Annotated in this window: 51 protein-coding genes (2 of these 51 only partly in view); 10 read left to right on the top strand and 41 right to left on the bottom strand. The window is 45.6% G+C overall.

All coding sequences use genetic code 11. From position 1 onward, the window contains the following. Positions 1–551, top strand: the 3' portion of a protein-coding gene (locus NL643_RS03700) for a LysR family transcriptional regulator (protein WP_005397211.1). It extends 325 nt beyond the left edge of the window; 551 of the gene's 876 nt are visible here — the last part of the coding sequence; its start codon lies off the left edge, out of view; it ends in the stop codon at positions 549–551. A 66-nt stretch (positions 552–617) separates the two neighbouring features. Here the strand turns inward: NL643_RS03700 and purF are convergent, their stop codons facing one another. The 10 genes from purF to fabB form a co-directional block, all read right to left on the bottom strand. Continuing rightward, positions 618–2,132, bottom strand: a complete 1,515-nt coding sequence (gene purF / locus NL643_RS03695; RefSeq protein WP_005397209.1) for an amidophosphoribosyltransferase — start codon at positions 2,130–2,132, stop codon at positions 618–620. Positions 2,133–2,168: 36 nt separating this feature from the next. Beyond that, positions 2,169–2,660 (bottom strand): CvpA family protein, encoded by a 492-nt coding sequence (locus NL643_RS03690; protein ID WP_005380590.1) that lies wholly within the window; start codon positions 2,658–2,660, stop codon positions 2,169–2,171. A gap of 61 nt (positions 2,661–2,721) precedes the next feature. Further along, the gene (locus tag NL643_RS03685; protein ID WP_253643914.1) at positions 2,722–3,315 is read right to left on the bottom strand and encodes an SPOR domain-containing protein; all 594 of its coding nucleotides are present in this window, start codon (positions 3,313–3,315) and stop codon (positions 2,722–2,724) included. 14 nt (positions 3,316–3,329) lie between these two features. After that, positions 3,330–4,592 carry a bifunctional tetrahydrofolate synthase/dihydrofolate synthase gene (gene folC, locus NL643_RS03680; RefSeq protein ID WP_104969670.1) on the bottom strand — a complete coding sequence of 421 codons (1,263 nt, stop codon included), beginning with the start codon at positions 4,590–4,592 and terminating at the stop codon, positions 3,330–3,332. A gap of 46 nt (positions 4,593–4,638) precedes the next feature. Next, complete coding sequence (gene accD / locus NL643_RS03675) at positions 4,639–5,565, bottom strand: acetyl-CoA carboxylase, carboxyltransferase subunit beta (RefSeq protein ID WP_005380583.1); 927 nt, start codon at positions 5,563–5,565, stop codon at positions 4,639–4,641. 197 nt (positions 5,566–5,762) lie between these two features. Beyond that, positions 5,763–6,557 carry a tRNA pseudouridine(38-40) synthase TruA gene (gene truA, locus NL643_RS03670; RefSeq protein ID WP_005397196.1) on the bottom strand — a complete coding sequence of 265 codons (795 nt, stop codon included), beginning with the start codon at positions 6,555–6,557 and terminating at the stop codon, positions 5,763–5,765. 138 nt (positions 6,558–6,695) lie between these two features. Then, positions 6,696–11,072: a FimV/HubP family polar landmark protein gene (locus tag NL643_RS03665; protein ID WP_253643913.1), complete on the bottom strand. Its 4,377-nt coding sequence runs from the start codon at positions 11,070–11,072 to the stop codon at positions 6,696–6,698. A 198-nt stretch (positions 11,073–11,270) separates the two neighbouring features. Then, on the bottom strand, positions 11,271–12,284 hold the full coding sequence (locus NL643_RS03660) for an aspartate-semialdehyde dehydrogenase (RefSeq protein WP_006741728.1): 1,014 nt from the start codon (positions 12,282–12,284) through the stop codon (positions 11,271–11,273). Next, positions 12,281–13,414, bottom strand: a complete 1,134-nt coding sequence (locus NL643_RS03655; RefSeq protein ID WP_046875557.1) for a 4-phosphoerythronate dehydrogenase — start codon at positions 13,412–13,414, stop codon at positions 12,281–12,283. The genes NL643_RS03660 and NL643_RS03655 overlap by 4 nt, the downstream gene beginning before the upstream one ends. A gap of 341 nt (positions 13,415–13,755) precedes the next feature. Beyond that, entirely contained in the window at positions 13,756–14,967 is a 1,212-nt protein-coding gene (fabB, locus tag NL643_RS03650; protein ID WP_006741726.1) for a beta-ketoacyl-ACP synthase I, read from the bottom strand. 128 nt (positions 14,968–15,095) lie between these two features. Between fabB and mnmC the strand changes: the two genes are divergently transcribed. After that, positions 15,096–17,114 (top strand): bifunctional tRNA (5-methylaminomethyl-2-thiouridine)(34)-methyltransferase MnmD/FAD-dependent 5-carboxymethylaminomethyl-2-thiouridine(34) oxidoreductase MnmC, encoded by a 2,019-nt coding sequence (gene mnmC / locus NL643_RS03645; protein ID WP_152811806.1) that lies wholly within the window; start codon positions 15,096–15,098, stop codon positions 17,112–17,114. A gap of 76 nt (positions 17,115–17,190) precedes the next feature. Here mnmC and NL643_RS03640 read toward each other — a convergent pair whose 3' ends face one another. The 3 genes from NL643_RS03640 to NL643_RS03630 all read right to left on the bottom strand — a co-directional run bounded on the left by NL643_RS03640 (position 17,191) and on the right by NL643_RS03630 (position 18,680). Next, positions 17,191–17,715, bottom strand: coding sequence for an NADPH-dependent FMN reductase (locus NL643_RS03640; protein WP_253643912.1), 525 nt, complete (start codon positions 17,713–17,715; stop codon positions 17,191–17,193). 145 nt (positions 17,716–17,860) lie between these two features. Next, positions 17,861–18,124: a YfcL family protein gene (locus NL643_RS03635; protein WP_005397926.1), complete on the bottom strand. Its 264-nt coding sequence runs from the start codon at positions 18,122–18,124 to the stop codon at positions 17,861–17,863. A gap of 25 nt (positions 18,125–18,149) precedes the next feature. Further along, positions 18,150–18,680 (bottom strand): elongation factor P hydroxylase, encoded by a 531-nt coding sequence (locus NL643_RS03630; RefSeq protein WP_012841543.1) that lies wholly within the window; start codon positions 18,678–18,680, stop codon positions 18,150–18,152. 333 nt (positions 18,681–19,013) lie between these two features. On the opposite strand from NL643_RS03630, the gene NL643_RS03625 reads away from it, so the two are divergent. Then, entirely contained in the window at positions 19,014–19,637 is a 624-nt protein-coding gene (locus tag NL643_RS03625) for a trimeric intracellular cation channel family protein (protein ID WP_074191661.1), read from the top strand. A 223-nt stretch (positions 19,638–19,860) separates the two neighbouring features. Here NL643_RS03625 and aroC read toward each other — a convergent pair whose 3' ends face one another. Both aroC and prmB read right to left on the bottom strand, forming a co-directional pair. Next, a complete protein-coding gene (gene aroC / locus NL643_RS03620; protein WP_005397911.1) occupies positions 19,861–20,946 on the bottom strand; it encodes a chorismate synthase in 1,086 nt (361 codons plus the stop codon). 179 nt (positions 20,947–21,125) lie between these two features. After that, positions 21,126–22,058 carry a 50S ribosomal protein L3 N(5)-glutamine methyltransferase gene (gene prmB / locus NL643_RS03615; RefSeq protein ID WP_005380541.1) on the bottom strand — a complete coding sequence of 311 codons (933 nt, stop codon included), beginning with the start codon at positions 22,056–22,058 and terminating at the stop codon, positions 21,126–21,128. 63 nt (positions 22,059–22,121) lie between these two features. On the opposite strand from prmB, the gene smrB reads away from it, so the two are divergent. Then, positions 22,122–22,652 (top strand): endonuclease SmrB, encoded by a 531-nt coding sequence (gene smrB / locus NL643_RS03610; RefSeq protein ID WP_046875553.1) that lies wholly within the window; start codon positions 22,122–22,124, stop codon positions 22,650–22,652. 97 nt (positions 22,653–22,749) lie between these two features. Here the strand turns inward: smrB and sixA are convergent, their stop codons facing one another. Next, a complete protein-coding gene (gene sixA / locus NL643_RS03605) occupies positions 22,750–23,214 on the bottom strand; it encodes a phosphohistidine phosphatase SixA (protein WP_005397904.1) in 465 nt (154 codons plus the stop codon). A 375-nt stretch (positions 23,215–23,589) separates the two neighbouring features. On the opposite strand from sixA, the gene NL643_RS03600 reads away from it, so the two are divergent. Then, positions 23,590–26,367, top strand: a complete 2,778-nt coding sequence (locus tag NL643_RS03600) for an insulinase family protein (protein WP_253643911.1) — start codon at positions 23,590–23,592, stop codon at positions 26,365–26,367. A gap of 168 nt (positions 26,368–26,535) precedes the next feature. Continuing rightward, positions 26,536–26,790, top strand: a complete 255-nt coding sequence (locus tag NL643_RS03595) for a hypothetical protein (protein ID WP_005397900.1) — start codon at positions 26,536–26,538, stop codon at positions 26,788–26,790. 62 nt (positions 26,791–26,852) lie between these two features. Here the strand turns inward: NL643_RS03595 and fadJ are convergent, their stop codons facing one another. Beyond that, complete coding sequence (gene fadJ, locus NL643_RS03590; protein ID WP_167426342.1) at positions 26,853–28,964, bottom strand: fatty acid oxidation complex subunit alpha FadJ; 2,112 nt, start codon at positions 28,962–28,964, stop codon at positions 26,853–26,855. Next, complete coding sequence (fadI, locus tag NL643_RS03585) at positions 28,964–30,271, bottom strand: acetyl-CoA C-acyltransferase FadI (protein ID WP_005394284.1); 1,308 nt, start codon at positions 30,269–30,271, stop codon at positions 28,964–28,966. Before fadI ends, fadJ begins: the two co-directional genes overlap by 1 nt. Positions 30,272–30,989: 718 nt before the next feature. Here fadI and NL643_RS03580 point away from each other — a divergent pair. From NL643_RS03580 to NL643_RS03565, 4 genes are all read left to right on the top strand, one after another. Beyond that, positions 30,990–31,565: a sigma-70 family RNA polymerase sigma factor gene (locus tag NL643_RS03580; RefSeq protein WP_029836529.1), complete on the top strand. Its 576-nt coding sequence runs from the start codon at positions 30,990–30,992 to the stop codon at positions 31,563–31,565. Further along, the gene (locus tag NL643_RS03575) at positions 31,558–32,289 is read left to right on the top strand and encodes a DUF3379 domain-containing protein (RefSeq protein ID WP_139060708.1); all 732 of its coding nucleotides are present in this window, start codon (positions 31,558–31,560) and stop codon (positions 32,287–32,289) included. The genes NL643_RS03580 and NL643_RS03575 overlap by 8 nt, the downstream gene beginning before the upstream one ends. A gap of 297 nt (positions 32,290–32,586) precedes the next feature. Next, a complete protein-coding gene (locus NL643_RS03570; protein ID WP_006741718.1) occupies positions 32,587–33,846 on the top strand; it encodes an outer membrane protein transport protein in 1,260 nt (419 codons plus the stop codon). A gap of 309 nt (positions 33,847–34,155) precedes the next feature. After that, positions 34,156–35,481 carry an outer membrane protein transport protein gene (locus tag NL643_RS03565; protein WP_193447005.1) on the top strand — a complete coding sequence of 442 codons (1,326 nt, stop codon included), beginning with the start codon at positions 34,156–34,158 and terminating at the stop codon, positions 35,479–35,481. 74 nt (positions 35,482–35,555) lie between these two features. Here NL643_RS03565 and NL643_RS03560 read toward each other — a convergent pair whose 3' ends face one another. From NL643_RS03560 to flhB, 23 genes are all read right to left on the bottom strand, one after another. Beyond that, complete coding sequence (locus NL643_RS03560; RefSeq protein ID WP_253643910.1) at positions 35,556–36,329, bottom strand: VacJ family lipoprotein; 774 nt, start codon at positions 36,327–36,329, stop codon at positions 35,556–35,558. A 215-nt stretch (positions 36,330–36,544) separates the two neighbouring features. Continuing rightward, positions 36,545–37,759, bottom strand: a complete 1,215-nt coding sequence (gene ccmI, locus NL643_RS03555) for a c-type cytochrome biogenesis protein CcmI (protein WP_253643909.1) — start codon at positions 37,757–37,759, stop codon at positions 36,545–36,547. Continuing rightward, entirely contained in the window at positions 37,759–38,244 is a 486-nt protein-coding gene (locus tag NL643_RS03550) for a cytochrome c-type biogenesis protein (RefSeq protein WP_005380519.1), read from the bottom strand. Before NL643_RS03550 ends, ccmI begins: the two co-directional genes overlap by 1 nt. After that, a complete protein-coding gene (locus tag NL643_RS03545) occupies positions 38,241–38,795 on the bottom strand; it encodes a DsbE family thiol:disulfide interchange protein (RefSeq protein ID WP_012841537.1) in 555 nt (184 codons plus the stop codon). The genes NL643_RS03550 and NL643_RS03545 overlap by 4 nt, the downstream gene beginning before the upstream one ends. Position 38,796: 1 nt before the next feature. Beyond that, positions 38,797–40,773, bottom strand: coding sequence for a heme lyase CcmF/NrfE family subunit (locus NL643_RS03540; protein WP_005394299.1), 1,977 nt, complete (start codon positions 40,771–40,773; stop codon positions 38,797–38,799). Next, positions 40,770–41,255, bottom strand: a complete 486-nt coding sequence (ccmE, locus tag NL643_RS03535; protein WP_005380516.1) for a cytochrome c maturation protein CcmE — start codon at positions 41,253–41,255, stop codon at positions 40,770–40,772. The genes NL643_RS03540 and ccmE overlap by 4 nt, the downstream gene beginning before the upstream one ends. After that, the gene (ccmD, locus tag NL643_RS03530; RefSeq protein ID WP_005380515.1) at positions 41,252–41,458 is read right to left on the bottom strand and encodes a heme exporter protein CcmD; all 207 of its coding nucleotides are present in this window, start codon (positions 41,456–41,458) and stop codon (positions 41,252–41,254) included. The genes ccmE and ccmD overlap by 4 nt, the downstream gene beginning before the upstream one ends. 11 nt (positions 41,459–41,469) lie before the next feature. Then, positions 41,470–42,213 carry a heme ABC transporter permease gene (locus tag NL643_RS03525; protein ID WP_005394301.1) on the bottom strand — a complete coding sequence of 248 codons (744 nt, stop codon included), beginning with the start codon at positions 42,211–42,213 and terminating at the stop codon, positions 41,470–41,472. Between the two features lie 109 nt (positions 42,214–42,322). Continuing rightward, positions 42,323–42,991, bottom strand: coding sequence for a heme exporter protein CcmB (ccmB, locus tag NL643_RS03520; protein WP_006741714.1), 669 nt, complete (start codon positions 42,989–42,991; stop codon positions 42,323–42,325). Between the two features lies 1 nt (position 42,992). Next, positions 42,993–43,610 (bottom strand): cytochrome c biogenesis heme-transporting ATPase CcmA, encoded by a 618-nt coding sequence (gene ccmA, locus NL643_RS03515; protein WP_012841536.1) that lies wholly within the window; start codon positions 43,608–43,610, stop codon positions 42,993–42,995. A 286-nt stretch (positions 43,611–43,896) separates the two neighbouring features. Next, positions 43,897–44,391 carry a DUF2802 domain-containing protein gene (locus NL643_RS03510; protein ID WP_041853027.1) on the bottom strand — a complete coding sequence of 165 codons (495 nt, stop codon included), beginning with the start codon at positions 44,389–44,391 and terminating at the stop codon, positions 43,897–43,899. A 14-nt stretch (positions 44,392–44,405) separates the two neighbouring features. Then, complete coding sequence (locus NL643_RS03505; RefSeq protein WP_005380507.1) at positions 44,406–44,900, bottom strand: chemotaxis protein CheW; 495 nt, start codon at positions 44,898–44,900, stop codon at positions 44,406–44,408. Positions 44,901–44,935: 35 nt separating this feature from the next. Then, positions 44,936–45,994 (bottom strand): chemotaxis protein CheW, encoded by a 1,059-nt coding sequence (locus tag NL643_RS03500; protein WP_253643908.1) that lies wholly within the window; start codon positions 45,992–45,994, stop codon positions 44,936–44,938. After that, positions 45,984–46,763, bottom strand: a complete 780-nt coding sequence (locus NL643_RS03495; protein WP_006741712.1) for a ParA family protein — start codon at positions 46,761–46,763, stop codon at positions 45,984–45,986. The genes NL643_RS03500 and NL643_RS03495 overlap by 11 nt, the downstream gene beginning before the upstream one ends. Positions 46,764–46,771: 8 nt before the next feature. After that, on the bottom strand, positions 46,772–47,884 hold the full coding sequence (locus NL643_RS03490; protein ID WP_253643907.1) for a chemotaxis response regulator protein-glutamate methylesterase: 1,113 nt from the start codon (positions 47,882–47,884) through the stop codon (positions 46,772–46,774). Between the two features lie 29 nt (positions 47,885–47,913). Then, on the bottom strand, positions 47,914–50,148 hold the full coding sequence (locus NL643_RS03485) for a chemotaxis protein CheA (RefSeq protein WP_253643906.1): 2,235 nt from the start codon (positions 50,146–50,148) through the stop codon (positions 47,914–47,916). Between the two features lie 9 nt (positions 50,149–50,157). After that, on the bottom strand, positions 50,158–50,898 hold the full coding sequence (locus tag NL643_RS03480; protein ID WP_006741709.1) for a protein phosphatase CheZ: 741 nt from the start codon (positions 50,896–50,898) through the stop codon (positions 50,158–50,160). Between the two features lie 120 nt (positions 50,899–51,018). Further along, on the bottom strand, positions 51,019–51,387 hold the full coding sequence (cheY, locus tag NL643_RS03475; protein ID WP_017635949.1) for a chemotaxis response regulator CheY: 369 nt from the start codon (positions 51,385–51,387) through the stop codon (positions 51,019–51,021). Between the two features lie 45 nt (positions 51,388–51,432). After that, entirely contained in the window at positions 51,433–52,167 is a 735-nt protein-coding gene (locus NL643_RS03470; protein ID WP_048625854.1) for an RNA polymerase sigma factor FliA, read from the bottom strand. After that, positions 52,160–53,047 (bottom strand): MinD/ParA family protein, encoded by an 888-nt coding sequence (locus tag NL643_RS03465; RefSeq protein ID WP_005380498.1) that lies wholly within the window; start codon positions 53,045–53,047, stop codon positions 52,160–52,162. The genes NL643_RS03470 and NL643_RS03465 overlap by 8 nt, the downstream gene beginning before the upstream one ends. A gap of 14 nt (positions 53,048–53,061) precedes the next feature. Further along, on the bottom strand, positions 53,062–54,579 hold the full coding sequence (gene flhF / locus NL643_RS03460) for a flagellar biosynthesis protein FlhF (RefSeq protein ID WP_012841533.1): 1,518 nt from the start codon (positions 54,577–54,579) through the stop codon (positions 53,062–53,064). A 28-nt stretch (positions 54,580–54,607) separates the two neighbouring features. Then, positions 54,608–56,707: a flagellar biosynthesis protein FlhA gene (gene flhA / locus NL643_RS03455; RefSeq protein WP_253643922.1), complete on the bottom strand. Its 2,100-nt coding sequence runs from the start codon at positions 56,705–56,707 to the stop codon at positions 54,608–54,610. A 210-nt stretch (positions 56,708–56,917) separates the two neighbouring features. After that, a protein-coding gene (gene flhB, locus NL643_RS03450; RefSeq protein WP_006741705.1) for a flagellar biosynthesis protein FlhB crosses the window boundary here: on the bottom strand, positions 56,918–57,671 show its 3' portion. The gene runs 377 nt beyond the window's last position; only the last 754 of its 1,131 coding nucleotides appear in the window; its start codon lies beyond the right edge, outside the window — the gene reads right to left on this strand; its stop codon occupies positions 56,918–56,920.

Below are 57,671 nucleotides of genomic sequence, written 5' to 3'. Positions count from 1 at the left end.
TGTTCAACAGCTTTATGAAGCAGTATCCGGACATCAATATCGAACTAACGACAGAAAATAATGCAGACAAGCTTGACCCTACTGAATGGGATGTCATTTTTCGAGTGGGGCCCCAACGTGATTCTAGCCTGATCGCACGCAAGATTGGCGAAGTGAAGGATATTCTTGTCGCAAGTCCTGACTACCTTGCCTCGAATCCGGCACCAAACCACGCAGAAGAGCTCTCTAACCATTCATTGCTAAAAGGCTACCCTCTTATCAAGTGGACCTTAATTAATAGCAAAGGCGAGTCTGTAGTAAACGTTGATCGTGGTCGCTTTCAGGCGAATGCACTAAATGTAGTACGCAGTGCTTGTTCCGAAGGTTTAGGCATCACGCTAATGCCAGATGTCATGATCAAAGAATACATCGAAAGCGGCGATTTGGTACGCATACTGCCAGATTGGAGTGCAAACCCGCGCGACATTTATATGCTTTACAACCACAAAGATCACCTGCCAGAGAAAGTTCGTCTCTTTATCGACTTTGTGATCGCTTACAACATTCACTAATTCGATAGCGAATACAAAAAACCAGAGCCGGAGCTCTGGTTTTTTTACGCCTCAAGGAAACGCCTATTATGCGCCTTCGTTATGCAGCTCTAGGTTTGCTAAATCCTGTTGGATTTCAAGTTGTGTTTTCGCATCATCGTTACGAAGACCATCTAAGAAGTCTAGGTATTGTTGGTCAATATCACCCGTTACGTATTCGCCGTTAAACACGGATGTATCGAACTGAGTAATATCTTGGTTTCCAAGACCGACTGCCTCAACCAAGTCTTCTAGACGTTGATAAATCAATGCATCAGCACCAATCTGCTTACAAATTGTATCGTTGTCACGGCCATGAGCAATAAGCTCGGTAGCACTTGGCATATCAATGCCGTACACGTTCGGGAATCGAACTTCTGGTGCTGCTGATACCATGTACACTTTCTTCGCACCCGAATCACGTGCCATTTCGATGATTTGTTCTGACGTAGTACCACGAACGATAGAGTCATCCACCAGCAACACATTCTTATCTTTGAACTCCGAACGAATTGCATTCAACTTGCGACGTACAGATTTCTTACGTTGTTGCTGACCAGGCATGATAAACGTACGCCCCACGTAACGGTTTTTCACGAAGCCTTGGCGGTAAGGGATATCGATCGCTTGAGCGATTTGAAGTGCGATGTCGCACGATGTTTCAGGGATAGGAATAACGACATCAATATCAAGATTTGCGTAGTCTTCACGAATACGTTCGCCTAGCTTTTTACCCATTTCAACGCGAGCACTGTATACCGAAATTTTATCGATGAACGAGTCTGGACGAGCAAAGTACACGAACTCGAAAATACAAGGGTTCAGCTTAGGATTATCTGCACACTGCTTCGTGTACAGTTCACCATCAAACGTTGCGTAGATTGCCTCACCAGGTGCAACATCACGGACAAAATCAAAACCGACGGCATCCAATGCTACCGATTCAGACGCAACCATGTACTCCGCTCTGCCATTAACTTCACGCTTACCTAAACACAGCGGGCGAATACCGTGTGGGTCACGAAACGCAATCATACCATGACCAATGATCATGGCAGTCACAGCGTAAGCACCACGAATTGTGCGATGCACATTGGTGACTGCGCGGAATACGTCTTCTGTCGTGACATTTCCTTTTACTGAGTCAATTTCGTGTGCCAGTACATTTAGTAATACTTCGGAGTCTGAAGTGGTATTGATATGACGGCGATCTTTTTCAAACAGCTTTTGACGAACTTCGTTAGCGTTGGTCAAGTTGCCATTGTGGGCAAGTGTAATACCGAAAGGAGAGTTTACGTAGAAAGGTTGAGCTTCTGAAGCGCTTGAACTACCTGCTGTTGGGTAACGAACATGACCAATTCCGACCTCGCCTTGCAGGCGCTGCATATGTCTTGCTTCAAATACATCCTTGACTAAACCGTTCGCCTTGCGCAGACGAAAACGATTGCTTTCTATGGTACAAATACCAGCGGCATCTTGGCCACGATGCTGTAACACCGTTAACGCGTCATAAATAGACTGGTTTACAGGCGTTGTGCCCACGATTCCAACAATACCACACATGTCCTAATCCTCGATTTGCGACAGTAGCTGGCACTACTAGATAGTGCCAGACAGAAAACTTGATGTTGCTTGTAAATGCTCGAAGAATGGGGCGATGATACGGCTGAACTCAGGGATCAACTGTGAATCTTTCCACCAATCCGAGCTTGGGAATGCAGTAAACGCATCCATAAAAAACAGCACCGCAGAAACAATTAAGACTCCGCGTAGACCACCAAATACAATCCCAAGAATTCGGTCCGTACCTGATAGCCCTGTTTTTTGTACCAGTTGACCAATGACATAATTCACCACTGCACCAACTACCAAGGTCGCGACAAATAAAGCCGCAATCGCCGCTCCGTTACGAAACATGTCATCTTCGATGTTGGTGAAGTACACCGCCAATTTGGCGTAGTAGTTGCTGGAGATAAAAAACGCTCCAAACCAAATCACCAAAGACAAAGCTTCTTTAGCAAAACCGCGAACTAAACTGATCAGAGCTGAAAATCCGATCACACCTAAAATGATAAAATCTATCCAATTCATGTTTTCTTCATCTTAAGTTGGCGCGCATTTTAACAGAAAAAATGCTGACGCAAACGTTTTCTTATGGATTTAATGGCTTAAATTTAAGCAATTGACCTTTTGAGCCTGTAATTTTTTGTAATTCCTTGACTTGTCGTTCAAGTTTACTTTTTGACACATCAGGGCCAACAATCACTCTCGTAAACTCGTTTTCTTTCTTTGTATGGGCTTGATAGCCACGCTTTTGCAAATCAGCGACAAGCGCGACCGCATTTTCGTGATTCTTAAGCGCCATCAACTGAATGATCCAAGCAGAATCTTCATATTGATTTTTTTCTTGCACAGGACGAGTGACCACCTCAACTTGCTCTGGCTGTTTGATGACCTCTGGTTTAGGCATCGGCGTTGGGTCAGGCTCAGAAGCAGCCACTTGGGCGCCCTCTTGCTCCTGCACCACCGCTTCAACTGGAGAGTCCGGTAACGCTATGTCGTCTTCCACTGGCTCTAATATTTCGAAGTTTTCCACATCACTATCAAGTTCAGGTTTGATAGGAATACTGGCAAATTCTTCTTTGTAGTGCAGTTTCTTACCATCTAGCACATCGGGAAGAACAATCACTCCGACTGCGACTAGAATGATGGTGCCGACTAAACGACTTTGGAATTTACTTGCCATCAAAATACCTTTACTTATTTATTATTTGATTGCCAATGTTCCAATACCTCTCCGACGGTATGGAATGAGCCAACCACCAGAATAACGTCTCCTGTCTTTGCGTGGCTTCTCGCACTCTCGAAGGCGTCAACAGGGTTTTCAAAATGAACTTGCCCATCAGGCAAGTATTGGCACAATTCATCAGCTGTCGCCGCTCTCGGTCCAGTAAGCGACGCTGGATACCATTGTGTTGCAACTGGAGTTAGCGCTTCAATGGTTGCTTTAATGTCTTTGTCATGCAGCATTGCAACCACAATATGGATATTCTTACCCAGATATTGTTGCTTCACTCTCTCTACCAAATACTCAGCAGAGTGCGGGTTATGAGCGACATCAAGGACTATTTCAGGTTCGTGATGCAGTACCTGCATACGCCCTGCCAGGCGAGCATTATTCAAGCCATTGACAATGTTTATGTCAGTGATTTGCAATTCCGATGCTCCCAACGCCATCAATGCTGTTGCCGCGTTTTGTAGCGGTAACGATGGGACAGGTAAATCCTCTAACGCAAATGCGCCACTGCTCCACTTCCAACCATTATTAGTTAGTTGGTAATCATACTGAATACCAACTTGGAAGAACTCAGAGCCAATATCGTCAGCATGAGCTGCCACGGTCGCCGGTGGCGTTGGTTGACCACAAATTGCTGGCTTCCCTGGACGGTAAATGCCTGCCTTTTCAAAACCAATGACATTGATGTCATCGCCAAGCCAATCCACATGATCGATCGCTAAGCTCGTAATAACAGAAACATCATGGTCAACAACGTTGGTGGCGTCTAGACGGCCGCCAAGTCCTACTTCAAGCAACACAACGTCGACTTTCTCTGCTTGGAAAATACGTAGCGCAGCAAGCGTACCGAATTCAAAGAGGCTAAGGCTGATATCACCACGCTGCTTTTCTACATAGTCGAATGCTTCACAGTGCTTTACATCTACAACGTCGACGCCATTAATGCGTACACGCTCGTTGTAACGAATCAGGTGCGGAGAGCTGTAAACACCGACTGAATAGCCAGCATCGAGTAAAATAGCTTCCATTAACGCACACGTTGAACCTTTGCCATTGGTTCCGGCAACGGTGATTACGGTTGGAGCTGGTTTGGTAAGATTGGCTTTGTTTGCTACCGCTTGGACACGGTCTAAGCCTAGATCAATTGCTGAGGAATGAATATTTGCTAAATAATCAAGCCACATCTCTAATGAAGATGTGGCTTGAGGAATTGGGTTTTGGGTCATCTAACTTTAACCATTAAATTCTTTGGTTTTTATGTTAGTTGATACTTTACCCTTTTTCGTCCGCTTCTGGTACAGAATATGGTTCTTCATTTGGAGATTCGTTAACCGAAACCACCAAAGGAGACTTGTGGTTAGTCATCTTAGCGATTAGACCACCCACACGCTGACGCATTTCACGACGGTCAACGATCATATCAATCGCACCGTGATCAAGCAGGAACTCACTACGCTGGAAACCTTCAGGAAGATCTTCACGTACAGTTTGCTCGATAACACGACGACCAGCAAAGCCAATCAGCGCCTTAGGTTCACCAATGTTGATATCACCCAACATAGCCAAACTTGCTGATACACCACCCATTGTAGGGTCAGTTAGAACCGAAATAAACGGCAGACCTTTTTCTGATAGACGCTCAAGCGCAGCACTGGTTTTTGCCATTTGCATAAGAGACATCAATGCCTCTTGCATACGAGCGCCACCACTTGCTGAGAAACAAACAAGTGCACAGTTGTTTTCAATTGCTGCATCCACCGCTTTTACGAAGCGAGCACCAACAACTGAACCCATTGAACCGCCCATAAATGAGAATTCAAACGCACACGCCACAAGGGGTAGACCAAGCAGTTCACCTTGCATCACAACTAGCGCATCTTTCTCTCCGCTGTTTTTTTGTGCTGCAGAGATACGCTCTTTGTATCGCTTAGAATCTTTAAATTTCAGTTTATCCTGTGGCTCAAGTTCGGAACCTAATTCAACTCGATTGCCTTCATCTAAAAACGTTTCCAAACGACGACGCGCTTTCATGCGCATGTGATGGTTACACTTTGGACAAACTTCTAGGTTACGCTCTAGTTCAGCATGGTATAAAACCTGTTCACAAGAGGTACATTTAGTCCACACACCTTCTGGGATAGAAGCTTTGCGTGAACTTACTAGGTTGCTTTTCTCTAAAATCTTTTCAAGCCAACTCATGGAAGACCTTTTCTCTCAACTCTTCCGCTTCATTGCGAAAGATATAAATTCGACATAATACCGACGGATTAAACCATATCTTGCAGCTACTGTAGATAAAAAACTGGTTGTACCTATTTTTGATATCATAAATAGCGTATGTTTTCCGCTCACATTCAATGTAAACACTACCGATATTTTGAAATAAGTTTGTAAAATTAGTTCAAATTATCTGGCAAAAACAGTGGACCGATCGGCACTTCAGGTAACCCAAATTCTTCTGGATAGTCTACATCTACCAGGTACAGACCTTCCGCTTTCGCTGTCGCACCCGCTAGTTTGCGATCTTTAGCCTCTAGCAACCATTTGATCCATTCAGGACTCTCTTCACCACGTCCAACCTTTATCAAGCTACCCGTGATGTTACGAACCATATGATGCACGAACGCATTGGCTTTAATATCAATAACCACATAGTTCCCATGGCGCGTAACGTTCAGATGCATCAAGTTTCGAAATGGGCTACGAGACTGACAATGCGCCGCACGAAACGACGTAAAATCATTTTCTCCAAGCAGATACTGCCCTGCCTCATGCATTTTTTTCTCGTCGAGCTCACCATGATAGTGGCTCACACCAGAGTTTAAGATGCCAGGCCGTAAAGCATGATTGAAAATAATGTAACGATAACGGCGCGCTGTCGCTGAGAATCGTGCATGGAAATCATCTGGGACTTCCTTAGCCCAACGAACCGCTATATCACTCGGCATGTTCGCGTTTGCGCCCATGGTCCAAGCTACCATTTTTCGAGTAACGTTGGTATCAAAGTGCACAACTTGTCCTGTGCCATGCACGCCAGCGTCTGTCCGACCAGCACACTGCACTTCAACTGGGTGATTAGCAATAACGGACAATGCTTTCTCTAGCTCTTCTTGGACACTTTTCACTTCTCTTTGGCGCTGCCAACCAAAGTAGTTTGTACCGTTGTACTCGATACCTAATGCGATTCTCATCTTAACCTTCGAACTCTAAAATGGGGCGGGAAGTATATACTCAAGTCACCTCAAGTTGCCAGTTTCAACAAGGATGACGTAGAGGTAGCATCATACTAGCGAGACACAAAAAGGGTAGCCAACGCTACCCTTTTCGATTTATCGGCCATTAATGGCATCAATCAGGCTCTTTGCTTCGCGGCGAATATCATCTTCACCGTAAACAATCGCCTCTTCTAGTAGCTTTATCGCCCCTTGAGAATCGTTCATCTCGAGATAGATTTTAGCAAGGTCCAGTTTTCCAGCAGCTTCAGCGTTGCTATCTACGTCAACATCGCCGATCTCACCGATAACATCTGGAAACTCGTTCAATCCGACATCAAGCTTCAGATCTTCCTCTTCGAACTCACCACCTTCTTTATCGACCTGAGCCATCAATTCATCAATCGTCATAAATTGATTTTTCTTCGGGTCAAAGTCATCCAAGTCGCTTTGCTCTGCCCAGTTTTCTTGCGCGATCTCTGGCTGACTTAGTGCGTCACTCGAATTCCAAACATCACGCTGGTCCTCAGGCACATCTTCCGTAGAACTTACGCTATCGGCAGCTGGTTTAAAGCCATCCCAATCATCTCCAACATCAAGCATGGTTTCAAAATCCATACCTGCGCTTGCGATGGTGTCACTGTCTAACTGACCTTCAAACACCTCTGAACTTGCGTCTTCAGCAAGAAGGTTAGCCATTGAAGATTCATCATCTAAGTCACTTAGCGGCTCACCCTCTGTCGCTGTTGGCTGCACTTCTGGTTCAGTATCAAAACCGTTTTGCTGCGCAAAGACTTCAAACAAAGCATCATGATCGTTATCGGCTTGAATAGCTGGTCTCGATGTCTCTGCTTCAACCTTAGGGCTCTCTGGCGCACCCTCGTTCATTGACGCGAGAACATCTTCCTCATTGAACTCTGGAAGATCTTGGTCGTCAAAACTTAACTCTTCATCCTCACCGGAGATTGGTTCTACATCTACAGTCTCAGAGCTCGGTAATTCTGGCTCTTCTTCCATAGATGCCAAGGCGTCTTCTTCACTGAACTCTGGTAGATCGAGTTCATCAAAATCGAACTCTTCTTCTGCTTCAGTCGCCGACTCAGCTACAGAGCGCTCAGGCTCGATAGATTCTGGTTCATCTAACGTAGGTTCGCCCGCCATAGACGCCAATGCGTCCTCTTCGCTGAACTCTGGCAGATCGAGTTCATCGAAATCGAACTCTTCTTCTGCTTCAGTCGCCGACTCAACTTCAGAGCGCTCAGGCTCGATAGATTCTGGTTCATCTAACGTAGGTTCGCCGGCCATGGAAGCCAATGCATCCTCTTCACTGAACTCTGGCAGTTCGAGTTCATCGAAATCGAACTCTTCTTCTGCTTCAGTAGCCGACTCAGCTTCAGAGCTCTCAGGCTCGATAGACTCTGGGTCATCAAACGCAGGTTCGCCCGCCATGGACGCCAATGCATCCTCTTCACTAAACTCTGGCAGTTCGAGTTCATCGAAATCGAACTCTTCTGCTTCAGTAGCAGACTCAGCTTCAGAGCGCTCAGGCTCGATAGACTCTGATTCATCTAACGTAGGTTCGCCTGCCATGGACGCCAGTGCGTCTTCTTCGCTGAACTCTGGTAGTTCGAGTTCATCAAAATTGAATTCATCTTCTGCTTCAGTCGCCAACTCAACTTCAGAGCGCTCAGGCTCGACAGGCTCTGGTTCATCAAACGCAGGTTCGTCGGCCATGGATGCCAGTGCATCTTCTTCACTGAACTCTGGTAGTTCGAGTTCATCAAAATTGAACTCTTCTTCTGCATTGGTGGCCGAATCAGTTTCTGATGCTAGTTCTGAACTTTCTGGCTCACTTTTGTTACCCGAGTTTTGTTCTTGTTCTGGTTGAGTTTCACTTTCTAGTTCAGGCTCATCCAGTAGCCAATCCTCTTCTTGTGGAACACCAAATTCATTTTCTACTGTATTTGGTGTCGGAGTGAACGCCGGAGCGTCTTCTTCTGTCTCAACTTGAGGCGGCACTTTAGCATCAGGCTCTACTGATGCACCTTGCGTTGACTTAGAATTGGCATCCTCTTCTTGTTGTGGCGAAGATTCCTCTATCTCAGCTTGCGGCTCTTCAACTTGTTGTTGCGCTAAATCATCTTCAGTATCAAATAGCGCATCCAGTTCAGCAGAAAAGTCCGCTTTTTCTTGCTCTGTAGGCTGAAGCTCTTCACTGTCTGACTCAAACAAGTCGTCTAGCTCGCTCATTAAAGGATCGTTCTCTGGTGAGAGGTCCTCTAAATCACCCAGAAACTCATCGCTGCTAAATGGCTCTGAAGCAGTTTCTGGCTCGGTTAATGGTTGCTCTGGCGCTGTTTGTTGTGGGTCTGGTTGACTGTCACTTAATAAAGCGTCGATGTCCAAACCAGACTCAATTTCCGGCTCTTCATGAGCGGGCTCTGACTCGGCTATTGAAGATGGTTTTTCGTCGCCGTCTGGTTCGCCAAAACCAAGTGAAGCGAGTAACTCTTCCTCTTCCGATTTATTCTGTGCAGGGCTTTCGTCCTCTCGAATCAGATCATCAAACGGATCTAACTCAGTCTCAGTTTCTGTCTCTTCATCAAGTTCGGATGTGACGTCATCAATGAGTTCATCCAGTAAATCTGTGCTATCTGCATCTAACTCTTCAATCGAGTCATCACCTTCAAAACCAGAGAGTGCTTCTAGCTCATTCAGTGGGTCAAACTCGTCGTCTGTTTCATCTTCGTCAAAATCGATCAGTTCATCGAGTAAGTCCGTACTGTTTTCATCTAGAACGGCGTCTTCGCTGGCGTCACCTTCAACTTCTGTCGACTCAGTAACAGGCTGCTCGTATTGAGCTAATAGCTTATCGATATCGTCATCAGATGCCTCTCCTGCGCTAAAATCATCATCCGATACGGGCTGTTTTAGTTCAGGTTCATCGGTATCTAGGTCGAAGTCGTCATTGCCAAGTTCCGCAAACAAGTCATCAAGCATATCCTGATCGACAGTGTCACTTGGTAACTCTTCTGACGGTTCATCTGCTGCAAGTAGTTCCGCAAATGCGTCTTCTGAAAGCGAGTCTGCTTTCTCGTTCGTATCATCTGAAAGATCGAAGCCAGCCTCATCGTCATCGAGCACTTCTAGTTCTGGAGCAACCTCATCTAAGGCTCGCTCCATCTCTTCTAAACCAAGCGCTTTTTCTTCGCCGTTAACTTGGATACCATTGTTCGATGACTCAAACTCATCCAGACCAACATCCAGGTCGCCGTCATCACCGATACCCGCAAATGGGTCATCGTCCCCTTCTAAGTTGAAATCCAGTTCTTCATCGTCAAGGTTGGCAAAGACGTCTTCTTCTAAATCTGGCTTCTCTTCTTGTGTAGCCTGAGTATTAATATCTTCATCTGCGAACAACTCATCATCAAGTGTGAGTTCTTCATCCAGCTCGTCCGTCGCCGCTAAACCAATTGGCGCAGCTAATGGATCGGTTTCCTGCTGCGATTGCGCAGCAGGCTCTTCCTCTTTGTTTTTAGAACGGCGACCAAGCAACATCACAACCAATAGTGCCAGCAATGCACCTGGAATAAGCGCCGCTAAGCCGACAAGCCAACCATTAGACAAAATCTTGTCAATCGTACTTGGCTGTATGCGTTGTTGCTCAGCAAGGCGCTGGCGCTCTTCAGCAAGCAGTTTCTCGACTTCCGAGCGAATGCGTTCTTCGTCATTCAGCTCATTTTTCAAGGTTTCAACTTCGCTTTGCACTTCTGACAACATTAAGCGAAGACGATGGTTCTTCTCTTCCAATGACTCTAATTCACTTTGTGAGCCTTGAAGTTTGTCTTTTAACGCACTGACCTGCTTTTCACCCTGCGGAGAGGTGTTCACAGGTGGCGCAGGAATAACTGGTATTGTTTTTTGAACCGGTTTTGGTTCCGCAGCTACAGTGATTTCTGGTTTAGGAGCAACAGGCTTGGGTTCTACTTTTATTTGTGGCTTTGGTTGCTCGGTGACGCGTTGCGCTGGCGTGGCTCTATTTGTCGGCTTCGGCTGTTTTAACTTAGCCTCGTGCGCCTTCATAATCGCAACAGCTTGCTCTGTAGTCGCGCTTTGCACTTGCTCTAGAGACGGTACTCGTAGTCGACTCCCTGGAATCAACTCATGAATGTTTTGGTTCTCAAACGCTTGAGGGTTAATTCGATAAATGGCAAGAAGCGTTTGTTGAACGGTAACACCGCGTGAAGGTCGTAATTCTGAAGCGATCGACCATAGTGTTTGATTTTCACCAGTCGGACCAAAGAAACGTGACGGCTGAGTATTTGCAGGAGGAGCAGGTAATGCTCGCTCAATATCTTCAGCATAGCTCGGAGATGATTGCACTTCACCAGACGGTCCAACAAGACGAATTCCTTCGGCTTGAACCACTGATGATGTCTGAGTCGCGCTCATCAACACAAGGGCTGCTAACAAACGCTTATAATTTTGACGCATAGAAGGCTCAGTTTTGTGCTAAATACAATTTGAAATGGTGATCGGTTAAATATATCGGATATCACATGCAAAACTATAGCGTTGAGAATAAAAAATGTGTGGCTCTCGCCATATTCGTACTAATCTCACACTATTTTGTTCCGTTCGTACAAAAAAGCCTCGCACAGTGCGAGGCTTTGAAATGAACTGGTAAGTGACTTAGTAGTAATCGCGGATCAGAACTTCAGCGATTTGTACCGCGTTAGTTGCTGCGCCTTTACGCACGTTATCCGCCACAACCCACAAGTTTACACCACTGTGGTGGCTGATATCGTTGCGGATTCGACCAACCATAACATGATCTTTACCGCCCGCATCACGCACTTGTGTCGGGAAGTCATCACCGTGGAAGACTTCAATGCCTTCTGTTTGCTCAAGCAAGTTAACAACTTCTTGTGCATCGATTGGAGAGCGAGTCTCAATGTGAAGCGCTTCAGCATGACCATAGAATACCGGCACACGCACACACGTTGGGTTTACTGTGATTGATGGATCGTTAAAGATCTTCTGTGTTTCCCACACCATTTTCATTTCTTCTTTGGTGTAGCCATTTTCCATCATCTGATCGATTTGCGGAATACAGTTAAACGCAATCTGTTGAGAGAATTGCTTCTTATCCGCTGGCAGACCGTTTAGAAGCTTAGCCGTTTGACCTGCTAGTTCGTCAATGCCCGCTTTACCCGCACCAGATACGGATTGGTATGTAGATACGTTAATACGCTCAATACCCACTGCATCGTGAATTGGTTTTAGTGCCACCAGCATTTGAATGGTCGAACAGTTTGGGTTCGCGATGATGTTACGGTTACGAAACTCTGCAATCGCTTCTGGGTTTACTTCTGGCACAACAAGAGGAATGTCGTACTCATAACGGAAGTGTGAAGTGTTGTCGATAACGATAACACCTTCATCTGCCGCGATTGGCGCCCATTTTTCAGATAGTTCACCACCAGCAGAGAACAACGCAATATGAGCTTGAGACCAATCAAACTCTTCAACGTTCTGTACACGAACCGTTTTGCCATTAAAGCGATAAGTCTTGCCTTCGCTACGCTCACTTGCCAATAAGTGAATGTCACCCACTGGGAATTTACGTTCTTGAAGCACTTCTAAAATTGTTTCACCGACCGCACCGGTCGCACCTAAAATGGCAACATTATATTGCTGGCTCATTGACTTACCTCAATCTGAAAACCTAGTTCTGCTAATGGAGCAAGGTTACATGTTTTGTTACCCACTAGCGTGACAGCGCTGTATTCACGGCGATCCCAGTAGTTTTTACGCATCAGGTCAAAAGCGCCTGGCTTACTGATCTCACGACGGAAAAGAGCGTCATCTCTACGCACATCATAGATTAACTGCGTGATGTTATGCAGTGTTGCTTCATCCCAAGCTCTGTCCAATACCATAGTTGGAACAGGCGCGGTTGGCAGTAAATCGCTGGCATGCGCACGTAATTCGTTATTTAAGAACTCACAGTAGCTGTTGAAAATCATCGTCGTACCGCGAGCTTTCCCTTCCAAGCCGTAGCCTGCAACGTGAGGGGTTGCGAATGCTAGCAGAGGCAGAAGCTCCATATCAACCTCTGGTTCAAATTCAAATACGTCAAGCGCTGCGGTAAAACCGTCGTTTTTCAAAAGACGTTGCTTCAATGCCTCGTTATCAACGATTGGACCTCGCGCGGCGTTAATCAAAATCTGATCACCACGAAGCGAGTTTAAAACCGTTTCATCAATTAAATGATAAGTTGGATATGGGCCATCTTTGGTGATTGGCGTATGTAGTGTAATGATGTCTGAGCTTTCAATCAGTTCTGTCAACGGAGTAAAGCTACGAGGATCACCAGCCTCTTGTTTGAATGGGTCATTGATGAGAACTTTAATCCCCATGCCTTTCAAACATTTCTCTAGGTAGCTACCTACTTGGCCTGCACCAATAATACCTACCGTCTTGTCAAATACCGAGAAGCCTTGTTGCTGAGCGAGCACCATCATTACGCTGAACGCATACTCCGCCACACCCACTTTGTTACAACCCGGCGCAGCGGTGAAGAATATACCTTTCTCTTTTAAAAGCGCTTGGTCGACATGATCCATACCTGCTGTTGCGGTACCAACAAACTTTAGCTTGTTTGCTTTGCTGATTAGATCGGCATTCACTTTGGTTACCGAGCGAATCATTAGGGCATCAACATCCACTAAATCATCAGCCGTCAGTGTACGACCTGGTTTTAGAATCACTTCACCGAGTTGGCTGAATAGCTCTTCAGCGTACGGCATATTTTCATCAACAATAATTTTCATAGCGCCAGCGTTTTAACATCCATTTGTATGAGTTCGTTTATTCGCAAGATGCGAAACTAAAACGATTGTGCCCTTTTCCCGAAAAATCTCAAGAAATAACCCTAATAAACCTCAAGGAGATTGGCTCCAAAGAAATCGTTTAACGGGAAGCAACGTAAAAAGCAGAAATTGAGAAAAGAAAAAGCCCGGCTAAATAGCCGGGCAAAGTTCCAGAACAAAAGGATCCTATCCCGCTCTCCATGGGATAGAGTCTGCGTCTGTTCGATCAGTGTGACTGATCAAGCTCTGGAAACTGGATTGTTGACGCTGTTCTCACTCACGTGGCGCGCCAACAAATTCAGTTAACCTTGGTACTTTTTAATAACCAAAGTTGCGTTTGTGCCGCCAAAGCCAAAGCTGTTTGACATTACGGTTGTTAACTCTGCATCACGTGCTTCTGTCACGATGTCCAGACCTTGAGCTGCTTCGTCCAAGTTTTCAATATTGATGCTTGGAGCAATGAAGTTTTTGTCTAGCATAAGTGTTGAGTAAATCGCTTCGTGCACACCAGCGGCGCCTAGTGCGTGACCAGTCATTGCTTTTGTTGCAGAGATTGCTGGGCTGTTCTCACCAAACAATTGTTGGATCGCACCAAGCTCTTTCACGTCACCAACTGGTGTCGACGTGCCGTGCGTGTTGATGTAATCCACACCGTCAACGTCTTGCATCGCCATCTTCATACAACGGATCGCGCCTTCTCCTGATGGTGCTACCATGTCGTAGCCATCTGAAGTCGCACCGTAACCTACGATCTCACCGTAGATTTTCGCGCCACGTGCTAGAGCGTGCTCAAGTTCTTCGATAACCAGCATGCCGCCACCGCCAGAGATAACGAAACCATCACGGTCCGCATCATACGTACGAGATGCTTTGTCTGGAGTGTCGTTGTATTTCGTTGACAGCGCACCCATGGCGTCAAACATCATGGTTTGAGACCAATCAAGCTCTTCACCGCCACCCGCAAAAACAATGTCTTGTTTACCAAGTTGAATAAGCTCCATCGCGTGACCGATACAGTGTGCAGAGGTAGCACATGCAGAGCTCATTGAGTAGTTCACACCACGAATCTTAAATGGCGTAGCAAGACAAGCGGAAACCGTAGAAGACATAGTACGAGGAACCATGTAAGGGCCAACTCGTTTTACGCCTTTTGCGCGCATCGTGTCTGTCGCTACCGTTTGGTTGTATGCAGAAGCACCGCCAGAACCCGCAACGATACCGGTACGATCGTTTGAAACCTGATCCTCTGTAAGACCAGCGTCTGCGATTGCCTGCTCCATTGATAGGTATGCATAAGCAGCCGCATCACCCATAAAGCGCATCTGCTTACGGTCGATGTGTTCCGCCGGGTTGATTTTTAGGTCACCCCATACTTGCGAACGAAGACCGTGTTCTTTGAACTGCTCAGATGCAGTGATGCCAGATTTGCCCGCTTTAAGAGACGCTAGAACTTCTTCGACGTTGTTACCGATACTTGAAACAATACCCATACCGGTGATTACGACTCGTTTCATTATGACATTCCTATAATTCAAAAATCCGCTAGATGATAACTAAGATAGTCAACAAAAGTGGTCAGCTTTCCCATAAATTCGTACAATCGCCCCATTCTTACCGCGCCAAATCACAAATTTGCACCATTATGACTTCAATAAAAAACGCAGAACTTGGTTGGAACGAAGCTGGTACTCCGGTTTCAGACCAATTTGATGATGTTTACTTCTCTAACGTAAACGGTCTTGAAGAGACACGCTACGTTTTCTTAAAACAAAATCATCTCCCAGAAAGATGGCAGGAATTTGACCAAAGACGTTTTGTCATTGGTGAAACAGGATTTGGCACGGGATTAAACTTCTTAGCAGTATGCCAGTGGTTTAGTGAGTTTCGTCGTCAGCATCCAGACGCAGCATTGAAAGAGCTGCATTTTATTAGCTTTGAAAAATACCCGCTAAGCCAAGCGGATTTAAAGAAGGCGCATGAAGCTTGGCCTGAGCTAGCTGAGTACGCGGAAAAGTTACAAAAGCACTACCCTGTCGCCGTACCTGAGTGTCACCGCATTGTGCTTGAAGATGGCGCAATTACACTCGACCTTTGGTTTGGCGACATCAAAGACTGCATGCCGCAAGTCCCATACAACGAGCAAGGTTTGATTGACGCTTGGTTTTTAGATGGATTCGCGCCAAGTAAAAACCCAGAAATGTGGAACCAAAATCTGTTCAACAACATGGCTAAGTTAGCCAAGCAAGACTGTACAGTTGCCACTTTTACCGCAGCGGGCTTTGTGCGTCGAGGATTGAACGAAGCAGGCTTTGCAATGAAAAAAGTCAAAGGCTTTGGCACCAAGCGAGAAATGATCGCAGGTTCGATGGAACAACGTGAAAAGCAGTCGAACCATCTCCCTTGGTTCAATCGCACAGCATCTAGCAATCTTGATTCGATTGCTATCATTGGTGGTGGTATAGCCAGCGCGGCGTTAGCGAAAACGTTGGTTCGTCGTGGCCAAAACGTCACGCTTTACTGTAAAGACACTCAACCAGCCGAAGGAGCGTCGGGTAATCGTCAAGGGGCCGTGTATCCCTTGTTGAACGGTCCTCATACTGGTGTTTCGCGTGTGTTTGCGCCTGCATTTTTGTTTGCAAGACAATTTATTGAACAAGCTGCGAAGTCGGTTACATTCGATCACGATTGGTGTGGTGTAACTCAGCTAATGTGGGATGAAAAATCTGCTGATAAGCTGGAAAAGATGCTTGCGGGTAATTTTCCTTCTGAATTGATTCAAAAACTGTCCGCCGAGGAAACTGCGAATACTATCGGATTACCTATCGATATGTCGTCTGTGCACTATCCTATGGGAGGGTGGTTGTGCCCTGCCGAGCTAACGCGTGGGTTAATCAAACAATTAGAACAGACATCGTTACTCTCAACGAAGTTTGAACATCACGTTGAAGCATTAAATTGGGATGAAGACCATCAGCTTTGGACACTAACGGTCAATGGTCAAACATTTGAGCACTCAACCGTTGTGGTTGCGAATGGCCATGAGTTCCAAACATTGAGCCAAACCGCTTCCCTGCCGATGGGACAGGTGAAAGGGCAAGTCAGTCATGCTCCGGCAACCGAAACGCTGAGTCAATTGAAAACGGTATTGTGTTACGACGGCTACATGACGCCTGTTAACCCAAACAATCAGCACCTGTGCATAGGCGCAAGCTACGATCGCTGTCACCTAGACTACGAATTTGATGAAAACGCTCAGAAGGATAACGCAGAAAAATTAGTTAAGTGCGTACCGAACCAAGAATGGCCAAAAGAGGTAGATATCAGTGGCAATCGATCTCGCCAAGGTATTCGCTGCGTGAGCCGAGATCACTTACCATTTGTCGGAAATGTGGGTGACTTTGAGACGATAAAAACGCAATACGCCAACTTACAAAATCAAAAAGCAGAAGAGGTAGAAACCGTTCATCAGTTCACTAACCTATTCTGCTTCTTAGGTTTAGGATCTCGTGGGCTGAGCTCTGCACCATTGTTAGCTGAAGTGTTGGCCTCGCAAATCTGTGGGGACCCGCTGCCATTACCTGTTGATGTATTGACCGAACTTCATCCAAGTCGAATGTGGGTTCGTAAACTAAGAAAAGGCAAAGCCATTACTGAGCTGTAAGAGTATCCTCTCGTTTACATTCCCGACGCAAATATGTGTCGGGAATCACTAACTCATTAAGTCACTCGTGTTGAAATTACTTCAGCCGTGCAATTGCCCGTTTCACTTGTTCTGCCACTTCCGGATTTACCGCCTCACCAGACTCCACGTCAAAGTTCTCGTAGAAGCTCGGCACAGATAGCGATGCTTTCACATCTGCTCCGAAAAATTGCGCGGAACCTGTTGCCGCTGCAAGAACGCTCTGTGCGCCACCCGGACCAGGAGAAGTTGCTAAGTAAACGACTGGCTTGTTTTGGAATACGTTGCGCTCAATGCGCGTCGCCCAATCAAATAGGTTTTTATACGCTGCTGGGTATGAACCGTTATGCTCTGCGAAGGAAACAACAATAGCGTCAGCCTCAGCCAAATCACGTAAAAATGCGACTGCACCTTCAGCTTGACCAATTTCTTTCTCTTTGTCTTCGCTAAACATCGGTACTTGATAATTGTTTAAGTCTAAAACGTTCACTTGAGCGTCTTCGACTTGGTTTGCTGCGTATGTAGCAAGTAATTTGTTGATTGAGGTAGAGCTGGTAGAAGCACCAAATGCGACAATTTTCATGGTTGTAATCCTTTGTTCACGTTTTATGCTAACCAGAATAAAAGTTGAACAGTTTCGCTACAACCACAAAAATTTTATGGAGAGGTTCGAATTTTTCGAAGTAGTAAATGATTTGGACTAATAAATGGAGAACGACGTTCGGAGATTAAGCCTGAGCCTGCAGTTCTTGCCACAAGTCACTGACGATCGCGCGATCAGCTGGGCTTAACTCGGTACGAGCGTCTTCCAAACTGCTCTCAATGCGTGACTTCAGCTCAGTAATATCGCTAATGCCTTCTTCTTCACAAGATGCCGCAGACAAAGAGATGTGACCACGTAGATAACCACCAGCAAACAATTCATCGTCAGATGCTGTTTCAATTCGAGCATCAATCAGTTCCAGTAGTTTTTCTTCAAATTCAATAATCATGGTGTATCTCTGAGGTTATTTGAGGTTATTTAACGCAAAAGTCTGACGCTTCCAGCGGCTTGGTTTGGTAAAACGCACGCAGAGCATCCGAAAGCATTTTCACTCGCAAAGGCAAGCCAGCTTCCAAAATACCTAACACTTCTTTATGCACTTTCTGCATAAAGCCGAGCCTATCTGGTTCAAAATCGCCGTGTAGATTGTCACAACTCACCGTAAAAGGGAAGCCAGCACTTTGTGCCAGAATCCATTCATAAGCTTGCGGACGCACTTCAACTTTCTCAAACTCCGCTTGAACTTCTGCCGTGCGCCCATCGGGTTCATACCAATAGCCAAAATCTTCCAGCAAACGACGCTCTGGCCCTGCCACACACCAATGCGAGATTTCGTGTAATGCGGAGGCATAAAAACCCCGAGCAAAAATAATCCGATGATGAGGATGCTCATCATCAGCAGGAAGATAAATAGGCTCATCACCACCTAACTCCAATTTCGTATTAAATTGGTCTAAAAAGGTGTCATTGAAAATGGTGATAAGGTCTTGGTATTCGTGGGTCATCGTCGAGTTTGTACTTCAGTTTGACATGCGCTGCGTATTGTCGCTGTTTTTATCTATAAGGTAAAGGTGCTCCCACAGTTTTGGTTATTAGTTGAATTTATCTGAACATCGCTTTCTCCATATAATTTCTCATTCGTCAGCGTACTCATTTGCTACTACACTCTCGCCTTATTTTGATGCTGCTCAAACTGCTGTTTTTTAAGCGGTTTGATTACAGGCATGTTGCTGGTTTTAATCACTTTTTAAGAATGATAAAACCTTTTGTAAGTGTTGTTGCTGCGCCTACGATGATTCACGTAGAACGTAGTGACTTTTTACGTTGAGTGTCTCCCTATGTTGCTAAGTGTGTTGTATATCATTGGTATCACGGCTGAAGCCATGACAGGTGCGTTGAGTGCTGGTAGAAGAAAAATGGACTGGTTTGGTGTTATGTTGGTGGCCAGTGCAACGGCCATTGGTGGTGGCACCGTACGTGACATTTTACTGGGACACTACCCTCTTGGTTGGGTAAAAAACCCAGAGTTCCTGGCAATCACGTGTGTTGCGGGTGTACTTACCACAGGCTTAGCGAAATGGGTGATTAAGCTAAAAGGTCTATTCATCCGCCTTGATGCGTTAGGTTTGATCGTGTTCAGCATCATCGGAACTAAGATTGCGATGGGCATGGGCTTACACCCTGGGATCTGTATGGTTTCAGCGCTAGTAACGGGTGTATTCGGTGGGCTACTCCGCGACTTAATCTGTCGCCAAACACCGTTGGTACTGCATGAAGAACTTTACGCTTCTGTCGCTCTTATCGCATCAGGAATGTACTTAGCGCTATTAGAATTTAATGTTCCCGATGTAACAGCCACTATCATTACGCTGATCACCGGTTATATGCTGCGTATGGCTGCGGTACGTTTTAAGTGGCGTCTCCCTTCTTTCAATTTGGAAACGGAAGGCTCACTCCATTAAGCAAAAACTACTTAAACAAAAAAGGTTGCCTGATAAAATTGTGCCACCCGCGATTAAGTGAGTGGCATAATTTTATATTCAGTCATCCTGAACAGCGACGAAGGAGCATGATTCAGGATCTATTATCCGAGCACTCTGTTGTCAGAGATGTTTCTTTCTCTTTTCATCGCGCTGAAATTAGATTCCTAGTCTCGCTATAGCTCGCTGGAATGACACAAAGCTCTTAAATCTTCGGTGTTTCAGTTGTTACGCCATGGTTTTGACCACGATGACGCAGCAAATGATCCATCACCACAATCGCTAGCATCGCTTCAGCAATTGGTACGGCACGAATACCCACACAAGGATCATGACGGCCTTTGGTGATCAACTGAGTTGGCTCACCTTCTTTTGTGATGGTCTCACCCGGAACTGTGATGCTTGATGTTGGCTTAAGCGCAATGTTAGCCACAATGTCTTGACCAGTTGAGATACCGCCAAGAATACCGCCCGCGTGATTACTGCCAAAACCTTCAGGAGCAAGCGTATCACGGTGTTGACTGCCTTTTTGGTTTACCACATCAAAGCCATCACCAATCTCAACGCCTTTCACCGCATTAATGCTCATTAGCGCGTGTGCAATGTCGGCATCAAGACGATCAAATACAGGTTCACCAAGACCAACAGGCACGTTAGTTGCCACAACCTGAATTTTCGCGCCAATTGAGTCGCCTTCTTTTTTCAGGTCACGGATAAGTTGGTCAAACGCTTCTACCTTGTCCACATCTGGGCAAAAGAACGCGTTGTTTTCGATTTCGTTCCAATCTACCTTGTCGATAGAAACATCACCCATTTGTGATAAATACGCGCGAATCTCAACACCAAACTCATCTTTCAAGTATTTCTTCGCGATTGCACCCGCCGCCACACGCATTGCGGTTTCACGAGCAGACGAACGGCCGCCACCTCGATAGTCACGGATGCCATACTTTTGGTGGTAAGTATAATCAGCATGACCCGGACGGAATTTATCTTTGATGTCCGAGTAATCTTTTGAGCGCTGATCGGTGTTTTCAATTAGCAAACCGATCGATGTGCCTGTGGTTTTGCCTTCAAAAACACCAGAAAGAATTTTAACTTCATCCGGTTCACGACGTTGTGTGGTGTAACGTGATGTGCCTGGACGACGGCGGTCGAGATCGATTTGCAGATCTGCTTCTGTAATTTCTAACCCCGGAGGACATCCGTCTACGATACATCCCAGTGCGATACCGTGACTTTCCCCGAATGTCGTCACTCGGAAATGTTGTCCGATACTGTTTCCTGCCATTACTTCCTCAAGTTTTTATCGCTACGCCCTCTCAAACCAGAGCGCAACTGCTTTCCAATTCTTCGTGGATTCATAGTGGCTTTATTACGTTTTGATGTAAAGAGTTAATATCGGCGAGGTATGCATAAAAAAACACCGAGCATAAAGCTCGGTGTTTTGACATTTAGTGCAAGACCCTATTAGTCTTTGTACAGTTTAAACTCTTCTGCACACTCAACCAGCTGGTCACGCGTTAGCATGAATACGCCGTGACCGCCGTTCTCGAACTCAATCCAAGTGAAAGGAATCTCTGGGTACTGTTCCATCATGTGAATCATTGAGTTGCCAACTTCACAGATAAGAATACCGTTATCTGTTAGGTAGTCTGGTGCATTTGCAAGAATACGACGCACAAGTTTTAGGCCATCCGTACCCGCTGCTAAACCAAGCTCAGGTTCGTGTGTGAACTCGTCTGGCAGGCTGTTCATGTCTTCTTCATCCACATATGGTGGGTTAGACACGATCAAGTTGTACTTCTCTTTTGGTAAGTCGCGGAACAAGTCAGAGCGAATTGGGAACACTTGCTGCTCCATGCCATGATCTTGTACGTTTTGCTCAGCCACTTGTAGAGCATCTGTAGAGATGTCGATCGCATCCACTTCAGCTTCAGGGAAAGCGTGCGCACAAGCAATCGCGATACAACCAGAACCCGTACATAGGTCCATGATGCGCGTAGGCTCTTCCACCAACCAAGGTTGGAATTCTGCTTGAATCAACTCACCAATTGGAGAGCGTGGCACGAGTACGCGCTCATCAACGAAGAATTCAAGACCGCAGAACCACGCTTTGTTGGTTAGATATGCAGTTGGTGTACGTTCATTGATACGTTTTACTACGCGCTCAACAATACGCAGACGCTCGCTGGTCGTTAGGCGAGAGTTTAATACGTGCGGAGGCACATCAATCGGCAAGTATAAGGTTGGCAGGATAAGCTGAACCGCTTCATCCCACGCATTATCAGTACCATGACCGTAAAACAGGTTCGCTGCGTTAAAGCGGCTTACCGTCCAACGAATCATATCTTGAAGGGTATGCAGCTCCGATACCGCTTCTTCTACAAAAATCTTATCCAAAATTGCCTCCGAAAAGCGCTACAATACTGCCAATAAAAGTTTATTAATGAAATTGTTTACCTAATGAGCAAAAAAGACACCGAACACGATGACGATTTCGCCTTGTTTCAGGAAGCAGTACAGGGCGTAAAAAAGTTGCGACAGGATACCATAATCCAGCAACCAAAAAAAAATACTAAGCAAAAAGAAATCAAGCGCTCCAACCGTGAAGCGAGTGATTCTGAGTTTTACTTCTCCGACGAGTTTGTCCCTCTCTTAAATGAAGATGGCCCAACTCGTTATGCACGTGACGACGTCTCCACTTATGAAGTTAAACGTCTACGTCGCGGCGTGTATGTACCGGACGTATTCCTCGATATGCACGGCATGACACAACAAGAAGCTAAACGCGAACTTGGTGCGATGATCGCCTACTGCGTCAAAAACGAGATTCACTGTGCGTGTGTGCAACATGGCATTGGTAAACACATCCTGAAACAGAAAGCGCCACTTTGGTTAGCACAACACCCAGACGTAATGGCTTTCCACCAAGCGCCACTAGAATTCGGCGGTGATGGTGCGTTGTTAGTTTTGCTCTCGATTCCAGAAAAGTAACTAGCTCACTGTAGAAGCAATTAAACAAAAAGGCAGGAAATTTCCTGCCTTTCTTCATTCTATATCTAATGTTTAAATGCTTATTTGGTTTCGACGCTTATGGCGTAATATGCCACAGCACTTCACCGTTTTGCGTTTGTAGATCGTATTCAATACACACTAGACCTGATGTAGGAAACATCGGTGGTGCCATGTCTTTTACAAACTCTGAAGTGAGATAACCAACCAAAGGCAAGTGAGAGACAAGCAGAAGCGAGTCTAGTTTTTCCACTTCAATCAATGCACTTGCAAAATCAAATACATGCTCAGATTGGCCGTAAGGTGTAATATCTTCACAAGTTTCGATGCTTTTTGCAGCAAAATACTCGCTGATCTCTTGCCAAGTTTGTTGAGCTCTAATGTACGGACTCACCAACACTTTATCGAATTGCGCAAAACCTTGTTCTTTACAGGCTCTCGCAACCGCTTCTGATTCGACTCTGCCTCTTGGGGTCAATTGTCGTGCTGCGTCTGAATCTGCAAAATGCTCGGCTTCGCCGTGACGCATGATGAATATTTTCATGTTATTTCCTAGGGATAGCTAACGCTACCAAAAGGTTGACTGCTATCTTTATTAGATAGACGGGGCTAACTTTAATAATGACGAAACAAAAATACTGATATAATTATCTGTTCATTATACCAATTCGCTTGCTAAAGATAGCGACTTTCTTAACAATCTATTAAAAAGAATGTATTCAGTTCATCACAGTATTTAACTGTGCTATGAGTTCAGAGCATTCATTCAAACAGTTCTTCCCCATACGCAAACGCGATGGGCCTGTGCAGAAGTCTACGAATAACAAAAATACGGCAAGCAGTATTTGTCGAAACGCAAACTTTGCGCCCCCTAGCTAGGGGTTCATAATTACTGTAATGCGAAATCTGGAGACGCATCGTGCATCTAAGTCCTAACGATTCAAATCAATACCGCTACATTACCTTGAGCAATGATCTGCGTGTACTGCTGATTCATTCCGAGACAGCTCAACAGTCAGCAGCTGCTCTAGCAGTGAACGTTGGACACTTCGACGACCCAAACGATCGCCAAGGTCTGGCACACTATTTAGAACATATGCTTTTTTTGGGTACGGAAAAATACCCTAAAGTGGGCGAGTTTCAAAGTTATATTAGCCAGCATGGAGGAACAAATAACGCTTGGACGGGTACTGAGCACACTTGTTTCTTTTTTGATGTTACTCCGAATGCCTTTGAAAATGCCTTAGATCGATTTAGCCAATTTTTTACCGCACCATTGTTTAACGAAGAAGCTTTAGACAAAGAACGCCAGGCTGTCGACTCCGAATACAAACTCAAACTTAATGACGATTCTCGCCGCCTGTATCAAGTCAACAAAGAAGTCATCAATCCAGATCACCCTTTCTCTAAGTTCTCAGTCGGCAACCTAGATACATTAGGTGACCGAGATGGTAAATCCATCCGCGACGAAATTGTCGAGTTTCACCACTCTCAATACTCTGCCGATCTCATGACGTTGACGCTCTTTGGGCCACAGTCGCTCGATGCTCAGCAAGCGTGGGTAGAAGCCATGTTTGCCAATATCCCAAACCACCACCTTCGTGGAAAATCGATTGATGTCCCCATTAGCACCAAAGAAAGTACCGGAATTTTAGTTCAAGTTGAACCAATCAAAGAATTTCGAAAACTCATTCTCACCTTCCCAATGCCGGGAATGGATAAGCACTACGGCGTTAAACCACTCTCTTACTTCGCGCATTTACTCGGCTATGAAGGCGAAGGCAGCTTAATGCTCCAGCTAAAAAATGAAGGCTGGATTACGTCACTTTCTGCAGGAGGCGGCGCTAGTGGTAGCAACTATCGAGATTTTACGGTTAGCTGCACACTCACCCCGCTGGGTCTCAACCACGTTGACAACATCATCCAAGCGGTTTTTCAATACCTCTCGATGATCAAACAAGACGGGCTAGATGAATGGCGCTATCTCGAAAAACAAGCGGTGCTTGAGTCGGCGTTTCGTTTCCAGGAACCATCTCGACCAATGGATTTGGTTAGCCACCTTGTTATCAATATGCAGCATTATCAGCCAGACGATACCATTTATGGCGACTACAAAATGGCGGGCTATGATGAACAACTGCAGCGTTCGTTGCTGCAATACTTAACCATCGATAATGTCCGCGTAACCCTGATTGCAAAAGGACTGGAATACAATCGTACTGCCGAATGGTACTTTACTCCGTATTCCGTCACGCCTTTTAGTGATGAGCAACGCCGCTTCTATCAACAAATCGATCCAAGCTGGCAGTTCGTCTTACCAGAAAAGAACCCTTATATTTGCTACGATCTCGATCCCATGCCGTTCGAAAATGGTGGTTCACTACCAGAGTTAATTGAAGATCTCGAAGGCTTCCGACTTTGGCATTTACAAGATGATGAATTTCGCGTGCCAAAAGGCGTTGTATATGTCGCTATCGACAGCTCTCATGCTGTTGCATCGCCGAAGAACATTGTCAAAACTCGCCTATGTGTCGAGATGTTCCTCGATTCGCTAGCAAAAGAAACCTATCAAGCGGAAATCGCAGGGATGGGTTACAACATGTATGCTCACCAAGGCGGGGTTACCTTAACCCTCTCAGGGTTCAGCCAAAAACTGCCTCAATTGTTGGAAATGATCCTGCACCGTTTTGCTTCTCGAGATTTCAGCCCTGCACGCTTTGAAACCATCAAGCAGCAACTGTTACGTAACTGGAGAAATGCTTCACAAGATCGTCCTATTTCGCAGCTGTTTAACGCACTTACAGGGCTACTTCAACCCAATAACCCGCCTTTCGCAACCTTAGTCGAAGCGCTAGAAGAAATCGAAGTCGATGAACTCTCAGTATTCGTAGAATCAATTCTTGCAGAGCTGCACGTTGAAATGTTTGTTTACGGAGATTGGCAGCGTCAACAAGCGCATGACATGGCGACGACCTTAAAGGATGCCCTAAGAGTAAAAGAGCAGCGTTATGAAGAGGCGCTCCGCCCACTCATCATGCTGGGAAAAAACGGCAGTTTTCAACGTGAAGTACATTGTAACCAGCAAGATTCGGCGGTCGTTATTTACCACCAGTGTGAGGATATTGAGCCTCGTAGCATTGCTCTATACTCATTGGCGAACCATCTCATGTCGGCAACATTTTTCCACGAGATCCGCACAAAACAGCAATTAGGTTACATGGTGGGCACTGGCAATATGCCACTTAATCGTCATCCGGGTATTGTGCTTTATGTGCAGTCACCCAATGCAGCACCTGCCGAGCTGGTTACCTCAATCGATGAGTTCTTAAATGCCTTTTATATGGTGCTGTTAGAACTGAACGATTACCAGTGGCATAGCAGTAAGCGCGGCTTGTGGAATCAAATAGCGACGCCGGACACCACACTGCGAGGTCGTGCTCAGCGTCTTTGGGTTGCAATAGGAAACAAAGACACCGAGTTTAACCAACGTGACAAGGTACTTTCTGAACTGAAGAAATTGACCCGAGCAGACATGATTCGCTTTGTCGTTAATGAGTTGAAACCTCGCACGGCAAACCGATTGGTCATGCACTCTCAAGGGCAATCGCATTCGGACGCTCCGCGCATCCACTTAGGGCAAGAAATTGGATCGATTGAAGAGTTCCAACTTAGGCCAAAAGATTGCGGCTTAGGATGATCTAATTGCGCAGTAATAAAATTATCGATTAGTAAGTATATACCTACAAACCAATGAGGTTGTGGGTCTCATAAATAGAATCGACACCATAATTGGCAGAAAATTGAAATTACGCCATTGCGGCTTATGCTCTAATTACCACACTAAAAATAAATTAATGAGGTAATCATGAAAAAAGCACTACTACTTGCGGCTATTTTACTGCCACTGGCATCTGCACACGCTGAAATCTCGGTGAAAGGTGATGGCTTTGAGCTAAGTAACGACTGTGTCCGCCTAAGCGGAGACAATGTTTCTATCAAATCAGATGATTGCTCTTCAAAACAGTGGAAAGATAAAGACAACAAAGGCAACAGCAGCGTTCACGGGGACGACAACCCAGGTAAAGGCCACAATAAAGATAAAAAAGACAAGAAGAAGTAACTATTTCTTATTTATGAAAAAGGCTTGCCACTGGCAAGCCTTTTTCTTTACCGAAGCAACGTTTAATAGAATGTGGTTCCTTCTCCAGCTCGAGTAAGCAAACCATCACACGGTGCGTAACGATCGCCATACTTCGATGCAAACTCATTCATTTTCTCAACCAGTTCTTTAATGCCAAACTGATCCATATAACGGAATGGACCGCCCAAGAATGGAGGGAAACCAATGCCAAATATTGCACCAATATCACCATCACGTGGCGAGCGAATGATGCCGTCATCCAAACAACGTACCGCTTCATTCAGCATTGGTAGTACACAGCGCAACGCAATATCGTTATCGCTCAGCTTAGATTCAGGATCGAGCTTAAGCAGCTTGTAGATAGATTTATCGACTTCTTTCTTCTTACCTTTGTAAGTGTAGAAACCTTTCCCGCTCTTACGTCCTTTGCGACCGTCATTCAATAAGATATCGAACACGTCCGGGCCTTTGAATCGCTCACCTAACTCGTTGACCAGAATCGGCATGATCTTCGCGCCAATGTCGACACCGACTTCATCCAGTAAGGTAATCGGGCCGACAGGGAAACCAAAATCAAGCAACGCCGTATCAATCTTTTCGATCGGTTCGTTAGCCAGCAGAATATGCGCCGCTTCGTTCATGTATGGCGCAAGAATGCGGTTCACGTAAAAGCCCGCTTTGTCTTTCACTACGATCGGGGTTTTACCTTGCTTTTTAGCAAGTGCAACGACTGTTGAAATGGTTTCATCTGATGTCGTTTCATGCGGAATCACTTCCACCAACGGCATTTTTTCTACCGGGCTGAAGTAATGCAAACCCACTACGTTTTCTGGACGCTCCGCTTTTTCTGCAATTTTGTGGATTGGTAACGAAGAAGTATTAGTCGCAAAGATGGTTTCCGGCTTGGCATTCGCTTCAATATCCGCCACCATTTTTTGTTTAAGATCTAAGTCTTCAAAAACGGCTTCAATTACGACATCAATATGATTAAAGCTGGTAAAGTCGACACCGCCAGACAGTTGCAACATTTTCGCTTGCAGATCGGCTTTTGATAGAATGCGACGTTTACGCTGTTTCTCAAATAACTTGTAGTTATAGTTGAGTGCGTTTAGAACGCCATCGTTGCTGACGTCTTTGATGCGGACAGGCACCTTCGCTTTTGCAACAGACACATGGCTGATTCCTGCGCCCATCAAGCCGCCGCCAAGCACGCCAACTTTATGAACTGGCGCGGGTTTCGCATCCGTACCATTTTCTTTCTTCATTTCCGTTGTCGCAAAGAAGATAGAACGAAGCGCTTTTGACTCTGAGCTCATCACAAGCTCACCGAAGCGTTTCGCTTCAAGCTCTTGTCCTTGGGCGAAACCTTTCTCTAAACCATGCTGAATAACGTCTAAAATCGCGACCGTTGCAGGATAGTTACCACGGGTTTTCTGATTGGTTTTCTTCGCTGCCTGTTCAAACACAAACTTGCGCCCTAACCCGCTACCCGACATCACTTTTTCTTTCGTGGATAGCTTTTTCGTACCCTTGTTTTTACCTTTGTCGATAAACTGTTTTGCTACGTCGAGCAAAATGGTATCTGGGACACAGGCGTCCACAACGCCCAGCTTTTTAGCTTTCTTCGCACGAAGTTGTTTACCCGTTAAGATCAAGTCCAGTGAAGGTAACAGGCCAATCAAACGCGGCAGACGCTGCGTACCGCCGGAACCTGGCAGCAATCCAAGCTGTACTTCTGGTAGGCCTAAACGCGTTTTATCTGAATCCGTACAAACACGATAATCACATGCAAGAGCAAGCTCTAAGCCACCGCCTAAACATGGACCGTGAATAGCGGCAATCACAGGATATGGTAAGTCCGATAGCTGCTGGAATAGCTCTTGACCTTGCCTCGCTAATGCTTCTGCTTCACTTGCGGTCGTGCACGCTTCTAGCATGCGAACATCGGCTCCCGCGACGAAGTTGTCCGGTTTTAGGGAATGAATGATCATCCCTTTGATGCCACTGGCGTCTTTTAGCTGAGCAAAGATTTCTTTCATTTCATCAGCAAAAGCCGCCTGTAGCGTATTCATTTTTTCATTAGGTACGTCAATCGCTAACCAAGCAATGTTCTGCTCATCAACTTTTAGACTAAATGCTTTTTGCTCGCTCATTACTCAACCTCCAGAATCATTGCTGCGCCAAGACCGCCAGCTGCACATGCGGTATTCAATGCAATACCGCCACCACGGCGTTTCAGTTCACGTAGGGTTTGCGTCATCATTCGTGCACCTGTCGCCGCGAATGGGTGACCGTAAGCGATTGAGCCACCAAGCACGTTAAACTTATCCATGTCGATTTCACCGATCGCTTTCGAACGACCTAGATTTTCTTGAGCAAACTTATCTGAAGCAAACATCTTCACATTCGCCAATGCTTGCGCAGCAAACGCTTCGTGCATGTCGATCAACGTCAGATCAGACAGTTCCAAGCCTGTATTTTCTAGCACTTTCGCAGTGGCATAAGTCGGTCCCATCAGCATGTCCTTTTCCACACCAATCGCTGAAAATGCGTAGCCGCGGATGTAGCCAAGAATCTCCATGCCAAGCTCTTTCGCTTTACCTTCGCGCATCAACATCACTGCCGCACCACCATCAGTCAGTGGCGTACTGTTAGCTGCCGTAACACTGCCATACTGGCGATCAAAGGCAGGTCGAAGTTTCGCGTACCCTTCTACGGTTGAGTCGTGACGGACATTGTTGTCTTCCGAAATCCATTTTTTGTATGGTTCTGGAAAAGCCGTCATCACTTCACCTTGGATCTTACCTTCTTTCCAAGCTTGGGAAGCCAGCGTATGAGAGCGATGTGCAAGCGCATCCTGCTCTGCACGAGAAATACCATGCGTCTTTGCCATTTGCTCCGCAGTTTGTCCCATCGACAAGCCCGTCGAGTACTCGGCTACTGCAGGAGGCACTGGCATAAGGTCTTTAAAGCTCAAGTTTTTGAGGATGCTAAGCTTCTGACCCATTGTTTTTGTCTTACTTAGAGCAAGCAGATTAGCGGCCAGTTTCTTAGATACGCCAATAGGCAGGACGGAAGAAGAGTCTGCACCACCAGCAATACCGATATCGATGGTTCCCGCCATGATGCTTTCTGCGACATTGACCGCCGCTTGAAAACTCGTTGCACACGCACGAGTCACACTGTAAGCATCAGTATGAATGTTCATACCGGTGCCTAACACGATTTCTCGTGCGATGTTTGGCGCTTCAGGCATTTGTACTACTTGTCCAAATACCACTTGTTCGATTAACTTCGGATCAATATCTGTTCGAGCAAGCATTTCGCTTACTACCATTTTCCCTAAATCGACCGCTGGCACTTGGCTAAATTCCGTGCTTTGACGAGCAAAGGGAGTTCGAAGCCCCGCGACAATAGCGACACGCTCACCATTGCGTGTTTTTACTTCCTGCTTGCCCATTGTTTCTCCTTAAATACAAGAGGTCTGACCTGATGCATTGTAATGAATTTGTTAAATTTATCAAACGTGCGTTTAAATAAACGTGAAGCAAGTAGATCAATTACTCTACTTCTTTGATTCTTATGCGATTAATAATGATTAACTATAGAGAGTTAAAACGGTAAGAGGTATATGGAAGGTAAAATCGAAGCAAAAAAAAACCACACATAACTGTGTGGTCGGAATATCTATAAAACAATTAACTTACGCCAATTGAAAATTAATCAGTTTCCTGATTAGGAGAAAGTAAAGTCAGCCTTCAAAAGGAAGTGTCATCTTGCTCAACATGTTAGTCGCAATGACTAACGAGATGACAAGATGTACTATAACCCCTTCACTGCTTGATATTTTGAAATAGATCAATTTTATAGTGATTTTACGAGCTTTAAGCACATCTAAAAGGCTCAGCGATGCAAACCGATTCAAAAATTCACCGCTAGCAGTCTCTTTTTATGTCCCATCGAATGAACTTATCCAAACCATTGATTACTAATGATGATATTGTTAACAATCTTTACCAATTCATGTTCGATGATATTTGGCATTTGCGTATACACTTTTAAGTAACCACATAGCTTATTGTGTCAGAGGTTATCTACGACACACGCTCAACCGAAACCGCGAGGCTATTGAAAAGTAAAGTCATGCTCAGAACAAATAAGAAACTCACAGAGCGAGGATGGAGGCTCCTGTGGCCATATTAAAAATGTTTGGAAAGAAAAATTCCAACAGTCCGGTCAACTCTGATATGGACAAGCAAAGAAAATACGAAGCGCTCGTCCGAGGATACCATCGTGACTTATATCGCTACGCATACTGGTTGTGCAAAGATAAAGCGATAGCGGAAGATCTAGTTCAGGAAACCTGTCTTAGAGCTTGGAAGTCACTCGATAGTCTCCAGGATGAAAAAGCAGCCAAGTCTTGGCTCATCACCATATTGAGACGAGAAAATGCGCGCCGCTTCGAACGTAAACAATTTGATTTAGTTGATATCGATGATTACGGCAATGATGCTAAAGTCAGCGATGACCCACATCATCAGCAAGAATGGCTGCAAGCGCAGATCATGAAACTCGATGTTGAATACCGCGAGCCTTTATTTCTCCAAGTTGTCGGTGGTTTCAGCGGAGAAGAGATTGGCGACATTCTTGATTTAAATAAAAATACAGTGATGACTCGATTATTTCGCGCTCGTAATCAACTCAAAGAGATGTTGGATTCTCAAGATACTAAGAGAGGACAAAAGAATGGATGATTTAGAATTTCGTCGTCGTATTTTGTCGGATCCAAAACAAAAGGATGAAGAGATTCTGCAAGCTTTAGCTGGTAGCGACACCAACAATAAGTTTGTTGATGACGTTTTGGATCTCGACGTAAAAATTAAACAAGCCATGAATGTGGATGTACCTGAAGATCTCGCTGATAAGATTTTATTTAGTCAGACGTCGAGTGCACTTGATGAAGAGAAGGTCGTCAGACCAAACTTTGTGCGCAAAGCAATGGCACTTGCCGCTTCTATTGCGTTCACCGCAGGATTATTAGTTGGTCAAGTAAACTGGGGAAATGTTTTGGTTTCTCCAGCACAAGCCAGTTTAGCTGATACCGCGATGAAACACGTTATTCATGAAGAACCTTTTGTTCGTCATCTTGATGAGGATGTACCGAGCTCGCAAATTAATGCGAAAATGTCGCCATTTCACTACCAGTTTAGTGAAAGCTTTCCATATCACGTTTACTACCTAAACCACTGCGGTTTTGGCGAATCCAATGCGGTGCATATGGTATTCCAAGGTCCAAAAGGTAAAGTAACGTTATTTATTACTGGTATTCCTAGCGAACAAAGTACCGACTTTAATAAGGATGGCATGACCGGAATCGTTCAGCCCGTCGGGAGTTCAAGCTTGATTTTAGTCGGAGAAGAAGGTGAAAATATTGATGCTATCGCTACGACTCTTGCATCAATGATTAAACCGATGTAATAACTTCGACGATTTCCAGCCTTCAAAAGGTTAAATGCCGCTAAATGATCTTATTTAGCGGCATTTTTGTATAAATAGAACACAAAACATTCACCCTTGCTATAGCATTTAGAGCTTAAACTCTAAATTATGCATTTTAAGTGCAATTTCCCGTCTTTTAGACATCATTTCTGCAATTTTTATTCAATTTTATCCAATGGTCGGATTTGTCCAAGCAACTATTGATACTACTATCTGCGCCACTGAGCAAAAGCTCAATTTATCGTCCAAAGAGACGAATCTAATAAGGAAAAACAAATGACTCAGAACACGCGTCTGTTTAAAAAGACTCTCCTAGCAGTAACGGTAGCTTTTGCCTCAGGTCAATCGATGGCAGCGGGTTTCCAAATCAACGCTCAATCAGCAACTGGCATCGGCCGTGCATTTGCTGGTGATGCAGTAATCGCAGATAACGCCGCGGTAATGGCTCGTAACCCAGCAGCAATGGCTCTATTTGATAAAATGGAGCTTTCGCTAGGTTTCGAAAGCATTACTTCAATGATTGAAGTGAAAGATGCGAAATATAACGTTAATACTCCTTTGGGTTCTAGTACTGTAAATGTTGCTGACACTGATGATGTGGGTGATACGTCAATAGCTCCAAACATTCACCTAATCGTTCCAGTAAATGACAAGTTTGCATGGGGCGTAAACGCATACTCTAATTTCGGCACTAAAACTGAATTTTCAGATAACTATACCGCAACCGAGTACGGTGGTCTTACGGATGTAAAAAGCTTCAACTTTGGCTTTGCGGGTTCTTACCGTTTAAACGAACAATGGAGCTTTGGTGCTGGTTTAGATTTAATCTACGGCCAAGGCACAATGAAGCGTACAACTAGCTCTTCAGTCCCACGGGTTGGCGGTCAAAAAATTCTGGACGTAGATAAAGCTGATGGTTGGGCTGTTGGTTTCAACGTTGGTACTGTGTACGAACTAGATGAAAACAACCGTTTTGGTCTAGCGTATCGTTACAGCCCTGAATTTACAGCAAAAGACGACAAAGGTCAGGAAATCACGCTACCTCTACCAGATATGGCCGAGTTTTCTGGTTTCCACAAAATCCAAGACACTAAGTTTGCTGTACACTACAGCATCCAATACATCGGTTGGAAAGATTTCGACCAAATTGATTTTGAGAACCTAAATCAGGGTTTACTTAAAGGTGGTTACTCGAAAGACTATCAATGGCAAGATGGCTGGCACTACGCAATTGGTGGTACTTACTACCTAAACAACAACTGGACACTTCGTGCTGGTTACATGTACGACACAAGCGCTCAAGATAAAGTAACGTCTATCTCGGTACCAGATTCAGATCGCCAGTGGTTCTCAACAGGTTTCTCTTACCATATTGATAATAGCTCAAACATCGATTTTGGCTTCACATACTTGTTAGGTGAAGATGTAAAAGTTAATGAGAATACTCAATTAGCTCCTGGTCTTTCTACCGGTGTAACAGCAACAACTCATGCTGACGCAATTCTATTCGGCTTACAATACAGCCGTAGCTTCTAAGCGCTTCGCTGTTAGTTAGTAGAAAAATACTTTATATAAAAGGCTGGATTTCCAGCCTTTTTTCATATCTGCGATTTATTGCCCACTCAATTTGAGTGAACACGTGTATCTAAATCTCACAATTAGGACGCACAGCTGTTCGCTGAATTCCATTTACAAGCCCTTCACAGTTAGATTATTAAACCACCCAAACAACACTTGAAAGCATAATATTCCAAATGACTGCTTGTGCTGGATTTTCATTTCTAAAGTAAAAACTCTACCTTTAAACTTTCGTCCCACGTTATAAACAAATCAGCGAACATTCGAATGAAAACCAACAAGACTCTTCTATCAACAGCAGTGGCATTAAGCCTACTTGGCACAACGGGCATGGCTAACGCAGCAGGTTTCCAACTTGCTGAATATTCTGCAACAGGCCTAGGTCGAGCATATGCTGGTGAAGCAGCAATGGCTGACAACGCAAGTGCACAATGGCGTAACCCAGCAATGCTAACTTATTTGGAAGGCACTCAAGTGTCCGTTGGTGCAATCTATGTGAACCCAAATATTGATATTGAAGGTGATGTAAACTTCCACGGTAGTACTTCTTCTGCATCTTCAGATGATTTCGCACATGATGCAATCATTCCAAACTTCTACCTATCACACCAATACAATGAGAAATTCGCGATTGGTTTGGCATTTGGCACCAACTACGGTATGGAAACCGATTTAGGTAAAGGCTTTGGTGCATCACACTTCGGTAACGAAGCAAGCGTAACGACAATGGAAGCGAACTTAAACGCAGCTTACAAAGTCAATGAATCAATCAGCGTTGGTGGTGGTATCCGTTACATCATCGGCGAAGGCAGCTTTGGCGCAGCAGCTCCTAAGAATAACGTTGTAGGAAAGCACCCTGTCACTGGCGATCCTATCAGTGTTCCTCAAGGTACCGCTCTAAAATACATGGAAGGTGACGATACCGCTTGGGGCTGGCAAGTTGGTACTGCATGGCAGATCAATGAAAATAACCGTATCGGCTTCGCGTACAAATCTGAAGTTGAACTGAAGCTTGAAGGCCATGCTGAAGGTCTAGGTTTTGGCTTCGGTACTAAGCTTTCACAACTACGTGACAACGGCTACATGTACCTAAACCTGCCTGCAACGGCTGAGTTGGCAAGCTTCCACCAAGTAACAGACCAACTTGCGTTACACGCAAGCTTTAACTGGACGGATTGGAGCTCTTTCGAGAAATTGGAAGCACGTCTAGATACCGCTGGCACGCATATGGTTAAAGTAGAAAACTGGGAAGATAACTACCGCTTTGCTGTTGGTGCCACTTACCAGCTTGATCCTAAGCTAGCGCTACGTACTGGTATTGCGTACGATACTTCAGCGGTAAGCGACAAAAACCGTACGATCACTATCCCAGAAACTGACCGTACTTGGCTAAGTATTGGCGCAACGTACGATTGGACGAAAGACTTCAGCCTAGACGCTGGCTTCACCTATATTTTCGCGAAAGACGCGCCAATCGTTGAGTCTCGTGGTTATAAGTCAGACGACGCTGCGGAACAAGTCGGCGGCCAATTCGTAGGCGAAACTACGGGTAATGTTTGGCTAATCGGTGTTCAAGCAAACTACCGTTTCTAACCAAACAGCAAAAATACAAAAAAGGCTTAGCATCAGCTAAGCCTTTTTTATTTGTATATTGTAAAGAACAGCGCTTAAAAGTCTTCTAGGTATTCGTCTAAATACTCTTCTTCTTCGATGTTAACTTCTTCAACGGTTTCAACTTCTGCTTTAAAGTTTTGACGCTGAATATAAACATCGCGAGTAAGAATATATGGATCCGGCGACGAGTCTAACTGTGCTTCTTGCGGTACTAATAAAGCACGCTTCTCCATGCCTTCAAACGCCCACTTGCCCAAACTCGCCCAGAAGTTGAGGTAAGAGAGGGGTAAATACGTACTATCTACGGTATCTGTCACTTCACGTAAGGTATACGGGCCATAACCTGGAATCATGAAGTAAGGGCCATTTCCAACACCATAATGACCTGCTGCATCACTGAACGCTTTCTCGTCGTATTTCGTAATACCCGCGGCACTTGCAATATCGAATAAACCGAAAATACCAAACGTCGAGTTAATCCAAAAACGGTTAAAGTGGTCCACGGCTTTCGTACCGTTACCCATGACTAAGTTATTAACCATGCTGGCTGGCTCATCTAAGTTCGACAAGAAGTTAGCAATACCGGAACGAATAGGAACTGGCGTGTATTCCACATACGCAAGTGATACAGGACGAACCAAATACGGATCTAAATATTCGTAGTTGATTTCCCACATGGTTCGGTTAAAGCCTTCCAACGGGTCATACACATCAGAAGTCGTTTGATTTGTTTCTTGTCCTGTTACTGCTTCATCAGGCGCACTTGAACAGCCAACCAGTCCAACTGCAAGCAGTAACAAGAAGGTAGATTTACCCTTGTTATACATTTTATTTTCCATAACGACTATTAATGTACCTAAGTCACCCAATGAAAAGTTGTACGTATGTTGAGCAGTATACGTAGTAAAGATGACTCAGATATGGGAATAAATAAAGGCCAGCAGTCGCTGGCCTTCGGTATTCTACTCGATCGTTTAGAGTCATACCACTAAAGGCAACAGACTCTACCCCGTTGTCATATTTCAGAGACAGACGCTAACGATTAATATTGCTGGTCAATGGTCACTTCAACCGGCGTGCCAAATTCAACGACGTCACTCTCTCCGTGCCAATCTTGGTCACGCGTTGCTACGTTACCGTCAGAGTCCACACGCACACGGACGATTAACTTGTCGAGTGAAGATAGTTTTTGCCCCTGCATCATGGCATTACCATCATCTAATACGACTGTACGAGGGAAAGTACCCAGCGGATAGCGAGCTGCCGCAACAGGCATTGGTGAGCCATCTGCACGATGTACTGACACAATCAGAACTGCGTTTGGATCCAACTGAGCATTTGGTGCCACATTAATTGTCACAGCAACACTCTTATCCGGTGAAACCGCTTCGCCCATTTGCTTACGAGCACTCTCAATACTGCGTGACAACATCTCGTAGCGGCTATCTTCTGGACCAATCATTTGCTGCATGATTCCCCAGTACTTGATCGCTGCCGGGAAGTCTTGACGCTCAAACGCATCGAACGCTAACAAAGAAAACACTCGCAGATCGACATAGTCTTGCTGCATCAGCTTGCCGAGTAATGAGCGAGCCGTCGCTTGATCCATTTCCTCTTGAGACAGCATCAGAGCTTGTGCATAACCCAACATCACATCAGGATCTTTGGGCTCTAGGCGATATGACTTTTCCATCGCATCGATAGCAGTCGTGACATCACGATTTGCTAACGCAATACGACCTAGCAGTAACCAACCTGTCGAGTCTTCCGGCTGGTAATGTAAGCGAGTTCGAAGGGCAAGGGTCAAATCCGCCATTTCTTCGTCACTCAACGGCTCAGAAGAAGCCGACATCAGCTTTTTCGATAACTCAGGTAGATTTGCAGACACTTCTTGCCACTGAACAATATCTTCTGACGCGCCAAATTTGTAATACAAGCCATAGCTCAACGCCACCGTCAGAATTACCGATGGGACTAAAACCGCGATTGGTGAAACCTTGGTTTCTTTTTGCGCTTTATCACCAGGAATATCGTCAAGGAGAGACTGCTTTAGATCAGAAATCAGTTCGTCTTCACTTTCAACCAGACCTTCGTCGGTTTCTTCTGCAAGCTCAGATAAACGGTCTTTATAGAAAGCCTTGTTGAGCTCATCGCGTAACACATCATCATTGTTCGCTTTTTGTTTAAGCAGCGGCAAAGCCACCAGCGCACAAGCAATAAGCGTAAGAGCAACGGTGGAAATCCAAAATAGTGTCATTACTTCTTATCTCCGTTGTTCTCTTCTTCAAGCAATGCTTTTAAACGAGCCTCTTTTTGCTCATCCCATTGCTCGTCACTGCTCGCTTTTGCCTTAACTTTAGATTTACGGCTACGCAGTACAATCAAACCAAAACCACCCAATACTACAGCGAGTGGCCCTAGCCACAAGATCGCAGTCGCGACCGTAAATGGTGGGTTGTAAGTCACGAAGTTACCGTAGCGGGCGATCATGTAATCAACAATCTCATCTTTGGACTTACCTTCTTTGGTCATTTCGTACACCTTATGGCGTAAGTCCTGAGCAAGTTCAGCGTTAGAATCCGAGATCGTGTTGTTCTGACATTTAGGGCAACGGAGCGTATGGCTTAACTCTTTGAACTGCTGTTCTTGTTCCAAATTATCAAACTCGTACACTTCAATGGCCGCATGAGCAGCAAGAGATAATGTCATCGCAGCAAAAACGGCAAGAATTAGCTTTCTCATTGCTTCGCCTCCTCAACCAATTTGTTGTAAAGCGGCTCCAGTGTTTCTGACCAATTACGTGGGTTTACATCCCCCACATGGCGATAGCGAATCACACCATTTGCATCAATAATGAATGTTTCTGGTGCACCATAAACGCCAAGGTCAAGACCAAGCATACCGCTACCATCAAATAGGCTAATTAAGTACGGGTTGCCGAGATCATTCAACCAGCCTACCGCTTTGTTACGATCATCTTTGTAATTCATACCGATGATCTTAACGCCCTTACCCGCCAATTCGTTTAGGTATTTATGCTCTGCATAACACGTTGGACACCACGTTGCCCAAACGTTCAAGAGCAACGGCTCACCTTTAAAAATTGACTGGTCGTATTGTTTTCCAGGTTCAGCTAAGTCTTCTAAGTGAAACTCAGGAACTGGCTTACCAACCAAAACCGACTCCAATTTCGTTGGATCATCGCCCTCTTGGTTGCGCATTAACTGGGTTGCGAAAATGCCCGCCAAAATCATGAAAGCGACGAGCGGAATAAATAAGATTTTCTTATTCATGTTATGCCTCCTGCTCTTTTGACTTCGCGTTTTTCTTTGAAGATTTACGGAAGCGATAACGCTTATCTGAAATCGCTAATGCACCGCCTAACGCCATAATCAAAGAGCCAGCCCAAATCCAACGAACGAACGGTTTATAGTAAATACGAACAGCCCAAGATCGGTTGTCGTCTAAACGTTCACCCATTGCAATGTATAAGTCACGACTAATTCCACGGTCAATGGCAGCTTCGGTCATCATAGACTTAGCCGTACGGTAGAAGCGCTTCTCAGCGTGAAGCGTATTCACGTATTTGCCATCATGTGTGATCTCAAAATCCGCGATGTAGCCATCGTAGTTTGGACCATCTTTATCACGCAGGCCTGAGAAGTAGAAATCATAACCTTGAATTTGGAAGTGTTCGCCAGGTGCTAAACGTACATCACGCTCAATGCTGTAGTTCTGTACCATCGCAATACCGATAACAGATACCGCCAGACCAACATGACCCAACATCATCGCCCAATGGCTACGCTGCAGCTTGCGAACGCCTTCACTAAAGCTATGACGGTGCGTTGCACGCTCATATAGTTCAAAGCCATGCATTGCAATAATCCAAATCGCCATTACCCAGCCAATGTAAGCCATGGTTGAGAAGAAGTCGGCAAACAGGTATACGCATACCGCGGCCAAAGCAAAAGCAAGCACACCTGAAACGAGCATTGGTTTCACAAGTTTAGATAAATTGTCTCGCTTCCAACGGATAAGTGGACCAATACCAAGTAGGAAAGCAAATGGCATCATCAACCACGCAAACAGCATGTCGAAGAATGGCGCACCGATAGAAACCGACCCCAAACCAAGCTGCTTATGTACGAGCGGCAATAATGTCCCCACTAACACCACAACAAGTGCTGCGATAAGTAATACGTTATTGGCTAGGAGCGCGTTTTCACGAGAGACTAAGTCGAAGTTACCTCGTACACGCACTGCCGCCCCTTTCACGGCAAACAGCAGTAAAGAACCACCGATAACGAAAACTAAGAAACCTAGAATAAACATACCGCGCGACGGGTCAGACGCGAACGCGTGCACCGATACTAAAATACCGGAACGGACTAAGAATGTGCCCAACAAACTCAACGAAAATGCAGAGATTGCCAATAGTACCGTCCACGCTTTAAATGTGCCGCGTTTTTCTGTCACTGCAAGAGAGTGCATTAATGCGGTACCCGCTAACCAAGGCATGAATGATGCGTTTTCTACTGGATCCCAGAACCACCAGCCACCCCAGCCAAGTTCGTAGTAAGCCCACCAAGAGCCTAGTGCGATACCGAGTGTTAAAAATACCCATGCAGCGGTTGTCCAAGGACGAGACCAACGGGCCCAAGCCGTATCAAGGCGTCCGGTCATTAGGGATGCGATCGCAAAGGAGAAGGCAACCGAGAAACCAACGTAGCCCATGTAAAGCATTGGCGGGTGAACAATCAAACCAGGGTCTTGAAGCAGAGGGTTCAAGTCACGCCCGTCAACCGGGAAGAAAGGCAACGTACGCAAGAATGGGTTTGACGTTAAGATGATAAACAGTAGGAAACCCACTGAGATCATGCCCATTACGGCAAGTACACGTGCAACCGACTCTTGCGGCATACCACGACTGAATGTCGCTACAGCGACAGTCCAAGCAGCTTGGATTAAAACCCATAGCAACAGTGAACCTTCGTGTGCACCCCATACTGCGGTTAAACGGTAGTACCAAGGAAGCTGACTATTCGAGTTGCTCGCTACATACTGTAACGTGAAGTCGTTGGTATAAAATCCCCAACATAAAATGGCGAAAGAGAACAACAGCATCAGGAACATAGACCAAGATAGCGGTCGCGCTGTGTTCATGAGCATGGTGTTATTATTCGATGCTCCCCACAATGGCAATACGCTCAGCAGCACTGCCATTGCAAGCGAAAGAATGAGAGCAAAGTGACCGATTTCAGCAATCATTGGCCGCTTCCTTGTTTCTGTTCGGTGCTGTATTGAAGCGGTTCATGCGTTTTCTTCATCGCTTCTGCAATTTCTGGTGGCATGTATTCTTCATCGTGCTTCGCTAGGACCTCAAATGCCTCAACCGTCGTGGCATCTTTCAGTACACCTTGAGCCACAATACCCTGCCCTTCACGGAACAAGTCAGGCAGAATACCGTCATAGGTAATCGTCACTTTCGGACCGACATCGTGCAGGTCAAAACTCACTTTCAAAGAATTAGGATCTCGACGAACCGAGCCCACAACCACCATACCACCGATACGTAGACGCTGGCCTACTTCTGGCTTGGTGCCATCTGGCTTACCATTAACCAATTCCGTTGGAGTGTAGAAAAGGTCCATATTTTGGTTAAGCGCATAAAGTATCAAACCAATGGTGGCACTAATACCGATAAAGATCGCTAGTACGATACCTAGCCTCTTTTTACGTCTCGGGTTCATAAGGTGTTCTCCATGTTCTTCGCTGCGTCGATACGAGCTTGTCGGTCAATTTTTGCTTTCACTTCTTTCAATAATGCATCACCGCGGCGAAGGCTAGTGATCAGAAGAATCAGCATGGATAAGAAAGTAATACCAAACGCACTCCATACGTATGATGCGTAGCCACCCATGGCAAAAAAGTCGCTCAGAGATTCAAAATGCATAATCAATTACCTCACTGAGTTTGTTCTGTTGCGAGTTTGCGCACCCAAGGGCGGTGACTTTCTTTACTGATGATTTCGTTACGAAAACGTACCATCGTCACGGCACCAAAGAAGAACGCAAAGCCAAAGATGTTCAGCAATAACGGCCAAAGCATGTCGGATGAAATAGAAGGTTGTTCAAATTTCGTGATCGTCGCACCTTGATGAAGCGTGTTCCACCATTCCACGGAAAAGTGAATGATAGGTAGGTTTACTACGCCTACGATCGCTAAAATACCAGCAGCTTTTGCGGCGGTTTTTTGATCGTCAAACGCGTGATAAAGCGCAATAACACCAAGGTAGAGAAATAGAAGAATCAATTCTGAAGTAAGACGGGCGTCCCATACCCACCAAGTGCCCCACATTGGCTTACCCCAAACGGCACCAGTAAGTAGAGCAATAAAGGTAAATACCGCACCTATCGGCGCCATCGCAAGTGCCGCCATATCAGATAGACGTACTTGCCATACTAAGCCAATAAATGCCGCAATCGCCATCGACATGTAAACGCCCATAGACCAAATAGCTGATGGGACGTGAATGTAGATGATTCGGAAACTGTCACCTTGTTGGTAATCTGAAGGCGCAAATGCAAGCCCCCAAACCGTACCAACCGATAAGCATACGAGGGCCAATACAGAAAACCAAGGCAGAAACTTACCACTCAAACGGTAAGCGGTTTCTGGCTTGGCATAAGGATGTAGCCATTTCCACATGTTTTGTTCTCACTCTTACTTCAGGGACACTGTCTAAAGGGTTGAGACCGTAGCAGTGCTTTAATAATAATTCTTTGATCAAGCGCCGCTTCATTGGCACTTTATTGAGTTAGTTAACACTAACTCTCAATGCGGCACTAATGGCAAAAGGCGTTAACGTCATCGCTCCCATTAGCATCGCACCTAAAATTGCTAGTTGACCGTTATACGCCATACCAAGCGCGGCGGCATCAATTGCTGATGTTGCGAAAATCAAAATTGGGATGTAGAGCGGAAGAATAAGCAAACTCAAAAGAACGCCACCCTTTTGCAACCCAACCGTCAAAGCCACACCAATAGCTCCAATAAAACTTAGTGTCGGTGTACCGATCATCAAGGTTAGTACAACAGATAGCCAAGTATTGAAATCGAGCGAAAGTAAAACCGCCAATAATGGGCTAATTAGGATCAGAGGTAACCCTGTTAACAACCAATGTGCTATGACCTTTGAAACCACTACAAGTTGCAATGGAATCGGCATTAGCATCATTTGTTCCAATGCACCGTCTTGAAAATCATCACGAAATAGACGCTCTAATGATAATAAGGCGGATAGCAATGCGGCAACCCAAACAATGCCCGCTGCAATACGTGCTAACAAATTTGGTTCAGGCCCGATACTAAGAGGAAACAGAGTAATAACAATAATAAAGAACCAAAGCGGGTTCAGAATGTCTGCCTGACGGCGAAATGCTATCAATAGCTCGCGGCGAATGATGGTGGTCATAGATGGAATCATATCAATCACCCAACTTTATTTTTCTAAGTTTCGGGCTGTCCGAAAACATATCTTGATGCGTCGTCAACACGACAATACCGCCATTATCAGCGTGACTTGCGAACAAAGATTCAAGCACTTTGACGCCTTGCTTATCGATGGCGGTCAACGGTTCATCTAAAATCCATAAAATTTGCTTACTGAGCCATAACCTTGCTAGTGCCACTCGTCGTTGCTGACCTGCGGAAAGCTGTGCTACAGGCACATCTTCTCGACCAGCTAAACCAACTTGAGTTAAAGCAGTGAAGATTTCTTCGTCAGAAGAGCGGTTATTTTGAATAGATTGGTAAAAACGTAAGTTTTCTAGTGCGGTAAGCTCTCGTTTCACTCCAGTTTGATGCCCTAAGAACAGCAGATCTTGATGGAAAACATCACGAGATTTTTCAACCTCTTCTCCTTTCCACTTAATGATGCCTTCTTCTCTATCACCTAAACCTGTCACAATACGTAGTAACGTAGTTTTGCCAGTACCATTGCGCCCTTCTATCTGGACCAATTCACCAGGCTTAATTTCAAACTGCAGGTTTTCAAACAGGACCCTCTCATCACGGATCGCTGTCAGGTTAGATACTTCTAACATAGAGCTTCAACTAAAAAATGAACGAAGCGCTATATTAGCACAGCTTAGTTATGACAAAACAGGATAAGAGGGCTGGGATGTATGTAAGTTCATGTATTTTTGTTAATTAATCGTCACACTTTAATAAAATTAACTATAAGTAGTTATAAGCTCTCATTTTAACTTGGGGAGCGAGTGCTAAGAAGGAAAATAGCTTAAGGTAATCTAGGGCTGTATTGCAAAAAGATAATTAGTAACCGAATACAAAAAAAGAGGCTTATCGCCTCTTTTTATCGTTTTAAAACCTTTAACGTCGACGACGTCCACGCGCCGGGTATTCTGCATCATCTGATGGCTGACCGCTTAGTGGTGGAATTTTCTCTTTTCCCGCCAGTTTTTTCTGTAGTGAAAGCATCAATTCCGCTTCAGCTTTTGGCAGTTCACACTCTTCAATGAGCTCATTGATATCTGCACCAAGCTGTACCATTTTAGAAGCTCGACTGTACAAGCGACCATCAGTATCAGCGTGTTCGAGTTCACGAATTCTCTCGTTTAGGTGCTGAATAATGTCTTGTTGTTCCGTTACTTTTTGTCCAAGACCAACGACAACCGAACGCACTTCGAGTAACTGCTTACTCAACTTTTGTACTTCTTTATCTACATGTCGAGACTGTGCTCGTTGCTGGTCTACTTGCTTTTGCAACCCCGAGCGAATGCGCAGTTGCAAAACAACCAACACCAACACGATAAAAGCGACGCCACCCGCAAGGAATGGAACAGATAAAAGAGTCTCTTCAGCCATCATTATTCAGCCCATTATAGGTGAGCCATCTCGTCCCATTCGTCATCCGTTAGGAGCTTGTTCAAATCCACAAGGATAAGAAGTTTGCCGTCACGGTTGCTCACACCTTGGATGAACTTCGCGCTTTCATCAGTACCAACAGAAGGCGTCGTGTCAATTTCAGAAGAACGTAGGTAAACCACTTCTGCCACACTATCTACCAAAATACCAATCACTTGACGCTCTGACTCGATCACAATAATACGAGTATTATCTGTAACTTCGCCTTCCATCAGGCCGAAACGTGAACGCGTGTCGATAACAGTAACCACGTTACCACGCAGGTTGATGATACCCAGAACATAATCTGGCGCACCTGGAACGGGTGCAATTTCAGTATAACGAAGTACTTCACGAACTTGCATTACGTTGATGCCGTACGTTTCTTCTTCTAGCTGGAACGTCACCCACTGAAGAACTTCGTCATTCGATGCATCTTTCTTCACTTCTACTTCAAAAGCTTGAGACATAGTTAATCCTCGTTAATGTCGTTCCCGACTTAAATCTAATTCAGTGATTTGACATCTAAACCGGCGTTTAGCATGTCAATGAGCGCCTGGACATGAATTAAGGCGCACATTTTTTCTTTTACCATGCCCGCTAGCCAAGGGCGCTTACCCGCCTGTTCACGCCAGCGAACCTTGTCGATATTGAGCGTTTCCGTCCCCATTAGTTGGTTACTGGCCAGCCCCCACATGCTCTCTCCAAGCATGACAACGTATTGGTAATTATCTTTGTAACTGTCATCGCGAAGCTTATCTGCCATCACCCATTTCGCGGTATCGACGACATCAAACTGTTGCTCACGATTTGTTTGTAGCCCCAAATACCAGGCGGGCTTTCCTATCAAATGGTTAAGCTCGCTGATGCGATGAATACCACCTAACTCATCAAGCGGTACGGCAAACGTGACATCATTCACATCAAAGTAAAGCACTTGAAAATCTTCACTTCGCTTCGTGCTTTCCCAGTCAGTTGGTATTTCGGAACCTGTTTGTGTCTCGAGCTCGGTATCAACGTTCGATTCTATATTGACATCATGCTCAATCACCGATTGAGGTTCAACCAGTTCTGGCTGAGTTTCCTCAAAAACTGGCGCATCAATCACCCAGTCTTGTATCTCTTCAACTGTTTGTAACTCGGGCGCCTCACTAACGGTTTGTACGTCTGGCTCAGCCGCTTTTATTTCTGCTGCAATATCAATCGTATTTTGTTCAAGAATACTATCAATATCTAACTCGGCTACAGGGTTGCTTGCTTCAAGCTGACTTAATAACCTTTGCACATCTTCCAGATTTGGGGCTTCCAATTCTGGCGGGTACGCTTCTTGAAACTGGTAAGTTTCCGGCTCCGAGTATTGAAACTGCAATTCTGGCTCTGGCTCTGGCTCTGGCTCTGGCTCTGGCTCTGGCTCTGGCTCTGGCTCTGGCTCTGCAGATGATATTTCTTGAGCCAGCAAGTCAAGCTCTTCCTCAAGAGTCGTTGCTTCAGCCTCATCACCCAGTAGCGCATTAAAGTAGTCATCAAGCGCTTGTTCACTGGAAAGCACGTCGTTACTGCTCATCGAACGCTAACCTCTCCAGGTAAATCAGTAACTGTTTATACGCAAACACACCACGACTACCAGATGCAAAATGTGATGCTGGCAAATGCTTTAAACTAGCATCACGGAACTTGGTATCAATCGGCACCGCAGAGGTCCATACTTGATTTGGGTAATCTTTCTTCAGTTGCATCAATGTCTGCAAAGACGCTTTGGTGCGCTTGTCATACATCGTTGGAACGATAGTCACTTTGAAACCACCCGGACGAGACTTTTGCATAATGGTTAACGTGCGCATCATGCGTTCCAAGCCTTTCATCGCCAAAAACTCGGTTTGAACGGGAATCAAAATTCGGTCACTGGCGGCCAGTGCGTTCACCATCATCACACCAAGAATTGGCGGGCAGTCAATCAACACATAATCATAGTCTTGTGAGACCGCTTGTAGAGCTCGTTTTAAGATCAGCCCCATCCCACTGCGATTCCCCATGACACGATCAAGCGTCGCAAGGGACATATGCGCGGGAATGATATCCATCCCTTCCAGTTTTGTCTCTAGGATTAACGGCCTCACCGTTTCACGAGAGAATGTCTTCAACTGGAATAAATCAAACAGGCTCGAAGTTACTGCGTCAGGATCATAACCAAGATAGGTAGTCAGTGATGCGTGAGGGTCAGTATCGACCATCAGTACGCGATGACCTTTTTGACTCAGCAAACCCGCTAATGTCACTGTTGAGGTGGTTTTACCCACGCCACCTTTCTGGTTAGCTACACTCCAAACAATCATGATGAATCCTACGCTAGGCCAACTTCCACCAACATGCGTTCTGCAATGCGGTCAAGCGGTAAATCTTCTGAAGAAATGCCTGCTTTAGCAACAGCTTGGGGCATACCATAAACAACACAACTTTCTTCATCTTGAGCCCAAATAGTTGAGCCTGCAGACTTCAACATACGAGCACCTTCACGACCGTCTGCACCCATGCCAGTCAGTACTAAAGAGAGCACTTTGTCACCGTACACTTTGGCTGCAGAACCAAAAGTCACATCCACACATGGTTTGTAGTTCATGCGGTCGCCGCCATCAATGATACGAAGACGAGCAGCCCCCGCTCGACCATCCACCATCATTTGCTTACCACCTGGAGCAAGGTATGCCACACCAGGCTGTAAGACATCGCCGTCTTGGGCTTCTTTCACTTGAATCTTACACAAGGTATTCAAACGGCTGGCAAATGCAGCAGTAAAGGTTGCTGGCATATGTTGGATCAATACGATCGGATGCGGGTAGTTCATCGGTAAACGCGTCAGAATTTTTTGCAAAGCAACCGGACCACCAGTAGACGTGCCAATTGCGGTCAGTTGATACTTCTTACCGGAGGCTCGGAACTTTGCCGCAGTCGGTCGAGCAGGAGCTGGAGTCGCTGGCGAAGCCGTTCTTGAGCCTAGTGGACGAGCTGCCGCACTGGTACTCGCAGCAGCGCGAGTGATTGGTCGACGCATAAAAGCGCGCTTCGAAGCAATCTGAATAACTCGTTGCTGAAGCAGTGACACCGCTTCTTCGCGGTTACGTGCGATGTCTTCAAACTTTTTCGGTAAGAAATCCAATGCGCCCGCATCTAGCGCATCAAGCGTGGCTTTCGCCCCGTCATGAGTCAGGGACGAAAACATTAGGATTGGCGTTGGAGCCGCTGCCATAATTTCACGTACAGCGGTAATGCCATCCATCACTGGCATTTCAATATCCATCGTGATGACGTCCGGTTTAAGAGATTTGGCTTTCTCAACCGCCTCTCTGCCATTTACCGCAACGTCAATCACTTCTAGGCGCGATTCTGAGTTGATGATTTCGCTCACGCGACGTCGAAAAAAACTCGAATCATCAACGACTAGTACTTTAATCGCCATCTTATTCCTTTTAATAACGTCAGCTTTGCTTAAAGGCGTGAAGCCGCAGCATATCGCTTAAGTAAATCAGGCACATCTAGAATTAATGCAATATGGCCATCGCTAGTGATTGTTGCACCAGCCATGCCCGGAGTGCCTTGCAATAGATTATCGAGTGGCTTAATAACCACTTCTTCTTGACCAATAAGCGTATCCACAACAAAACCAACGCGCTGGTTACCGATCTGTACAATAACCACATGACCGTGACCAGTACGCTCTTCGACGTTTTGTGATTTGGATGCTAACCAGTTCTGTAAGTAAAATAGCGGGATAGATTTTTCACGCACAATGATCGTCAACTGACCATCTACCACGTTTGTCCGACTCAGATCCAAGTGGAAAATTTCGCTCACAGATGCCAGTGGCAGCGCAAACGGATGACCGCCAACACCAACCATCAGTGTTGGTAGGATCGCAAGCGTCAGTGGTACTTTGATGGTGATCTTAGTGCCTTTACCTAGCTCAGAATCGATATCGATTGAACCATTTAAGGTGTTGATCGCCGTCTTAACCACATCCATGCCAACGCCACGGCCAGAGATGTCAGAAATTTTATCTTTACTTGAGAAACCTGGCGCAAAGATAAGGTTGAAGCACTCTTTGTCTGTTAAACGGCCCGCCGCATCTTCGTCCATCATACCGCGCTTAACCGCGATACCACGCAGTTTGTTCGGGTCCATACCGCCGCCATCATCTACGATGGATAGCTCAATGTGATCCCCTTCTTGTGATGCAGACAAAATCACTTTACCTGTGCGTGATTTACCTGCTTTCGCGCGGTCGTCTGGCATTTCAATACCGTGGTCAACCGAGTTACGAACCAAGTGAATCAATGGATCAGCCAATGCTTCTACAAGGTTTTTATCGAGATCGGTTTCTTCACCGCGCATTTCCAACACAATGTCTTTATTTAGGTTGCGCGCCAAGTCACGGACAACGCGTGGGAAACGGCCAAATACTTTCTTGATTGGCTGCATACGCGTTTTCATTACCGCGCCTTGCAGATCCGCCGTTACGACATCAAGGTTGGCGACCGCTTTGGACATTTCTTCATTGTCGCTGTTCAAACCAAGGCTTAATAGACGGTTTCGGACCAATACAAGCTCACCTACCATGTTCATGATGGTATCAAGCGTCGAGGTATCGACACGAACGGTTGCCTCGGCCTGAGGCTTTTTAACCGCTGGCGCTTTCGCCTCTTCTTTCACCGCGACAGGTTTAGATTCTGGTTTTGGTGCTGGAGCCGGAGTTGGAGCTGCTGGTGCTGGCTTAACCGCAGGCTCAGGTTTCGCAGGGCTTTCCTCTACGTTTGCTGATGCCGGCTTCGTTGCCATATCCAGTTCTTCTAGCGTAGGACCTTTGCCCGCACCATGTAGCTCATCGAGTAACTTTTCGAACTCTTCGTCCGTCATTAAGTCACTATCTTGATTTTCTGACGATGCAACTGGCGCAGCTGGTTCTGCCGCTTTAGGAGGTTCTGCTGGTGCAGATGCTGCAGCCTCTGCCGCTGATGGACTTTTGCCAACGCCGTGAAGTTCGTCAAGTAGACGCTCAAATTCATCGTCAGTGATATCGCCACTTTCAACAGATGGCGCACTTGATTGAGGGGGCTCTGATGGCGTTGTTGGTGTCGCAGGTTCTGAAGCGCCTGGAGCTGAGCCTTTACCATGAAGCTCATCCAGCAGCTTTTCGAATTCGTCTTGGGTAATTTCATCAACAGAGCCGACACTTGACGCTGGCGCGGCAGGTTCTTCAATAACAGGCTCAGGAATGACAGGTTCAGGAGTAACCACTGGTTCTTCAACCACGGTTGCAGCGACTTCATCTTCTGATTCAGGTTTACATAGACGATGAAGTTCTTCAAGAAGGGCAGGATCCGCAGCTTCCAATGGCTCACGATCTTGAACAGCTTGGAACTGGGTATTGACCGTATCCAACGCTTTTAGCATCGTATCCATTAAGTTTTGCGTGACCGTGCGTTGGCCGTTTCGTAAAACGTCGAACACGTTCTCCGCACCATGACAAGTATCGACTAGCTCTGCCAAAGACAGGAAGCCAGCACCGCCTTTTACGGTGTGAAACCCGCGGAAAATTGCATTAAGTAAGTCTTTGTCTTCTGGGTTATTTTCCAATTCAACCAACTGCTCAGAAAGCAGTTCGAGAATTTCCCCAGCCTCAATGAGAAAGTCCTGAAGAATATCTTCGTCTAAATCGTAGCTCATACGTTACCTTTAAAATCCAAGACTGGACAACAAGTCATCGACTTCGTCCTGCGATGAAACCGCATCTTCTCTCAGTTCTGGATGAAGAATCGGGCCTTCGGCTTCGCTTGTTTGTGTATTCTTTTTATCTGCCGGTTCTGACAAAACTTGAATGTGTTCTTCAGGTTTATTTCCAGAGAATACGGTTAGGATTTCCACTAAGCGGCCTTCTACTTCATTTACCAACGTAATTACGCGGCGAATAATTTGGCCAGTTAGGTCTTGGAAGTCTTGCGCCATGAGAATTTCGGTCAATTGACCACGCAACTCAGTGCTGTCACCTTCGACTTGAACTAATAGCTCGTCGATTCGGTGACAAAGTGCTTTGAATTCGCTTAATTCGATGCGCCCGTGCATGAGTTCATTCCATTGAGGACGAACTTTCTGAAGGCAATCATGCAGGTTGTCAGCGATAGGAAGGCAGCAGTCGACTGCATCCATCGTTTTGTTGGCTGCTAGCTCTGTCTTCTCGATCACATAATTAAGACGATCCCTTGCGTTAGGGATTTCGTCTTTCGCAATTTCGGTCATGCGCTGATCGAGACTGAACTGCTTGAGTGATTCGTGAAGGTCTCGAGTTAAGGCTCCAATTTCTTGCAGCATTGGATTCTCGGCACCTTCGTAGATCGAGGCAACAAGCATATTGGCTTGGTCTTGTTCCCCGTTTTCTAGCATTTGAACGAGTGACTTCGCCTGCTCTAGTGAGATCATTCTGAATAGACCCTTTTACGTTTAGTTCTTCTTATCACTTTAAAAACGCTAAACGAGTCATTTAATAGGTATTTAATAATTGGTATGAATGACTCGAATAACAAAGAGAAAAAGAGAGAGTTATAAACGCTCGAAAATTTTATCTAATTTTTCTTTTAATGTTGCAGCAGTAAATGGCTTAACAATGTAGCCGTTTACGCCTGCTTGAGCAGCTTCAATGATCTGCTCACGCTTCGCTTCAGCCGTGATCATTAGAACTGGCAAATGCTTAAGTTCTGCATCCGCGCGGATGTGTTTAAGCAAATCGATGCCTTGCATACCTGGCATGTTCCAGTCAGTTACAACAAAATCGAAGTCACCTTTTTTCAGCATTGGTAATGCGGTTAAACCATCGTCCGCTTCTTGAGTGTTATTGAAACCCAAGTCACGAAGCAGGTTTTTAACAATACGGCGCATTGTTGAGAAATCATCAACAATAAGGATCTTCATGTTTTTATTCAAAATTGCCTCCACTGAATCGTAAAATCAGTGTTTTTAGTCATTTTGTGTCCACGCACTGAGCTTGGTGCGCAAACGTTGCATCGCTTGACTCAGTATTTGACTTACGCGAGATTCGCTTACGCCTAACACATCGCCAATTTCTTTCAAATTGAGTTCTTCATCATAATAAAGCGAAAGTACCAAAGCTTCACGCTCTGGAAGCTGTTTTATTGATTCAACCAGTGCTTTTCGAAATGATTCATCGGCAACCCCTTTGAACGGGTTACTGTCATCAGTTTCATCTGCAGGTGAAATCACATCATCAGAAACGCCTAAATCCTCAATACCGACTAATTTTGAGCAGTTGATATCGGTCAGAGCACTATGATATTGATCCAGTGTCATACCGAGATGCGTGGCTACTTCAGAATCAGTAGGATCTCGATTTAATTCGCCTTCCAGTTCCGCAATCGCTTGGTTAATCTCTCGATTATTTTTATGAACAGAACGCGGTACCCAATCGCCTTTGCGCATGTCATCTAACATTGCACCGCGAATACGGATACCTGCATAAGTTTCAAAGCTCGCACCTTTAGAACCATCATAATTCTGCTGAGCTTCGATAAGACCGATCATGCCGGCCTGAATTAAATCCTCTACCTGAACACTCGGCGGTAAACGGCCTAATAGGTGGTGAGCAATGCGCTTAACCAACACTGAGTAGCGCTCTATAAACGCTTGCTGGCTATTAAACTTGCCATGTTGGTCATAGGTTATCGCTTTATTCACCAAAAGGGTCCTCTGCGAATTCGGTACGATTTAGCAACCTTTCCACAAAAAATTCCAAGTGTCCACTTGGTGTTTTCGGTAGTGGCCACGTTAACGCTTTGTTTGCTAGTGAGCTAATAGCTAAAGCGGCAGGTGAGCGAGGGAACGCATCAACGACAATTTTTTGTCTTTTTACAGCCTGTCGTACTTTATCATCTAATGGAATACATGCTACGAGTTCAAGGCTGACATTCAAGAATCGCTCTGTGACTAGCGTCAACTTTGCAAACAATTCTCGCCCTTCACGGTAGCTTCTGACCATATTTGCTACAACTTTAAAGCGTTGGACCTGGTGTTCTTTACTTAACAGCTTAATTAACGCATATGCATCTGTGATTGAAGTTGGTTCATCACACACAACCACAACGACATCTTGAGCTGCTCGCGAAAAACTGATTACCATGTCAGAAATGCCTGCGGCGGTATCTATCAGCAGGACGTCCATTTCGTCTTCAAGACTACCAAATGCTCGAATGAGTCCAGCATGTTGAGCGTGAGAAAGCTCAGTCATGCTCTGTGTGCCAGAAGTTGCAGGGATTATCTTTATACCATAAGGCCCTTCGACAATCGCATCTTTTAGCTCACATTCACCCGCTAAGACATGTCCTAGATTACGTTTTGCACGAATTCCGAGCATCACGTCCACATTGGCCAGACCTAAATCAGCGTCGAGAACCATCACCTTCTTGCCTTGGCGAGCCATACAAATCGCCAGACCCAGTGTTACGTTTGATTTCCCCACACCACCTTTGCCGCCAGTAACAGCAATCACTTTGGTCAACGATGGTTGTGTTAAGCGACGGAGGCCGCTTGCTTGATCGTGTATCATATTCTCAGTCATAGTAGCCCGCCGCCTTAGAGTCCTTCACTGTCACTGTTCCAAAAGTGAGGTTCGTTCTCTGTCGACTTCTCTAACAGTTCATTTGCTTTCGCAAGCATATATTTTGGTTGCGCTATCACAATGTCTTCTGGCACGCGCTGACCATTAGCGATGTAAGCCACTGGCATTGCGTTTTGAATCACTACACTGATGAATTCGCCTAGACTTAATGACTCATCAAGCTTCGTCATAATACAACCCGAAAGTGGTATGCGTCGGAAGTGATCCAGCGTTTCTTGTAGAACGCGACGTTGTGCGGTAGCTGGCAAAACAAGGTAGCTGTGAATCACTTCTCCGCTCTCTTGCATTAGAGTATCGAGCTGCTCAGAAAGCCTGACATCTCGTTGCCCCATCCCTGCCGTATCGACCAAAATCAGTCTTCTGTTTCTTAGCTGATATATAACATCGGCTAACTCGTTAGAATCTTTAGCAACTCTTACGGGACAACCCATGATTCTTCCGTAAATTGAGAGCTGCTCATGTGCACCTATGCGATATGTATCTGTTGTCACAAGGGCCACATTGTCGGCACCGTATTCCATGGCGGCACGTGCTGCGAGCTTCGCAACGGTGGTTGTTTTTCCCACCCCCGTCGGACCTAACAGTGCAACCACACCACCACGTTTTAAAATGTCCTGTTTAGGAATATTGATTTGATCCGCCACCAGCGACAACAACGCTTTCCACGCTCGCGCTGGTTTTGTATCTTCCGGGATATAGCACGCCATTTGGTCTGCTAACTCCGGAGAAACGCCCATACGCTCTAAGCGCTTAATCAGCATTGCTCTGAGCGGCTCTCGACGTTCCACTTCCTGCCACATCAGGCCAGAGACTTGATGCTCTAAAAGACGACGAATTGACGTCATCTCTTCGCGCATACTCTCCAGCTCATCGGCAGACTCTTCTCGCTCATCACTTGGACGGCGGCGATCATAGCGTGTCGGATCCAACTTCGGCGTTGGACGCTCAAATCGATTATCTTGTGCGATTAACTTCGCCAAAGGTGAATCTGGTTGATATGGCGCTGGCTTTTCTTGGTTGTAGCCGTCGCGATGCTTATTCTGGCGTTGCAATAAAGCAGAGAGCGAATCTTCATTTTCCGCTACATGATCGTCAGCATCTGCTGCACCACCACTATATTGCTTAAGCATGTTAGCGAATCGCTGCGTCATCGAGCCTGTTTTTTCGTTGTTACTGTTATTACTGTTCAGGCTAATTTTATCTTCATCTAAATGACGATCTTGATAACGATCAGCAGAAGACGATGACATTTGACGATGTTCGTTATAGCGATTCGATTGAGAAGCACCGCGATTTTGTTGTGACGCTGCGCTTGCTTGAGACGGGTTAGATTCACTATCTATCGCCGCAACAATCGCCACCCCACCAGCCACTTTCTTGTTTGACATGATCACCGCTTCCGCGCCTAACTCCTCTTTCACTTGGAGCAGCGCCGTTCTCATGTCTTTGGCAAAAAATCGCTTTATTTTCAAACTATGAATCCATTAATGATGCGTGAGATCAGTTACCCACGGCTTGCACAATTCTGATCTGTTTTTCATCCGGGATTTCTTGGTAAGACAGTACCCGGAGATTAGGTATTGTGTTCTTCACAAATTTCGCCAACGTCGAGCGTAATACACCGGAAGTAAGCAGAACGGCTGGCTCGCCTTTCAATTCTTGTTCCTGTGTCGCTTGGCTTAGTGAAGACTGCAATCGTTCAGCGAGCCCCGGTTCAATCCCCGCGGATTCGCCTCCTGATGCTTGCATAGTTTGATGCAATATTTGTTCCAGTTCAGGTATCAAAGTAATCACTGGCAGCTCAGGCTCTATACCATTGATTTCTTGAACAATTAGGCGTTTAAGACTAATTCGAACTGCTGCCGTCAATATGTCAGCTTCTTGACTCTTACTTGAGTACTCAGCCAAAGTTTGAACAATCGTGCGAATATCGCGGATTGGAATGGCCTCGTTTAACAAGTTTTGTAGGACTTTCACCACCACACCTAATGGTAATTGGTCAGGAACAAAGTTCTCAACCAACTTAGGCGCGCTGCGTCCTAACATTTCTAATAAATTCTCTACTTCTTCATGACCAATCAACTGCGATGCGTTATTAGTCAATAACTGGCTCAGGTGCGTCGCTAATACTGTCGATGAGTCAACAACCGTATAACCTAACGCCTGAGCATGCTCACGCTGATCTTCGCGAATCCATACGGCTTCCAATCCAAATGCAGGGTCAATGGTTGGCTCGCCATCAATCATGCCATACACCTGACCTGGGTTAATCGCTAGCTCTTGATCCGGACGAATCTCAGCTTCGCCCACCGCAACCCCCATTAATGTGATTCGATAGCTGTTTGGCGTCAGTTCAAGGTTGTCACGTATGTGAACCGCAGGGATTAAGAACCCAAAATCTTGCGATAGCTTTTTACGCACACCTTTTACGCGCTCTAACAGTTCTCCACCTTGGTCTCGGTCCACTAGCGGAATCAAGCGGTAACCCACTTCTAGGCCAATAATATCGACTGGCTGGACGTCGTCCCAAGATAGTTCGCGTTGTGATGAAGGCTCTACACCTTCGTCGGCTTTCGCTGGTAAAGCCGGTTCTTTCGCTTTCTGCTTTTGGCGTTTATCGATGAAATACGCCGCCGCGCCAGCCGCGACCGCCAGACTCAAAAACGCAAAGTGTGGCATGCCCGGTACGATGCCCATCACACCGAGAATAGCTGCGGTAATCATCAGTGCTTTTGGGTTGTCGAACATCTGGAAGACCAGCTGTTCACCCATGTCTTCATCGGTGTTTTGACGCGTCACCATCATCGCCGCTGCAATCGACAGCAATAGCGATGGAATCTGTGCAACTAGGCCGTCACCAATCGTCAGCAAAGTATAGATTTCAATTGCCTCACCGAAACCCAATCCATACTGCGCCATACCGATCGACAGACCGCCGATGATGTTGATAAACAGAATCAAAATACCGGCAATCGCGTCACCTTTTACGAACTTCGAGGCACCATCCATTGAACCGTAGAAATCCGCTTCTTTTGTCACTTCAAAACGACGAACTCTTGCCTGTTCTTGGTCTATCAATCCGGCATTTAAGTCCGCATCAATCGCCATCTGCTTACCTGGCAACGCATCAAGGGTGAAGCGAGCACTTACCTCAGAGATACGACCCGCACCTTTGGTCACCACCATAAAGTTGATGATCATTAAGATAAGGAAAACCACTAAGCCGACCGCGTAGTTACCACCAATAACGACATTACCAAACGCTTCAATTACGTTACCTGCCGCGTTGCCGCCTTCGTGACCATGCAGTAAGACGACACGTGTCGAGGCAACGTTCAGCGCCAAACGCAACAAGGTCGCGATCAGCAGTACCGTCGGAAAAGCGGCGAAGTCCAACGGACGACGTGTGTAAACGGTCACTAACAACACCACCATCGACAACGCGATGTTAAAGGTGAAGAACATATCCAGCAAAAAGGCTGGAATAGGCAGCACCACCATCGCTAAGGTGGCCAAAACCATCACCGGCGCGCCAATAGCTGGCATTTCACGCTGAGGGATTCGTGGCAATTTATCTGCAAATGGCAGGCTTAACTTCATACTACGAGAGATCTCAATCGATTGAAGCGTCACGTTAGCTCTTACTATTAATACGCGACCGCTTTGGCCTAAAAGTTTAGGTATGGTTGATAATTAAGGCGTTTTAAGCAAGCTATGTACCATAATTAACGCCAAAATAATGACTAAACACTCAAGTAGAGCTTAATATCTGATTAAATTAGCCTTTTTAGAATTAGGCTTCTTTTAGTATTAGTGCCGGTGTTCTGGCGGGATTGGCAAATCGTAATCCTGAATTTTGGGGCGCTGTCCACCTCGTTTTCGGTATTGTTTCAACTGGAATACAAATGCCAAAACCTGAGCCACCGCAGTAAATAATCCATCGGGGATCTCTTGTTCTAGCTCAGTAGTATGGTACAGCGCACGAGCAAGTGGCGGAGCAGGTACAATTGTGATGTCATGCTCTCGGGCGACTTCTCGAATCTTCATTGCCATGTGATCGGTGCCTTTAGCGATCACTACCGGCGCACGGTCTGTCTTCTGTTTATAACGAAGCGCAACCGAAAAGTGCTCTGGGTTGGTAACAATAACATCAGCCTGAGGAACATCTGCCATCATACGACGTTGAGCCGCTTCTCTTTGCAGCATACGAATGCGTCCTTTGACCTCTGGCTTACCCTCGGTTTCTTTATATTCGTCTTTGACTTCTTGCTTGGTCATTTTTAACTGATCAGCGTGCTGCCAGATTTGAAATGGAATATCGATGGCAACCACGATCAACAGCGAACAGCTGATCAACAAGATAAAGTTCAGCAGAATATCTAAAGCATGGAAGATGTTTTGCGGATACACATCCATACTTAATTGAATCAGATCCGCCTGCGATGCTTGGATCAAATAGATCGCGACACCAGTAACCAAAACCACTTTAAGAATTGATTTGATCAACTCTACCCAGCTTTGCATTCCGACCATCCGCTTTAAACCGCTAAGCGGATTCATTTTT

Source organism: Vibrio sp. Y42_MX_L11 (assembly GCF_024181785.1).
In the GTDB taxonomy this organism is placed as follows: domain Bacteria; phylum Pseudomonadota; class Gammaproteobacteria; order Enterobacterales; family Vibrionaceae; genus Vibrio; species Vibrio diabolicus.
This window is presented reverse-complemented; position numbering and strand designations above follow the sequence as displayed.

Coding starts and splice junctions, on each gene's coding strand:
- purF (WP_005397209.1), bottom strand. CDS start 2,132: ATGTGTGGTATTGTTGGAATCGTGGGCACAACGCCTGTAAACCAGTCT.
- NL643_RS03690 (WP_005380590.1), bottom strand. CDS start 2,660: ATGAATTGGATAGATTTTATCATTTTAGGTGTGATCGGATTTTCAGCT.
- NL643_RS03685 (WP_253643914.1), bottom strand. CDS start 3,315: ATGGCAAGTAAATTCCAAAGTCGTTTAGTCGGCACCATCATTCTAGTC.
- folC (WP_104969670.1), bottom strand. CDS start 4,592: ATGACCCAAAACCCAATTCCTCAAGCCACATCTTCATTAGAGATGTGG.
- accD (WP_005380583.1), bottom strand. CDS start 5,565: ATGAGTTGGCTTGAAAAGATTTTAGAGAAAAGCAACCTAGTAAGTTCA.
- truA (WP_005397196.1), bottom strand. CDS start 6,557: ATGAGAATCGCATTAGGTATCGAGTACAACGGTACAAACTACTTTGGT.
- NL643_RS03665 (WP_253643913.1), bottom strand. CDS start 11,072: ATGCGTCAAAATTATAAGCGTTTGTTAGCAGCCCTTGTGTTGATGAGC.
- NL643_RS03660 (WP_006741728.1), bottom strand. CDS start 12,284: ATGAGCCAGCAATATAATGTTGCCATTTTAGGTGCGACCGGTGCGGTC.
- NL643_RS03655 (WP_046875557.1), bottom strand. CDS start 13,414: ATGAAAATTATTGTTGATGAAAATATGCCGTACGCTGAAGAGCTATTC.
- fabB (WP_006741726.1), bottom strand. CDS start 14,967: ATGAAACGAGTCGTAATCACCGGTATGGGTATTGTTTCAAGTATCGGT.
- mnmC (WP_152811806.1), top strand. CDS start 15,096: ATGACTTCAATAAAAAACGCAGAACTTGGTTGGAACGAAGCTGGTACT.
- NL643_RS03640 (WP_253643912.1), bottom strand. CDS start 17,715: ATGAAAATTGTCGCATTTGGTGCTTCTACCAGCTCTACCTCAATCAAC.
- NL643_RS03635 (WP_005397926.1), bottom strand. CDS start 18,124: ATGATTATTGAATTTGAAGAAAAACTACTGGAACTGATTGATGCTCGA.
- NL643_RS03630 (WP_012841543.1), bottom strand. CDS start 18,680: ATGACCCACGAATACCAAGACCTTATCACCATTTTCAATGACACCTTT.
- NL643_RS03625 (WP_074191661.1), top strand. CDS start 19,014: ATGTTGCTAAGTGTGTTGTATATCATTGGTATCACGGCTGAAGCCATG.
- aroC (WP_005397911.1), bottom strand. CDS start 20,946: ATGGCAGGAAACAGTATCGGACAACATTTCCGAGTGACGACATTCGGG.
- smrB (WP_046875553.1), top strand. CDS start 22,122: ATGAGCAAAAAAGACACCGAACACGATGACGATTTCGCCTTGTTTCAG.
- sixA (WP_005397904.1), bottom strand. CDS start 23,214: ATGAAAATATTCATCATGCGTCACGGCGAAGCCGAGCATTTTGCAGAT.
- NL643_RS03595 (WP_005397900.1), top strand. CDS start 26,536: ATGAAAAAAGCACTACTACTTGCGGCTATTTTACTGCCACTGGCATCT.
- fadJ (WP_167426342.1), bottom strand. CDS start 28,964: ATGAGCGAGCAAAAAGCATTTAGTCTAAAAGTTGATGAGCAGAACATT.
- fadI (WP_005394284.1), bottom strand. CDS start 30,271: ATGGGCAAGCAGGAAGTAAAAACACGCAATGGTGAGCGTGTCGCTATT.
- NL643_RS03580 (WP_029836529.1), top strand. CDS start 30,990: ATGGAGGCTCCTGTGGCCATATTAAAAATGTTTGGAAAGAAAAATTCC.
- NL643_RS03575 (WP_139060708.1), top strand. CDS start 31,558: ATGGATGATTTAGAATTTCGTCGTCGTATTTTGTCGGATCCAAAACAA.
- NL643_RS03570 (WP_006741718.1), top strand. CDS start 32,587: ATGACTCAGAACACGCGTCTGTTTAAAAAGACTCTCCTAGCAGTAACG.
- NL643_RS03565 (WP_193447005.1), top strand. CDS start 34,156: ATGAAAACCAACAAGACTCTTCTATCAACAGCAGTGGCATTAAGCCTA.
- NL643_RS03560 (WP_253643910.1), bottom strand. CDS start 36,329: ATGTATAACAAGGGTAAATCTACCTTCTTGTTACTGCTTGCAGTTGGA.
- ccmI (WP_253643909.1), bottom strand. CDS start 37,759: ATGACACTATTTTGGATTTCCACCGTTGCTCTTACGCTTATTGCTTGT.
- NL643_RS03550 (WP_005380519.1), bottom strand. CDS start 38,244: ATGAGAAAGCTAATTCTTGCCGTTTTTGCTGCGATGACATTATCTCTT.
- NL643_RS03545 (WP_012841537.1), bottom strand. CDS start 38,795: ATGAATAAGAAAATCTTATTTATTCCGCTCGTCGCTTTCATGATTTTG.
- NL643_RS03540 (WP_005394299.1), bottom strand. CDS start 40,773: ATGATTGCTGAAATCGGTCACTTTGCTCTCATTCTTTCGCTTGCAATG.
- ccmE (WP_005380516.1), bottom strand. CDS start 41,255: ATGAACCCGAGACGTAAAAAGAGGCTAGGTATCGTACTAGCGATCTTT.
- ccmD (WP_005380515.1), bottom strand. CDS start 41,458: ATGCATTTTGAATCTCTGAGCGACTTTTTTGCCATGGGTGGCTACGCA.
- NL643_RS03525 (WP_005394301.1), bottom strand. CDS start 42,213: ATGTGGAAATGGCTACATCCTTATGCCAAGCCAGAAACCGCTTACCGT.
- ccmB (WP_006741714.1), bottom strand. CDS start 42,991: ATGATTCCATCTATGACCACCATCATTCGCCGCGAGCTATTGATAGCA.
- ccmA (WP_012841536.1), bottom strand. CDS start 43,610: ATGTTAGAAGTATCTAACCTGACAGCGATCCGTGATGAGAGGGTCCTG.
- NL643_RS03510 (WP_041853027.1), bottom strand. CDS start 44,391: ATGGCTGAAGAGACTCTTTTATCTGTTCCATTCCTTGCGGGTGGCGTC.
- NL643_RS03505 (WP_005380507.1), bottom strand. CDS start 44,900: ATGTCTCAAGCTTTTGAAGTAGAAGTGAAGAAAGATGCATCGAATGAC.
- NL643_RS03500 (WP_253643908.1), bottom strand. CDS start 45,994: ATGAGCAGTAACGACGTGCTTTCCAGTGAACAAGCGCTTGATGACTAC.
- NL643_RS03495 (WP_006741712.1), bottom strand. CDS start 46,763: ATGATTGTTTGGAGTGTAGCTAACCAGAAAGGTGGCGTGGGTAAAACC.
- NL643_RS03490 (WP_253643907.1), bottom strand. CDS start 47,884: ATGGCGATTAAAGTACTAGTCGTTGATGATTCGAGTTTTTTTCGACGT.
- NL643_RS03485 (WP_253643906.1), bottom strand. CDS start 50,148: ATGAGCTACGATTTAGACGAAGATATTCTTCAGGACTTTCTCATTGAG.
- NL643_RS03480 (WP_006741709.1), bottom strand. CDS start 50,898: ATGATCTCACTAGAGCAGGCGAAGTCACTCGTTCAAATGCTAGAAAAC.
- cheY (WP_017635949.1), bottom strand. CDS start 51,387: ATGAAGATCCTTATTGTTGATGATTTCTCAACAATGCGCCGTATTGTT.
- NL643_RS03465 (WP_005380498.1), bottom strand. CDS start 53,047: ATGACTGAGAATATGATACACGATCAAGCAAGCGGCCTCCGTCGCTTA.
- flhA (WP_253643922.1), bottom strand. CDS start 56,707: ATGAAGTTAAGCCTGCCATTTGCAGATAAATTGCCACGAATCCCTCAG.